Here is a 57,671-nt window from a genome sequence, read left to right as displayed (position 1 = left end):
TCTGCCGATAAAGTTATTCATATTGGTTCACTGTCTAAGGTTTTTGCCCCAAGTTTAAGAGTGGGTTATGTAGTGGCAGATCTAAATATTATCCACGCCATGAAACAGGATATTTTACTCATTGATAAACAGGGCAATGCGATTACCGAACTTGCAATCGCTGAGTTAATGCAGCAAGGTGAAATCAAACGACATACCCGAAAGATGCGGAAGATTTATCAAAGTCGTCGAGATTTTGCAGTCATGACCTTTCAACAGATTTTTAAGGATAAAGTTGAAATTACTACACCTGCGGGTGGAATGGCATTATGGGTAAAATTTAAGCTGTCTTATCGCTTGGAGTTTGCAGAAATTCTTAAACAGCTACATATTGACTCTGAATATGAATTTGGTTCAGTATTTCAAGATATATCAAATTATTTCCATATCCGCTTTGGTTTTGCTGCTTTGAGTGAAGAAGAAATAACCCACATTGTTCAGATGTTGTATCAGGCTCTTTTGGAGAGATAGGCGATAGTTTTTGTGCATAAAGACTATCGGTATGTACTTGATGATAAATTGACCTTGAAAAATTAAATATGATGCTTATATAAAACTTTCACTGTGACATATTCGTGCGATCAAGAATATACCATTTAACATAGAATGCAGTTGTACCACTTCAGAATGACCTAATATTCAGATAATTCAAATGTATGGATAGACAATTATTTAAAAGACCTTTTACTATAGATGAAGGAATAACTTTCACATGTCCTACATGTGGAAATTTTAGTTTACAGCTTGATAAAAGTAAGTTTCATACTTCTGATTCTTCTTCATCACGAAAAATGATGAAAGAAGAGAGTTATTGGGAAGAAGAGTGGATATCTTCTATATATACAGCAATTTTTGTTTGCCAAAACTCAAATTGTGAGGAGCATGTAGTAAGCTCTGGTACTGGCTTTGTTAGCCAAGAACCAGTTTTTACCCAAGATGATCGTTATACATATACTACGACAGAATATGTATGTTTTTATAATCCTAAATTCTTTCAACCAACGTTACACTTTTTCAAAATTCCAGATAATTGCCCAGAAGAAATCAGAAATCCATTGCTTGAAGCTTTTTCTATAACTCTACTTTCTCCTAGTTCGGCAGCTAATAAAGTTCGTGTATCCATAGAAAACTTACTTACTAAATTTAGTATTCCTAAGACCACTACTAATAAGCATAAAAAGAGAGTTCGCTTAAATTTAGATACAAGAATTGAAAAAGCAAAAACAAAAAATACGGTTTTAGGTCAACTTGAAGATATTCTTTATGCTATTAAATGGTTAGGAAATGCAGGAAGCCATAGTTCTGCTGAAATTACTCTAGATGATGTATTTGATGCTTATGAATTAATGCAACATATTTTGATTGAGTTATATCAACCTAAGAATGAGTTAGGCAAATTAGCCAAAGCTATTAGGAAAAGAAAAGGTCCTATCAAAAAATAGTTCAAAGAAAGAGTCCACCTTATCTAAAAGTGGACTTCATTTCCTCATTCCAAAGGCATACGATATTCAATGATCCCTGGCTTTTCAGCAACCCAGTTATAGAGTTTCTGAGCGGTATGATTGGTTTCTTGAGTATGCCAATATAAACGGTTACATTGTTGAGCAATTGCCTGTTTTTGTACATATTCAATCAGGCGTTTACCAATATGCTGCCCACGAGTTTCAGGCGACACATATAAATCTTCAAGATAGCAATAGTTTGTTTCTGCCCAAGTTGAGCGGTGAATCACATAATGCACAAAGCCTAAAACTTTATCACCCTGTTTGGCAACAGCACAGTATACAGGCTCAGCTTTGTCAAAGAAGCGTTGCCACGTGGTTTCAGTCACCTTAGTGGGTAAACAGACCTTATAAAAATCCTGATAGGCTAACCAGTAAGGTATCCATTGCTGATAATCCTGTTGCTGTACAGGAATCACCTGAACTTCTTGGCTTTGCATGACCACTCCCATGATTTTGTGGGTTAAAAAATAGATGAGCAAAGCATAATATTGATATGGTACTGTTTTAAGATACAGTTTTAATATTTTTTATAGTACCAGTTGTGAAACTTTCTGAATCTCAACTAAGTCATAACAATATTTTAATGTGTATCAGTAGAATTGGTATCAAGTTCATGAATCTGCTGAATAATAGAGACCAGCTTTTTACCTAAAACCGTCAATGTATATTCTGTACGTGGTGGAATTTCAGCAAAACTATGCTTTTCTAGTAAACCATACACTGTGAGTTTACGCAGACGCTCTGATAACACTTTGGCAGAGATACCATCAATATGTCTTTCCAGCATACCAGGGCGATTGATGCCAGCTTCAATTGCAAGCAATACCGATACAGACCATTTGCAACCAATGACATCTTCTAGTTTCTGATAGTTTTTGCTCATTTTTTATCCTGTAAAATCACTAAATTACACCAAAAAGTACCTACCAGACGGATTTGTGCCTGCTTGTATGTTTATTGATCCTGACATTACCATTAAATTGTTGGCAGTAGCTAACAGACTATCTTAATGGATTATTGAGGTGCTGTAATGAGTGGTAAAGCTATTTTCTATCATGCAGGCTGTCCAGTCTGTGTATCAGCAGAGCACGGTATTGCGAATGCTCTTGACCGTTCACGTTATGATGTAGAGATCGTCCATCTTGGTGAAGACAAATCCCGTATTACCCAAGCTGAAGCAATAGGGGTGAAATCTGTACCTGCATTAGTATTAGACGATACGGTGTTCCATATCAATTTTGGTGCGGACATTGCTGATTTAAAATAAGATCTATATGAATAATTCAACCTCCATAGGGAGGTTAAATTATTCATATTCAGGGATAACCTGAAAATTTCTGTATTTTTTTATTCATGACCTCTTGAATAAAGATAATGACGACAGTCAGTAGAATAAATATAACTGCTAACCACATTACCCCGATCGCCAGTTTCTTATCCAGTAAAAAACCAAAAATAAGCGGACCAATTACACCACCCAGATTAAATCCTGTTGAAACAATACCAAAGGTACGCCCTTCTGCTCCGACAGGGGATGCTTTGCGTACTAACATATCTCGGGATGGGGCAATGACGCCCATTAAAAATCCAGCACAGGCAAATGAAGCCACCAATGCTAAGGCAGACATAGGTATACAAATAATTATGATAAGTACTAAGGCAGCACTACCAAACGCTGTCGCAGCAAAAGCTGAATGATGCTGAACTTTATCTGCAATAATTCCACCTGCCAGTACGCCAAATGCACCTGAAAACATAAATGCAGTTAAAGCATAATTCGCTGTGTTGAGGTCGATATGTAGTCCATCGATTAGTGAACTGACAGAAAACTTTTCAATCGCTCCTGTACTTAAGCTGAGCAAGGTAAAAAACAGGGTCAGAATGGCAATAGTTGAAAAATGGATCGCATGAGGGCGAACTTCCGCATGGAAATGTTGTTGTTTTTTATCATGTTGACGAGGCTGAATATGAATCTGTGAGAGATTCAACAACAGTAATAGACCAACAAAGCTGATGACTGCTGCCAAAGCGAATGCCCAATTTATGCCAAAGGTCATGCCTATACCAATCATCATCAATGGCGTAATTGCAGCACCAAAGAAACCTGAAAAAGTATGAATGGAAAAAGCCCGACCCATCTGTTTTGTAAGAATGCCTGTAGAAAGTAAAGCATAGTTTGCAGGGTGATATACACCATTTGCCACACCTGCCAATGCCATTGCAACGATAAGTGAAATATAGGATGTGCTGATAAAAACTAAAGTGAAGCTGACTGTACCCAATAATAGGGCATAAATCAGCATCTTTCTTGCCCCAAGACGGTCTACTAAAAAGCCAAATGGAGCTTGTACCAGCAGAGAAACCACATTAAACACACCAATTGCAATGCCCAGTTCCATAAAGGAAACATGGATAGCTTTTGGTAAAATGGGTAATAAAGCAGGTAAAGTCATAATATGAATATGACTAATGGCATGAACAATAGAGATGTAAGTTAAGAGAACTTTAGCACTTCTTTCCAATGGATTGCCTCAAGATGATTAAATTACAAAAAGGGTATGCGTGATACCCTGACTATCAATGGCTGACTCATGAACTGAACTTAAATTTACCATTCAGTACAAGATAAGAAATTAATCCTAGAACTAATCCCCAGAATGCCCCACCAATTCCAAATAAGCTAATATTGGCAGCAGTGGCAACAAAGGTAATTAAAGCGGCTTCACGGCTATCAACGTCACTCATGGCATTGGCAAGGCTTCCTGCAATCGTGCCTAACAAAGCCCAGCCAGTGTGCTAATAAATGCGGTTGGAAATGCTGCAAATACTGCGGCCAATGTCACGCCAAAAATCCCGACCAAAATATAAAATATCCCTGCTGCAATTCCTGCGACCCAGCGTTTTGATGGGTCTTCATGTGATTCTTTACCTGTACAGATTGCTGCGGTAATGGCAGCCAGATTAAACGCATGTGAACCAAAAAATGCCATGACAAATGAACCTAAACCAGTCACCGCCAGAATCGGTTTGGCACTGGTTTTAAAACCATCATTTTTAAGCACGAATAAACCTGGCATATATTGCCCTGTTAAGGTAATCAGGAATAAAGGCAAGGCAATACTGAGTATCGAATTAATCGAAAACTCAGGGGCAGTAAAAATTGGTGATGCCAATTTTAGCTCAAATCCAGCAAAGTCAATTCGTGATTGCAACATCAGGAAAATAAAACCAAAAACTAAAACGCTGACAATCGCATAGCGTGCTGAAAAACGCTTGGTGATGAGGTAAACAAAAAATAATGAAATCGCCAGAAATGGGTCAATGGTCATATTGGTAAAGGCAGCAATCCCAAACTGTAATAAAATTCCTGCCAATAAACCAGAGGCAATGCCAATCGGAATCAGGCGAATCAATTTTTCAAAATAGCCTGTAATTCCTAAAATGACAAAGGCTAAGGCAGAAAGTAGATATGCCCCAATCGCTTCGGCATAGGGTACAGTTACAAGAGCAGTAATCAGAAAAGCTGCCGCAGGGGTAGACCATGCCGTAATAATCGGTTCTCGTGTATACCAGCTTAATAATATACCTGTTATACCGACACCAATCGAAATCGACCATACCCACGAAGCAGTAAGCTCAGGGCTAAGTCCTGCCATCTGTGCAGCCTGAAAGATTAAAATAAATGTACCGCCATAATTGACAATGACTGAGATTAAACCTGCCATAATTGGGGGCAGCAAATCATTGGAATGACGCTGAAAAGATGAGTATTGACCAGACATAACCCAACCCCTAAAAATTTTAAAAATTAAGTAGCAGAGTGTATTTTTAATTATGGTATTGTCATAAGATACAGTTTGGATATTTTTTAAAGTACCAGTTTAACCATGGCAACATCACCATCTGCTTATTTTCCACACTTAATTTTGCCCAAAGGGCAACAAATTAAAGACGGTTTATATTGTATTTTGCGTGATGCAATTTTAGAGGGGCGCCTATCTGCGGGTACAAAATTGCCTTCAAGCCGTGCTTTGGCAGAAATGATGTCGATTTCCCGTAACTCAGTCTTGGCAGCATTGGAACGTTTGCTTGATGAGGGTTATTTAGTCACCAAGCCCAGTTCTGGTACTTATGTTGCCGATATTATACCTGACCAACTGATTCAAATTCAAAACGATAGACAACAAGCTGTATATCAGTCCACGCAAACGCTCAATATTAATCCTCATATAGCCAATTTATTACCTCATTGGCATAAGCAGAGTTTTTCTAACCAAGAAAAGAAAATGTTTCATATTGGTGTGGGCTGTATGGACTTATTCCCCCATCAACTTTGGGGAAAATTATTAGGGCGAGCATGGCGACAGTCCTATTATCAACTTGGACAATTCCATGATCCACGAGGATATTTGCCATTGCGTCAGGCAATTTGCCAATACGTCCAATCAACACGAGGATTAAACTGTAACGAAGAACAAATTTTGATTGTGAATGGTACACAGCAAGCAATTCATCTGGCAGCTTATGCCTTATTACAGCCACACGACCAAGTATGCTTAGATGAACCAGGTTATGATTCGGCTCTTCATATATTTCGTAGCTTTGGCGTGACTGTACAGCCGATTGAAAGTGATAATGAGGGCATGAAAGTCCCAGAGATTATTCAGCACCATGCAGCCAGTAAATTAGTTTACACAGCCCCTTCGCATCAGTTTCCACTTGGCGGCACATTAAGCCTTGCCCGACGTTTTGCCTTACTGGATTGGGCGGCTCAACAGCAAAAATGGATTTTTGAAGATGACTATAACAGCGAGTTTCGTTATGGCACGCACCCTATTCAGGCATTGCAGGGTTTAGACCAACAGCAACGGGTAATTTATGCAGGCACATTTTCCAAAATGATGTTTCCTGAATTTCGACTTGGATTTATGGTCGTTCCAGAAGCCTTAATTGATACATTCAGTTTGGCAAAATATTATACTGATACTCGTAGTTCTTATCTGGAACAAGTAGCACTAACCGAATTTATAAAAGATGGTCATTATGCTCGGCATGTGCGTAAAATCCGTAAAGCATGTTATGAACGGCAGCAGACTTTAATTGCAGCGATTCAACATCATCTCTCGGATGTATTGGATGTACAATCTACCGATTCAGGGATTCATTTGGTGTGTTGGCTAAAAGCAAATTGGACAGAGCAGGATTTTATAGCCCAATGTATACAAGTAGGTTTATCGGTACAACCATTATCCCGATATTGTCAGACTTCATCCCAAAAAGCAGCCGTACTGTTTGGTTATGCGGCACATACACCTGATGAAATTAAAGAGCATATAGAGAAACTGGCAAGGCAAGTTCAAAAAGAGAAAATTTAAGGAATGAGAAAGTTTAAAAAAGCATTGGCTTCGTAGGTAAGTCGTTCCTCACTTAGACCCGATAATCTTAATACACGCCATCGATGGTTATTTTGATGCTCAAGCGTCATTTTAATCAGTGTTCTACTGATACGACGGATCTGATAGAAACTTATGCTTTCACTATATTTTCTTAGAAATAGCTGTGTTAATGGTAATAGAGAAAGGTTTTTTTCAATAGTTGAGCTATGCAAGGTTTGTTTCATCCACCATTTTGCTGAACGTCTAGGACTATCTAAATCCCAAAGTAAATCATTGTTAAGTTTAATCAACTGTTTTACGAAACCTAGATCACGGCTATGCCAATCCACTTTAGTACCTTGAGGAATATGTTTCTGGTGAACCCCCCGATTGGTATCTAATAACCAATTCTTGTCATTACGGTATAACCAAGCATATAAAGCAGCATTTAAACGTCGGGCAGGCTTTACGCCATTTTGTCTGATCAAGTTCAGCCAATTTTCTCTGTTTTTTATGGTGAGATCAGTAGTATGGTTGTTATGAGCATCTATATGATTATTTTGATTTATTTTACGGAAAGAGCGGACTTGTTGGAGAATTTCAGCAAAAGACCATTCTCTATTGATTAAAGCCTCAATCGTAAGGATATGCTCCAGATAACTAAAGCTTTTTCGATGTTTTCTGAAAATGTTGCGTAACCAAGATGTTTCGGAAGTTAAATCGGCTAAACAATACTGCTCTAAAAATTTCTTTGACCAATGTGCTGTCATCTTTTCCCAAATAGATTCATGAAGAACCTGCCGTTGTCCTCGAATACAATCATTCTGCCGAGCCAATTCATAATAAAACATGGTCCATTGTTCATAACTGGGTGAATCAGAGGGAGGCAAAGTCAATAACTCTAACAATTTGGACGTAATAAAAATGTGATCAGAATTGGCAATGGTTTGTTCTGTTTTAGGACATGATTGATGAGACGGAACCAAAAAATCATGCCGATGTAATGATCTTAAATCCATTTCTGAGTCAATGAGTTGACCATGTTGGAGACAGCAAGCTCCCTGTATTTGCCATAAGCGAAACCAATAATATTCACCATATTCCTCTAATTGTTCTGCTAAACATTGTGGGCAATAACGTAATTTATGAATAGGTGGGATACGTGAGGCATTAATGCCTAATGCGAGATGAATCGAACCTTGAGAAATATCAGCCATCCACTTTAAGCATTGTTGTCGTCTTTTTTCGGGAACAAAAGGCGCATAAATTGGGAACAGCGAATGTTGATAGGCGATCTCCTCAACGGTAAATTGATGGTTGGGAAATTGGTAAATAATAGCGTTTAGGTGACAAGGCAAATCTACAGTTGCAATCACCTTACGGTTTTCAAAGACTTCATCCAGTAATTGTTTGGGACTTTCCAAAGCCAAACGAGTCCCTGCCCGAGCCACAGTACTGTAAATCAGCTCGTGTTCATAAGGCATAGGAAAGTTTAGCATGGCTAACTGACCTGTTTGATCCAGTGATCAAGATCAAAAACTACATTGGTTTGAGCTTTTAAATGTTCATAAAAGCTATGTTCACTTTCTTTTTGTGAGAATTGAAAACGTAAGTCTGCTGTATCTAAGGTTTGCCATTGATCAGGTTTGGTACTTTTACCTTGTGATAATTTTGGTTTTGATGACGATGAGTTGGAGTCTTGCGGAACATCCTGATTTAACCAACGCATAATAATAGGGAGTAGTTCAGTTAATTTTCGATCTGGATGTTCTTTAAATGCTCTTTTCACAAGGGGAATTAAAAGCTGGGAATCATAACCAAGCTCAAGCAATAGATTATGCAAGCGTATAGATTCAGCATGACCCCGATATTCTGCCAGTTGGTCATTTTGATCTAGACTACTTTCTTCAATTCGAGAGATCAGTTTTAATAATTGTCGATCTACTTCAGGTGTAATCAAGTCGGAATATTCTGCAATTCGTCTTGCATCACCAGAGCGTAAGACATCTATAATTTTATGAATCGGTTTAAAATCTTCCTGAAATGTGGTTTTAAGCAGTTTAACCGTAATACGTTCCAAACCTGATTCAATCGCTCGTATCTGTGCCAGAACGAACAGTTTGACCACAATGTCCAGAATACCCTGACTAAGATCAAACCAGCATTGGCGTAATTCTTCAGATAATACAGGGTCCGATTTTCTCAACCATTGATACTTCCAGAGTGAGTCAGTAAATGTCATCCATTCGGATTTTCTGACTTTTCCATCTGGTGTGGTGATTGCAGGCTCATTTTTCATCGGTTCCCAATGAATTGACCCCAAACCTACCGCTCTACGTGATGAACGGAGATCCCGCTCAAAGATTTGAATTGCTTTAGGTGTCCCGACCATGACGATGGGGAGACTATAAATATTGACTAATGTGACAAAGAAATTGAGCATCTCATCCGAATTTTTGGATCGATTTGCTAATAAGTGTTGAATTTCATCAATGACTAATAAGCCAATGGCATGAAGATGGGCAATATGCCCCATAAGCTGTAACAGCTTTTGTTCATTATGGCGTTTTTGCGTATATTGTTTTTCGTAAGTTGTTCCCAATGCACGATCTACGGCACTAAAGAAATTTAAATATAACGACTTAAGTGAACCATTATAAGGACAGTCGATTTTTAAATAGACAAGTTGGGTAAAGTTATGCTCAGGGTGGTAAATCTTTTGTTTGTAATTTCTTAAAATTCGGTTCAGTGTGGTGGTTTTCCCGCTGCCAGAAAAACCAATAAAGGTAAGGCTCTGTGCTGTAGAACGTACATCATTAGAGGGTGTTGGTTCAAAATTGTTGGATAAAGCGATTTGATGACTACGGTTTAGAATTCGATTAAAGTCGCCAGTCACAATATTCCTCCCTACATAGCCTTTCCTCAGCATGATGGAGATTTTCTGCTCTAATTCTAAGTGCCTGCGGATAGGATGAAAAAAGTTATTAAATAGCTGTGAAATAATATGGGCACGAGTATTATTCGGTAACTGCCGATCAGATTGTTTAAATTCGATTGAACCTTTGATCGCTTGAATCGTGTCCTGTGCCTCAAAAATGGGTGGCAACGCCTCGATAAAAGGATTTCCCTGATAATCCGAAACTGGGCTAGGCGTATATACTGCATAATCATTTTGATTTGTCATAAACATATCCTAGAGTAGAGCTGGATGTATTAATCATCATCAGAGTGATCAATATCTTCCAGCAAGTCCTGATAAATACCAAAAGTAAGTTGGTAATCCTCATCATGTTCCAGCTTCTGTTTGGACTTAGGCATCTGAATAATGTTATTTGTTGATTCAGATATAGTTTCAGTTGGTTGTTCAGGAAGTGGATTTTTCAGATGATCTGCTTTCCTCGCCAAACGTTCATAATTCTTTTCTCGTTGACGGTTTCCCCTAATGCCTGTAACACGTTGTTTTTTGCTTGATGTTGTCTTTGGCTTTTGAGCATTTGCTTGAGCAATAATAGATTCTATATGCTCTTCAAGAGCAGCTTTAGATTTATTGGTTTCCAGTTCTTGAATTGCTTGGGTTTGCTTCTGTTCCTGTTGAACCTGCCAAACCTCCCAGAAACTACAACCCGTAAATTCTCTTGATCTTGGTGCAAGTACAGCTTCCCAATAGTGTAGGCTATCTTCCTGATAAAAAACATAAATTATCTCAGCATTACTGGGATCATAAGCGACTTGTAAAGTATCTGGTCTTGAGATTGATTTTTTACGGTGCATCCAGCCTTGTTGATGAATTTCCGCACAATAATAGAATACGCCAAAAACTTTGAGCCCAAGATCAGATAAGGTTGTTTTGGTTTTAGGAAGCAGTGCAACACGTAATGCCTTTTCGGAAACCTGTTTTAATCTGCCCACTCGGTGTTGTATACCCCAGTTCCAGAGATGAATTGGGACTAAAGGTAAATCCGTTGGCATATCAATATCACGATCATACTTTTTTAATTGGTGGGTCAGGTTGTAAGTGAGGATTGAACCAATAATAATCTGCTTAAAATCATGAATTGTTAACGTAGCATCTAGGCGATAGTCCGAACCACCTCGTTTTTTTTCTTTAAAGGGCTGTACCACACCTGAAGCAAAAGGCTTAAATGTTGCCTGAGCAGTTCTGAAATAGCGCTCTACAATAGGCTTTAAATCCCCACGATATGGCGCAGTATTTTCAATCCGAATTGAAAAACTATGTTCTAGTGCCTCAATCTGATGACCTAATAATTCTCCACGATCTGCTAAAATAGCATCAGGTAATCCAATACAAGGCCACTCATCAATGGTAATTTCATAACCATACTGTCTGCATAACTCAACTTTATCGGTCATGGCAACTTGTAGAGCCTGCATTGCGGTTACATATGAAGCATTCTCAAAACCAATATAAAAACCGACTACCATTCTGCTAAATACATCAGCGATGAAGTAAATCGTTGGTCTTCCCACAATACAGGCACGATCAGAATCTGAAACAAGATAAATATCGGCAATCGTTGCATCAATCTCATAACGTGATCCTGGCCCTAAGACTTGGGTATTCACCGTCGAGTGAAGTGCCCGAATATCCTTGTTATAGAGAATTGGATTACTACGGGCAGTAAGCTGGGCAACTTTAGGAAATTCACGTTCATAAAAATGTTTAAACTGCCATATTGATGGAATCTCAGTATCCTGAACATCAGGAAATAATGAATGATACATTGTATAGAACTTACGATAGGCATAACCTAAAGAATGTTTATTCTTGGTTAACATATATTTATTGATATTAATTCTAAATAATCGCTCAATATTTACATCAATAAGTGCCCCTGTACCTGGCATAGATTTTCTGGGTCGTCCCAGCTTTTTATCTTTGGCAATTCGTTTACTACCTTTGGCACCAGAATTTTGATAACTTGGAATAAGAGCATTAGGTATTTGACCTCGTTGCCAATACCTGCGGGCAAGCCTGTAAATCGTCTGGTGAGTAGATTTCTGCTGCTCCAATATACGTTTAACAAGATCAAAGCGAATAGATGGGTCAAAAAATTGATCATGTGTAATGAGCGGTCTGATTAACGCCATTCCAGCATCACGTTTTTGCTGCTGGATACTACCCTCAACAACTTTTAGCAATGCGATATCTGCAAAGGGGTCTTCAATCAATTCCGCTTCATTTGCTTCTATGGATTGAATTAACTCATTCTTTTCGATCAGAAAGGGGTTAGCACTCTGACTATCAATATCAATCCATACGATGTGATAAAGTGTCATTTTAAGGATACGAAAAGATGTATCGTGCAGCTTATAAACATCATTGATTCGAAACATGGCGAATTTCCTCCCACACTTCAATATCACCTAATGTAATTTCAGATAATTTGAGCTTTTTATAGTCTTTGGTTATATCAAAGATAAAATAACGTTGAGCAAGAAGCTCCCGAATTTCTGATAAAGATGAACCTAGTTCTAAATCATATGCCTGATCTACTTTTTTACTTAATTCGATTAATGTGAGATGAGGATATTGGGTAAATTTCTGGATATATTCATTGAGCTTTTCATAAACAGGGATAGTAGATTCCCTCATAGCAGGATAGAGCCATTTGATATTGTGAAGTACAGTGGCAGGAATATCTTTTTCTGTAAGAATGTACCAAGGTATCTTTGTACTTTCCCAATATCTTCGTTCCAGCTCCAGCTTTTCAATGGTTCTCATATCTTCCAAATCTGCTACGTATTTCGTTTGCAGAACAAAATTGGGTTGTTTGGAATCTTTATGATCTATATAAAAATCCGAACTCATAATTTGTAAGGCATTACGAACTCTAGGGTGAGTAATTTGAGCCTGTTCTGCAATTTGGGTTGTAGTTTGGAGAGGTAAGGGAAACTGTTCTCGAATATCAATAACTGATGGATTCCAGTCTAAAAGTAAAAAGGTTGCAAGTTCTAAATCAGACAATAAATGATGTGTACGTTTGGTTGTATGTCCATATACACGATGTGAGCGACCTTTTGAGCCAAAATCACGCACAGTCACCCAAGGCTTATAGTTCTTTAAGTAGCCCTGACCATGACCTTCTTTAATCCAATTGTCTTGTTGTTTTTCAGTCGCCATAGCAAATCGCCTGCTACTCTCATTAATTTAAGAATAGCAGGCGATTGTTATTTGAGCAATATGAGATGATACTTTATTACCTAAGATGAAACTATATTACTTAGGATGATACTTTATTACTCTCATACATGAAACCTCCTTTTATCTATCTGATTATTCTACAGTTACACTCTTGGCAAGGTTCCGTGGTTGATCGACATCGGTACCACGCAAAACCGCAACATGATAAGACAATAATTGCACAGGAATACTATAAACAATTGGCGCTAACCATTCGCAAACTGCTGGAATATGAACCACATGTTGGCGATCTTTCGCATGCACGCCGCTATGCTGATCTGCAAATACAAACAGTTCACCACCACGTGCTTGAACTTCTTCCATATTTGATTTTAATTTGTCCAACATGTCATCTTGAGGCGCTAAAATGACTACTGGCATTTCGTTATCCACTAACGCCAATGGACCATGCTTTAGCTCACCTGCTGCATAACCTTCAGCATGAATATAAGAAATTTCTTTAAGTTTTAAAGCACCTTCTAATGCGATTGGGAAATGTGTGCCACGACCCAAGAATAGACAGTGGTTTTTCTCAACGAATAGCGTAGATAAGCGTAGAATTTCAGTATCGCATTGTAAGGTATCTAAAATGACTTTAGGGCAATGCCACAATCCACTGATAATCTCGGTTAATTGTGTTTCAGTAATTTGCTGTTTGACTTGACCGATCTTTAGAATTAAAAGCATTAATGCAGCTAACTGCGTGGTAAACGCTTTGGTGGATGCAACCCCGATTTCAGGGCCAGCCAAGGTGAGCAAATGATGATCTGTTTCACGCACCATTGATGAGGTTGCAACGTTACAGATGGTCATCGTGCTAATGCAAATCTCTTGTGCTTTGGCGCGTTTTTGAACTTCGCGCAACGCAGCTAAGGTATCCGCAGTCTCACCTGATTGAGAAATACAGATATATAGTGTATTCGCCACAATCACAGGGTTCCGATAACGGAACTCACTTGCAATCTCGATTTGGCAAGAGACACCGATTAATTGTTCAAACCAATATTTGGCAATCATGCCTGCATGATAACTGGTACCACAAGCAATAATTTGCACTTGCTGGATTTTACTAAAATCCGCATTCGCATGGCTGAGGAAATCTTCGCGTAGCGCATTAGCATTAAGCGCTTGGGAGATGGTTTGCTGAATTGCTTCAGGCTGCTCATAGATTTCCTTAAGCATGAAATGCTTATATTCACCTTTTGAGGCATTACTCACTGTTGCATCTAGTTCCTTCACTGGACGTTCAACATGTTCACCATTGACAAACACTTCAATACTAGTACGAGTTAAGCGTGCAATATCACCTTCTTCTAAATACACAAAGCGGTTGGTGACAGGAAGTAATGCTAATTGATCCGAGCTAATAAAGTTTTCACCAATGCCCACACCAATCACTAGAGGTGAACCTTCACGGACGGTAATTAACTCATCTGGATGTTCAGTATGGATGATACCAAGTGCATAGGCACCTTTTAGCTGTGGAACAACTTGTTGAACTGCCTCAAGTAAGCTATCCGTGTTCTTGAGCGCATCATTGACGAGGTGGGCAACAACTTCAGTATCTGTTTGTGACGTAAATACATAGCCTTGCGCTTGTAATGCATCTTTGAGTTCTTGATAGTTCTCAATAATACCATTGTGAACGACAGCCACATTGCCTGAGATATGAGGATGTGCATTGTCTTCGGTTGGTTTGCCATGTGTTGCCCAACGGGTATGTGCAATCCCGATATTACCAGTCAATTGTTGTTCTGATACGGCTTCATCTAGATTTGCAACTTTACCAACACGACGTTCGCGTAGAATTTTTTGATTATTTAATAAGGCTAGACCAGCGGAATCATAGCCGCGATATTCTAGTCGTTTGAGTCCTTCAATCAGGATATCGGTTACACAACGTTCTGCTACGCCACCAACAATACCACACATATAATTACCCTCTTATTTTTTCAGCTTTTGGGGACGTTGATAATTTGCTTTTTCGAACTGTTTTGATCGTTCGACAGCCAAACTATGCTCAGTCACATTGCGAGTCAACGTCGAGCCCGCACCGGTTGTTGCACCCTGACCAATTTTGATCGGTGCAACCAATGAGTTGTTTGTCCCAATAAAAACATGATCTTCAATAATTGTTCTGTGCTTATTTGCACCGTCATAATTACAAGTAATGGTACCTGCACCGATATTACAATCTGCGCCGATATCTGCATCACCTAAATACGTAAAATGGTTGGCTTTAGAACCCTGACCAATATTCGTGTTTTTGACTTCAACAAAGTTACCAATATGTACGTCATCGGCTAGGTTTGCACCTGGACGTAAGCGAGCAAACGGACCAATCTGAGTGTTCTCACCTACGACTGCATTTTCGAAAATACTATAGGCTTGAATCTTGGTGCCAGCAGCAATACGGGTATTTTTTAAGATACAACCTGCGCCGATCTGTACGTTATCACCCAGTTCACAGTCACCTTCAATGATGACATTGATATCAATTTGCACGTCTTGACCGCACTTGAGACTACCACGTAAATCAAAACGATTCGGGTCAATCAAATGCACGCCCTGTTCCATCAATTCTTTGGCCTGCTGTTGCTGGAATTGACGTTCCAGAGTCGCCAGTTGGAGGCGGTTATTGACACCATCCACCTCAAATGCCAGCTCTGGTTCAACAGAGGCAACTTCCATACCATCCGCAATCGCCATTGCAACAATATCGGTCAGGTAATATTCGCCTTGTGCATTTTCATTCGATAGTTTAGGCAACCACTCATGTAGTTTTGCGTTGCTGACACAATAAATACCAGTATTAAATTCTTTAATTTGGCGTTGTGCCTCGCTGGCATCTTTATGTTCAACAATGGCCTGAATTTTACCGTCTTGACGAACAATGCGACCATAGCCTGTTGCATCTTCTACGGTAAGTGTCACCAAACCAATCCCTGTCTGAGTAGATGCATCTAATAATTTTTGTAGGGTATTTGCATGAATACAAGGTACATCACCCGATAAAATCAGCGAAGTACCGTCTTGTGGTAATACAGGCAGTGTCATTTGAACCGCATGACCAGTACCGAGTTGTTCAGCTTGTTCAACCCAGTCAATGTGTTCTTCAGCAAAACTTTGTTTAACCAGCTCTCCGCCATGCCCATAAATGGTAATAATATTTTGAGCTTTCAGTTTTTTAGCAGTTTGAATCACATGGCCGAGTAAGGGACGACCAGCGAGAGGTTGTAATACTTTTGGTCGTTGTGAACGCATTCGCGTTCCTTTCCCTGCAGCAAGAATAATAACTGTTGTTGACATGCCTAACTCTAGTATCAATTGTTTAAGTTAAAAAATAAAAATGAATGATCCAAATACAAAGTGCTGCCCATAACCCTGCGATAATATCATCGAGCATAATCCCTAAACCACCAGATACTTTCTGATCGGCCCAACTAATTGGAAAGGGTTTCCAGACATCAAAGATACGGAATAATATGAAACCAGTAATGATCCATAACCAGTTCACTTGTTGTAAATAAATTAAAGGCAGCAGAGTAATGGATTGTCCTGCAAATTCATCCCAAACGATTCGACCATCATCGTGAACATGAATCACTTTTGCGGTATGTCCACAAATATAAATACCGACCAATGACATGAGAACAATTGCAATGATGCTGCCCATGAATCCAAGCTGTAGCCAAATTGGAATAAAAAGCAAGGCAAATGCAGAACCAAAAGTCCCTGGTGCTTTGGGTGCTAAACCAGAACCAAAACCGACACCGCAGAAAACGATGAATCGATCAAACCAAGTCATTTGATTAAAGTGAATGGGTGGCTTATGCAAAGTGTTGGTATCCATGAACATGTAATGGGTAAGTTTCACCCATATACTCAAATAACAATCCAGTTTGTTGGGTAATTTCGCCGATTATTGTAAGCGGAACATCTAAAGGTTGTCGCAATAGTTTTTCATAGTTTTGCGGTGATATTGTAAAGCATAGTTCGTAATCATCACCGCCAGCCAGCGCATAATGCCAAGCCTTTTGCGTTTCAAGTGATTTTAGTGATTCATCTATCGGAAGCTGGTCGAGTTGTAATGTGGCACCTTTATTTGATGCTTTTAAAATATGTCCTAGATCTTGGGCGAGACCATCTGAAACATCAATCATACTCGATGCCAAACCCTTCAACTGTTGTCCTAATTCACAACGTGGTGTTGGATAATCCAAACGTTGCTGTAAGGGATGCCCTAAATGCTGTAATCCAAATGCGGCATCTCCAACTTGTCCGCTGACACAAATATAATCACCCACTTGTGCACCAGCCCGTGTAACGGCTTGACCTTGTTCAATCCAACCAAGTGCAGTGACACTCATCGTGAGTTGTGTGCTTTGGGTGGTATCACCACCAATTAAACTGACACCGAACTGATCGCAGCATTCAAATAGTCCGCGACTAAATTCGGCTAACCACTCGTGATCAATCGTTGGTAGGCTCAGTGCCAATAAAATACTGTGTGGCTTTGCACCCATAGCTGCGAGGTCGGATAAATTAACCGCGACACTTTTCCAGCCAATGGCATGGGCAGAAGTATTTAAGGGGAAATGTCGGCCAGCAACTAATGTGTCTGTACAGATCACCAGTTGTTGTGCGGGAGGAGGGGTAACAATGGCTGAGTCATCGCCAATTCCTAAACTCACATCAACGTTTGATGGGCGTTTAAAGTATTGGTCAATAATGGAAAACTCAGCCATAGTACACAAGCCTATTATTTTGCTTGTTGTTTTTCAGCTTCACGAAGCTTTGATGAAAGACGGTCTAATACACCATTGATATATTTATGACTGTCTGCACCACCAAAGTGTTTTGCTAGCTCAATTGCTTCATCAAGTACTACTCGGTACGGAACTTCGAGGTGATCTCTTAATTCATACGCGCCTAGTCGTAACGTTGCAAGTTCTACACCATCCAGTGCAGATAACTCACGGTCAAGTACAGGAACGAGTAACTCATCTAAAGCTTCATGTTGAGCAACCACTTGAGTGAGCAATTCATGGTAATAGTTAAGGTCAACTTTGTGCATGGCATTTTCTACACGGGTACGTGCTTCAATTTCATGAACAGGATTCTGACTCATTTGCCATTCATAAATCCCTTGTACAGCAAAACGACGTGCTTTGCGTTTCGCTGCATAAGCGGCCTGAAGTGTTTGCGACATGCTTTAAATTGCCTTTAATAAGTTAACCATTTCGATTGCAGTCAATGCAGCTTCGCTACCTTTGTTTCCTGCTTTCGTACCAGAACGTTCGATTGCTTGTTCAATGCTGTCGGTTGTTAAGACACCATTGATCACTGGCATTGTGCTTTCAAGTGCAACCACACCTAAACCTTTGGCACATTCGCCTGCAACAAAATCAAAATGTGGTGTGCTACCACGGATCACTGCACCTAATGCAATGATGGCATCAAATTTATTTGATGCGGCTAATTTTTTTGCAACAATAGGCAGTTCCCATGCACCAGGTGCATGAATCACGGTAATTGCATCTTCTGCAACACCATGACGTTTTAAGGTGTCGATCGCACCTTCAAGTAAATGTTCAACCACAAAGCTGTTGAAACGACCCACTAAGATCGCATAACGACCTTCGCTTGCGAGATGTAATAAACCTTCAATTCGGCGAATTGCCATAGCAACCTCGATTATTTTGCTGTGATTTGATCGGCAGTGATATATTCCACTACCTCTAGATTAAATCCTGATAAGGCGTTGAAACGCAGCGGTGAGCTGAGCAGTTTCATTTTTTCCACACCTAGATCGCGTAAAATTTGTGCGCCTACACCAATGGTTTGATATTGCTGCGATAGTGCGGCATTTGATTTCAATGGTTTTGGTTGATTGAGCTGATGAAGTGCATGACCCAAATCTTCCAAATGATCTTGACCAATCCAAACCAACACGCCACGTTCACTTGCGGCAATGGTTTTCATGGCAAGATCAAGATTCCACGCTGCTGAACCATCTGCTTTTTTGAGTTTGAGCAGATCACGGACAGGACTGAAACCATGCACACGAACTGTGGTCACGCCTTCTTTCGGCTCGCCCTTAACCAATGCTAAATGAATATCAGGGTCACCAATTTCGCGATATTTATATAAATCGAAAGTGCCGTATTCTGTCTCAATGGTTTCTTGAGATAAACGTTCTACGGTTTGTTCGTTGGTCATACGATAATGAATAAGATCCGCAATGGTTCCAATCTTTAAACCATGTTTTTCAGCGAAAATTTCCAAATCAGCACGACGTGCCATGGTACCGTCATCATTGATAATTTCACAGATGACAGAGGCTGGTTCTAGACCTGCAAGGCGAGCAAGATCACAGCCTGCTTCGGTATGTCCTGCACGGTGTAATACACCACCTGGTTGTGCCATTAATGGGAAAATATGCCCAGGTTGTACGATATCACTTGGTTTAGCATGTGCTGCAACTGCTGCATGAATGGTATGCGCACGTTCAGCTGCCGAAATACCTGTGCTAATACCCTCGGCTGCTTCAATCGAGAGTGTAAAGTTGGTGGCGTGTTGAGCACCATTTTGATCAACCATCAACGGGAGATTGAGTTGTTTGCAGCGTTCACGACTGAGGGTTAGGCAGACCAAACCACGGGCATGAGTAATCATAAAGTTAATATCTTCAGGACGTACATGCGTAGCAGCGATAACTAAATCACCTTCATTTTCACGATCTTCATCATCCATAAGGATGACCATTTTGCCTGCACGAATATCTGCGACAAGCTCTTCAACACGACTCAGCGGCATTCGCTTTCACCCTTGATGCTGCCTTTTCAGGCACTAGTATTCGATAAATCTGGCATAGTTTAACGCATTTTAAAAAATTTCGCCTGTGCTTCTTGATCAATTCAAAAATGCGATGTGGAAAAGCAAATATTAGCTTGGGCTGGATAGACAGTCATAGGCTTTTGATGATGATTTTTTGATGAATTTGCACAGGAAAAAATAAGGCATTGTCGTAAAACAAAGCCTTATTTTTATTAAAGATTGAGCAATTGGATCAAATATCTTAATCAGCTACAGCACTTGAATCAGGATTCGGTTGCTGCTTTTGCTTTCTTGCCCATCAATATTTCAGTGCGTAGTGTCTGCGCCACGGTTGCACATTCTTCATTCATGCCATTAATCATAAAGGCATGGCGGGTCATGATATTACTTGGGTTTGGCATTGCGACCAGTTCATAATGATTTTGAATGGTTTTGAGTTGTTCATGGTTCAAATGCAAAGCAGCTTCTTTGGCATGAATATGTTGTGTTAAACGTTTTGCAGCTTCAACTGCATCTAATTGCATCGCATCGACGGCACTGGCAACAGCCCCTCGTGTTTGCAGTGCAAAACGTTTGTCTTCTCGATAACGCTTATATAAAACATCTGATAATAATTGGAACACAGCACCGATCATCATCAGACATTCAAGCGCTTCAGGTTGCTCCGAAGTTGTCGATAAGGTTGCACCCTCCGCACTAAACTCTTGTACCACATGGATTTGTGTTGAATCGATCTGATAATGCTTAGTTGAGAGATCAATACTTTTATCGAGAAACAATTGGCATAGTTTAAAATAAGGCACAGAAACAGATTGGTTGACACTATTTAGTAACTGTTTTGGATCATAAAACTGAATGTTTAAAGCCAAGCTATGATCATCCAATTGAGTAGATTCTCTTGGTTTCTTCTCAGCTGGAGTTTTGTTTTGGGTTTTTGCTTGCTGTTGAGCTTGTGCAACCAAAGTGATGGCATTTTGCTTTTCTAAAGCAAGGGCTTGAGTTAAGCGTTGAATCTCATGTTTTAAATGATTTTCTTGATTGATTCGCGTCAAATATTCACTACGGGTTGGACGCGCAATGACTCGATATGGCAGCCAGATGAGGAAGTGAAGGAATAATGAAGCAAAAATGGCTAACCACTGAGTTCGTAAGATTTCACCAATACTTGGCTGAATCAGTGTAATTTCAACAGTTCCAACTTTCTTTTCATTTTGCAGCGCATCACGGACAAACACTTCACCTTGGCGAGTTTTTGCCATACCACTGGTTGCCAGCACTTGTTTATTCGCATCTAAAATTCGAATAGATGCAACACTTGGATTGGTTGCATAGCGATTGGCGACCAATGCCAATGAAACCGTATTGGCTGGTTCTAGTTCAGCAAGACTGTCGGCCACCAGCTGACTGGTCATCAACTGTCCTTGGCTGGCACGATTTTCATTGAGTTGATGTGTCGTTGCAATCACCAATAAAAAGGTATGCAATGCAAAACTTACGATCAGTAGGCTAGCAAATAGCCCTTGGCGAGGCGCATTCAAGTTAAACTTCCAAGGTAAATAGATTTAGGTTCGGTTATGTTATGATTCTTACACACAATAGTTGTCGCTCAAACACGAGTCAATTCATGCGAGAAATCATTCTTATATCCTTTCTAGGACCAGATCAACCGAATCAGTTTACTCGATTAATGCAGGTACTCTCCGTACATTCTTTGCAAATACTCGATGTTGGTCAGGCTGTTATCCATAATCAACTGACCCTTGGGATCGTTGTGGCTTCGGATAATGAGACTGCAACAGCATTGGCAATGAAAGAGATTTTGATTTTAGCACATGATATTGGTCTCACTGTGCGATTTAAACCAATCTCCAACGCAGAATATGATCAATGGGTGAGTGAAGGGGGGCGTACACGCTATATTGTGACTGCGCTTGCGCCAGAGTTGACCGCAGAACACTTGCAAGCTGTTACCCGAATTGTGTCGAGTCAAGGCTTTAATATTGAAACGGTTACACGCTTGTCGGGACGTTTAGGGTTAGATGAAGAAAGCCCATTCCCACGTCGAGCTTGTGTACAATTTGGTCTAAGCGGGCAGATGCTCGATGCACAAGCGATGCGTGCTGCTTGTTTAAGTTTGTCTGGTGAGTTGAATATTGATGTCGCCGTACAAGAAGATAATGCTTACCGTCGTAATCGCCGTTTAGTCTGTTTCGATATGGACTCAACCTTGATTGAACAAGAAGTGATTGATGAGCTTGCATTAGAAGCAGGTGTAGGCGAGCAAGTTGCTGAAATCACAGAGCGTGCGATGCAAGGTGAGCTTGATTTTCAACAAAGTTTCCGTGCACGTGTGGCGTTGCTAAAAGGCCTAGATGCTTCAGTTTTACCGAAAATCGCAGAGCGTTTAACCGTGACAGAAGGCGCTGAACGTTTGATTTCAACGCTAAAAGCACTAGGCTATAAAACGGCTATTTTATCGGGTGGTTTTCAATATTTTGCTGAATATTTGCAAGCCAAACTCGGGATTGATGAAGTACACGCCAATATTCTGGATGTCGAAGATGGTGTGGTGACAGGTGAGGTAAAAGGCGCGATCGTTGATGGTGCGCGTAAAGCTGAATTGTTACGTCAACTGGCAGAAAGAATGGGAATTTCACTTGAGCAAGCAATGGCCGTCGGTGATGGGGCCAATGATTTGCCAATGTTGTCGATTGCTGGATTAGGTGTTGCTTTCCGAGCTAAACCTTTAGTGCGTCAAAATGCCAATCAAGCAATCTCAAGTGTAGGTTTAGATGGTGTACTGTATCTACTAGGTATGCACGATAAAGACTTAAATCGCGCTTAAATCGCGATTCTATGCTTCAACAATGCCGCTTTTTAAAGCGGCATTGTTCATTTTTGATGCGTCATGATTTGGTCATAATTATGTCTAAATGTATAGAAAAACAACGATAAAAAAATTCGAAAAAAAGTTTTTTTGAGCTAAAAAATAGCGATAGTTTTTTGTAATGACACGCCGCAATTGATGCTATATGGAGATTCAGGACTTTTGTAATTTTAAAAAATGTAATGACAAAAGCATATTGCGACAGCTTGTGTCGTAAGGCTAATTTCAAGCTCTTTTTTTCTAAAAAAAACCCTCCATAATGCATAAAGACGCAAATGCAATACGTAGTACTGTTAGAGATTACAGAACAATTATGATGAGGTCTGCGCAAGACACAGACCATCCCTTTAAAGACGGAGGTTCCTATGGAAGCAGCGAATTTCACCATGTGGGTTGGATTTGGCTTAATCGCTGTCGCAGTTATTGCTGTTTTCTTTTCTCCTTATCGTCGTTGGTTAGGTTTTATGTTGGCGGGTATGCTCTGCTGGGGACTGTTAGAAGTCGTACGTTTTGGAGTACAAACGATCTTCGATATATCAGTCGCCTATAGTTATCTGACTGCTTTAAGCCTTGCGATGGTAACGGTTACATTCATTCTTTTACGTGAAGACAAACAAGCACAAAAACAGCTGGCAAATCGTCAATATATTGAACATACACCTGTATACAAGGATGATCAGCAACAATGTTCTAGCCGATAATTTATAATAATTCGAATCGCAACAAAGGCATGCTCAGCATGCCTTTGTTGCATTCTGTGACAAAGCTTTGGCTGTCTGATCTACAATTGTGCTAGGATACGGTTGTCTTAATTTTCATCATAATACTGTAGGCATAAATGTCATGAAGCTTTCTTCTTTACCAGTGGTTAAGTTACCTATCGTTGATGTAAGCACAGATCCGCTTGATTTATTGGTGGCAGGTTTGGCGTTACGTATGAAGCAATTGGCACGTACTAGCCCGAAGTTTATTGAGTTAGTTCATGACCGTGAATTCCGTATTCAAATTGGCACCGATTTAGGCATGGCTCGCCAGATTCTAGTTAATCGTGGCAAGATTGAAACAGTTGCTGGTAGCCCAGAACAAGCTGATTTTATTTTACAGTTTGCATCAAGTGAGCAGGGCGTGAAAACCTTATTAAAAGGTGATCCAACGGCATTTATGACGGGTATGCAAGATGGCAGCATCAAAATGGAAGGTGACTTTAGCCTGTTGGTTTGGTTCAACCAAGCCGCTAAATTGATTCCACCAAAAGTACCAAAACCTGTGAAAGAAAAAATTCGCCAAGCACGTGCATTTATTAAAGAAAAAACGGGTAAATAAACCGATTCGAAAAACTCCCTAAATGAACTGCACTTCGAAAGTTGGACGCTTTTAGTCTAATTTGAAGGGTGCAGCTTATAAAAGGGAGTTTTTTATTGCGTTATTTTATTCGATTTCAAGCTGAAAGGTCACAGGGCCATCATTAACTAAGTGCACTTTCATATCTGCGGCAAAAATACCCGTTTGTACATTTTGAAATTGTTGTTGAGTATACTCAACCAATTGTTCATACAGCGCTTTTGCGTCATTAGGGGGCATTGCAGGACCAAAGTCTGGTCGTAAACCTTTTTGCGTTTGGGCCATTAAGGTAAACTGGGAAACCAATAAAATTCCACCATTGGCTTGGCTCACATTCCAGCCCATTTTGCCTTGCTCATCATCAAAAACTCGATATTTTAAAATTTTATCTATCAGTTTTTGACCTTTTTCTAAGTTATCTTCTTTGCCTAAACCTAAGAAAACCAATAATCCTTTTTCAATTTCACCAGTTGTTTGACCGTCAACCACAACTTTGGCTTCGAGAACTCGCTGAATTAGTGCACGCATAAATAAATTTGAATGATGAATGAAAGAGAAGCGCTAAGTTTAACAGAGACATGGGTTAAAATTGAGCCGTGCAGCAAAAGTCTACTATTCAATAAGAAGCATTTAGTTGTATAACAAAACATATCTTATAAAAATTGGTTAAAACCATCATCTATGTCTGCCATTGTTCGATCATTACTGGATACCGACTTATATAAATTCACTATGTTACAAGTGGTATTACATCAGTTTCCGCAAACGCATAGTGTTTATTTATTCCGTTGTCGAAATTTAGACGACACCCTTTATCCTTTATCGGAGATCTTGCCTGAGTTAAATCATCAGCTTGATCTATTATGTGACTTAAAGTTTAAAGAAGATGAACTGCAATACTTACGTTCATTGCGTTTTATCAAAAGCGATTTTGTCGATTATTTAGAATTATTCCAACTCAAGCGTCGTTTTATCAAAGCCAGTATTGATGAGGCAGGGCGGTTAGATATTCGTATCGAGGGGCCGATGGTACAGGCGATGATGTTTGAGATCTTCGTCTTGGCCATCGTGAATGAGTTGTACTTCAGCCGTATCCGTACGGATGCTGTGTTGGAGGAGGGTGAACGTCGACTCCAGCAGAAACTGGTTCAACTACAACAATATGCCCAAGAGCAACAAGATAATGAACCACCGTTTTTGGTTTCAGACTTTGGTACACGTCGCCGTTATAGTTTTGATTGGCAAAAACATGTGGTACAGGCTTTTCATACAGCTGCGCCGAAAGTATTTCGTGGTACCAGTAATGTATTGCTTGCCAAAGAATTAGGGATTAGCCCAATTGGGACGATGGCACACGAGTTTTTACAGGCTTTTCAGGCACTTGATGTGCGATTGAGGAATTTTCAGAAAGCCGCCTTAGAAGCATGGGTACAAGAATACCGAGGTGATTTAGGGATTGCTTTGACTGATGTGGTCGGTATGGATGCATTCTTACGCGATTTTGACCTGTATTTTGCCAAATTATTCGATGGTTTACGGCATGATAGTGGTGATCCTTACGAATGGGGCGATAAAGCCTATGCGCATTACCGTAAGTTGAAAATCGATAGTAAAACCAAAATGTTGACCTTTAGTGATGGGTTGAATTTAGAGAAAGCTTGGGCATTACATCAATATTTTAAAGATCGCTTTCAGGTGAGTTTTGGGATCGGAACTAATCTGACCAATGATATGGGACAGACACCGCTGAATATTGTGTTGAAGTTGGTCGAGTGCAATCGTCAATCTGTCGCAAAGATTTCGGATAGTTCTGGTAAAACCATGACTGATAATGAAACATTTTTGGCGTATTTGCGTCAGGTGTTTGAGATTGAGGAAAATGAAAGCTAGTCTTTAAGCTAACTGATTTAGAGAGTAGTGATCACGGTATCTTACAGAGCATTATTGAAATATCTGGATAAACCTTCGGTTCGACCTACTTTTCTTTCGGGAAAAGTAGGCAAAACCATTGTCATCCACAAAACCTGTTCATTTCCTTCTACTATTTTATCTTTCGCAGAAACAATATCTTGTAAATATTGCGCAGGTTGTGGATGACGTTTGCGAGTATCCTATTACATGCGATAGGTCATATTAAATTTGACGCGTTTTATGGACATTCATTTATCTGTATATCTCCTTTTCTGCTAAATGAATGCAAAAAATCGAGCAAAGATAAAAAGTGAGCTATGCTAAAATCAAACATGATGTGATGACACAAGCGCATAACAATGACTGATATTGATTTTAAACTCGGTTTACTGATTGAGCCTGAACAGCTTGTTCCTTATTTAGGGCATGAGCTAATTCGTGTTGTTGATCTAAGCCGTGCCTCGGTTTATGAACAATTACATATTCCGCATGCCATTCATTTGCAACCTAAATATTTAGTTGCTCAAAATGAGCAGGCCAATGGGGTGTTGCCAGATAATGACGGTTTAAGCGCTTTAATTGAAAAGCTAAATATTTCTCCTCAGCATCATGTCGTGGTTTATGATGATGAAGGCGGTGCTTGGGCTGGGCGTTTAATCTGGAATTTACATTGCCTTGGTTTTACGCGAACCAGTCTGATCAATGGTGGCATTCATGCTTGGTTAGGCGCTGGACTTCCAACAAGTGCTGAAGTTGAGCGTTTTAGCCCTGTTCAGGAATTAGTGCAAGTTGACTTGAACGCAGTACAGCAGTACAGAGTTGAATATCAAGAGTTATTGGCGCAAGTCGAACAAGGTGATATTCAACTATGGGATTGTCGTAGTAATGAGGAATATACAGGGTTACGGTTAGCTGCGCGACGCGGCGGTCACATCCCAAATGCACTGCATTTTGAGTGGAGTACTGCCCTTAATCGTGAAAATCATCTAAAATTACACCCGCTTGAACGCACTCAACAACGTTTAGAGCAACTCGGCTTTAATTTACAACAACCTGTAGTGGTGTATTGTCAGTCACATCACCGTTCTGGTTTGGCATATATTTTAGCAAGATTGCTTGATTGGCAAGTGAGAGCCTACGATGGTGCGTGGAGTGAATGGGGCAATCGCCTCGATAGTCCTATTACTACAGGGGAGTCACCATCTTGAGTTTCGCAGCAGATTTAAAAAAACAACTTTTTATCAAAGCACAAAATTTAGTACCGCAACATCAACTTAGCCGTGTGGTTGGCAAGGTTGCCGCAAGTGAAAATGTTTTGGTGAAAACTGCTGTTATTCAGGCATTTAAAGCAAAATATGGCATTGATATGAGCATTGCCGAGCAAACCAATCCAAATCAATATAAATCATTTAATGAGTTTTTCACACGTGCTTTGAAACAAGGTGTACGTGGTGTAGATGAGCGTGCCGATAGTATTGTTTGTCCTGCGGATGGTGCGATTTCACAGCTCGGTAAGATTGAAGCGGGTGATATTTTCCAAGCGAAGGGTCAAAGCTTTTCTGTTGAGAAATTGATTGGCGACCCACAGCTAGCAAAACCATTTGTGGATGGGCAGTTTGCAACTGTTTATTTGTCACCTAAAGATTATCATCGTGTGCATATGCCATTGGCAGGTACATTGACCGAAACTTTATATATTCCGGGTGAGTTGTTCTCAGTCAACCAAACCACGGCTGAAAATGTTCCGGGTTTATTTGCGCGTAATGAGCGTATGGTGTGTTTGTTTGACACTGAGCTTGGTCGTATGGCAGTGGTGTTGGTTGGTGCAATGATTGTTGCAGGGATTGAAACAGTTGCCACAGGTAAGGTAAAACCGACGGGTCGTGTTGAATTGCAACATCATCAAATGCAGTTGGATAAAGGTGCTGAGTTAGGTCGTTTCTATCTAGGCTCAACTGCTGTGGTTTTATTTGAAAAAGATAAAATGGTTTGGGAAGAGCAGTTTAAAGCCAATTCGACCGTGGTGATGGGTGAGCGTTTAGGTCATTCGGTTTAATTTAGCAGTAATTTTTAAAAAGCCCCGAAATAGGGGCTTTTTGTTTTACGTATTTCGGGTAAGCTGTTTTATGTTAATTTTAGAAGAATTAAATAAGTATTAAAGCTCCTATTCATTTCGCTAGTCTTCATTAACATCGCAACTACTAAGTAATGTATTCAATACAAATGCTTCATTAGCTACGCCATCTAGCCCCTCATACTCAAAGTTGTAAAGACCTTTAACTAGAACAGTTAATTTATTTTGCCTGCTTAGAAAAAAACTCAGACCTATTACATCTACAGGATGATGAACCCCACCTAAATATATAGAACCCGTTAAATCACCTTGATTAAAACTCAAAGACTTATTAACCAAATCGCAAAGTTTTGTTGATGGTAAGTCAATATCATCTAAACGAATTATTGGACTTACGATCTCATCTTTGTAGATAAATGACTCCATAAAAATATGGATAGATATTTCAGAATCTGTAGAACTAAAAATAATTGCATGTTTGGCAATTAAATCTTTTATGTTAAATATATTCATATAATTGATATCAATAAAATATTGATTCTATATCAGAATCTAGGATTAAAAAAATATATGAGCTAATGTCAGAGAGTTAATTATTTAACATTGTATAAGGCATATTATGTTAATTTTATGAAAACTTAAAGAGTCTTTAGATCATGATAGTCCATATTATAAGAGAAGCTTGTTGTTCCCAAGATGACCAATTAGGTCCTTTGGAGATACAATTAGAATGTTATGAAAATTCAACATTAGAACAAGTAATAAATGAAATCTGCAGAGTAAAATTCCTTCAATATAGTTCATCACATAACCATATGATAGGCAGAATAGACGATCAAAAAATAGTTGAAATATTGCTACTTAAAGAAGAAATAATTTTTCATATTTATAAAGATAGTTTAGTTAGGAACTTAATAACTGAAAGTGGATTACGTTTTTCTTTTATAAATAATATTTTTGAAACTAAAGATAAAACAATGACTGAAAATAGATCTGATCAACATCTAGTAAAAAGAAGTTTTTTTAAAAAACTTCTTTTTTGGAAATAAGTTTAATTTTTACTTATCTAATATAATCGGCGTTGTGTGTGGAAAATACAATTTAGTTAATAAAAAATCAAATTCTTATGTTTTTATAAAGCATCAAGAGTAATTAGAAAGAACAATATGAGACAAGATATTTTTCGTTAGCAATCTTGTTTTGTTTCTTGAGTATTATTCTTGTAAGCCATTTCCTACACCAATTCCAGTCAATGACCTATATTCAGCCCCAATCGAATCACCTAATATGAACTCATCAGGAACAGGAGGTTCCAAAACACAAAACAAAAATAATAAGTTTGAGCATCAGGACGTGAGGTACGACAGGAGTTATACCTAAAGTGCGAAATACGAAAAAGCCCGACAGGATGTCGGGCTTTTTTCATGCTTATTTAGCGATTATAAAGGAACAATGTTCACAGCATTTGGGCCTTTTTGACCTTGAGCAACGCTGAATGAAACTTGTTGACCTTCATATAAGGTTTTAAAACCAGAATTTGCGATTTCGCTGAAGTGAGCAAACACATCAGGACCTGATTGTTGTTGAATGAAACCAAAACCTTTAGTTTCGTTAAACCACTTTACTGTACCAGTAACTGTATTAGACATAATATATCCTACTAAATTTTAATAATTTTCAGCCGCTTAATGAGGCTATGTATAACTTTGAAAAAGGATAAAGAATTGAGCTTAAGATCTAAAAAAACGAAGGATTATGACTAAAACTGCGATACTTAAAGAAGATTTACTAAACTATACTTTTTCTAGTTAACTTAAGTATACATGGAATTGAATAATATTCAAGTTTTTTATATGTAATATTTATTTTTCTTATATTTTGCAATATTCATGATCAAGTTCTGTGTAAGTTTTTATGTGAATTTAGCTGATCTAATAATTATTTTCCGCCGTGAACAATGTACGCTTTTTCTTACAGTGATTAGGGACAATATCCCATATTCAGACTGCTTTAAATTGCCTAATATGAACTCATCAGGAACAGGAAGTTCCAAAACATAAAACAAAAATAATAAGTTTGAGCATCAGGACGTGAGGTACGACAGGAGTTGCACCTAGAAACGAAATACGAAAAAAGCCCGACAGGATGTCGGGCTTTTTTTATGCCTATTCAAAAATTTCTTTACTCCAAAGCTCGATCAGCAGTTGAATGGTTTTACTCAAGGGTTTATAGCTGGCCCAAATGGCATGGATGGGCATATCCAGTCCATTGGTGGTGTCACTAAACTCTAAACGCACTAAACTGTGCTTGGTAAAATGCTCCGACACGACTGAAAGCGGAAAATTTCCCCAACCCATCCCTTGTTCTACCATATGAATTGCCATTGATAGATTATCAGTGTACCAATACGAATCAGAAACCAAAATACGAGGATCGGGTAGAGGATAATTTTTACTAGCGACAATAATTTGTCTAAACTCAGACAACATGGTGAGTTCATTTTTATGTTGTGCCTTGAGTTGTTGTGCTTGCTCAGGGGAAATGGCAGCGACAAACTGTTCAACACCTAATAGTCGAAAACGTTGATTGATATCGATATTTGATGAGCTATAAGCAATATATAAATCAATTTCATTGTTCTGTAGGCGTGCTTTTAATTCTTGCTGTGGTGCGCAAACTATTTCAATATTTAAAAGAGGATAGTGCTGAATTAATTGTTCAATGCCCTTTAAGATGATTTTTTGATTGATATCGGCTGCTACACCAATACAGATACGAGTTTCTAATCCAGTTGAAAGTTCAGAGAGATGCATTTCGAGCTGGCGTAGCTTCGTCACAATCAATCTTGCGTGGGGTTCAATTGAAAGTGCAATTTCCGTTGGTGCTAAATGATTTTTACTGCGTTCAAATAATTTTAAATTCAATTCAGCTTCTAAATTGGCAATCGCCATGCTCACTGCGGAAGGAACCCGATTTAAGGCGCGGGCAGCTGCAGAGAAACTTCCACGATCAATGATTTCTAGAATCAATTCAAGCTGCTCACTACTCAGTTTCATTGCAATTTCCTTTTCAGTAAATCTGATAACGATTGACTTTTTTTATCAGATCTAGAGCGTAAAATCTAGCGATTGTTGATTTTAAGGTGTGATCATGCAAGGAACGAAACGAAGAGTAACTTATGTTTTTTTCTATGAAGTATTTAGCTTTTTGATCTGTGCCATGATTTTGGCAGTGCTTTCTGGTACAAGTATGAGTCATACAGGACCATTATCGGTGCTAATCGCAGTTATTGCGGTGACCGTAAATTTTTTCTACAACTATGTTTTTGAAATGTGGGAAAAACGACAAATTTCTAAAACGCGTACTGTGAAAAGAAGGATCGTACATGCAATTGGGTTTCAAATTGTTTTGGTAACGATCTTGATTCCATTGATTGCGTGGTGGATGCAGATCAGTTTACTCAAAGCATTCTTATTGGATTTTAGTTTGATGATCCTCATCCCATGTTATACCTTTGTGTATAACTATTTCTTTGATCATATTTTTGGCTTACCGAGCCATTTACTTGAAGCAAAACAGTTGAATGCAACAGTAAATAATTAATTCAATCTAAAAAACAAAACAGCCGATCTGTCTAGATCGGCTGTCTGTAGTTATTCAACTGCCCATTTATCCAATATAGAGACGTTCTTTTGGAAAAACGGCTGTAAAAGTTGAGCCTTCATTTTCTTTGGAGCTAATTTCGAGATGTGCACCGTGTTGCATCAATACGTGTTTCACAATTGCAAGGCCTAAACCCGTTCCACCTGTTTGACGGCTACGCGCACTATCCACCCGATAAAATCGTTCAGTTAAACGAGGTAAATGTTTGGGATTTATTCCAATACCATTGTCTTGAACGGTAAAATAGGCTTGATCGCCATCCTCATGCCATCCAATGGTAATAATGCCACCTTTGGGCGTGTATTTAATCGCATTGGTAATGAGATTGCTGAAAGCACTGGCAATTTCCATGTCTGAGCCGATCAGATCACAGTGACTATCAATATCTAAGTTGAGTGTGTGACCATAATCAAGATTGTAGGCACGAGCATCATCAAATAATTGATTCATCAAATTTGCCATCTCAATAATCTGATTTTTTGCAACTTTTTTATTATTTTCGAGATTGGACAAGAGCAGTAAGTCATTAACCAATGCATTCATACGTTTGGTTTGTGACTGCATTTGTGTAAAAGCACGTTTCCAGCGAGGGGTGATATCGTCCTGATCAGTAAAGGTTTCGATATAGCCACTGAGTACGGTCAGCGGGGTACGTAACTCATGTGAAATATTATCAACAAAGTCCTTACGCATTTGTTCAAGATTATGCATGCGGGTGATGTCATGTGCGACCAAAAGACGGCTTTCCCCCCCAAAGCGGGTAATTTTGACTTGCACATAACGCTCTTCATCCATTTGTGCTTGTAGACGGATGCCATCGGGTGCTTGATCACTATGGTTAAAATATTCAATAAAATTGGGTTGGCGCAAGATCGACAGCAAGTTACGCCCGCGATCCATTGGATTGATACCCAATAATTTTTCTGCGGCTGGATTCCACCATTCGAGCTGATGTTGGTCATCAATCAAGACAACGGCTTCTGCCAACGCCACCAATGATGATTGTGCACGGTCAATCAAACCTACCATTTCGGCTTGTACAATACGTTCTTGGCGTTGAGCGCGATAAACGTTGAACAATAATGCACCCCAAATCCCATTCAGATTCGGTGGCATATCGTAAGGACGATTAGAGATCCATTCATTGACGAGATAAAGTGAGCGAAGCTGTAGGATGAAAAACACCACAAAAGCGACGAAAATACAGCTCCAAAAGTATCCAACTCCAAATCCGATTAAGCTCGCAATCAATAAGAAAAACAATAATAGTCTTAAATCTTGTTTTGCAAACGTCCATAAGCTGCTGTATTGAAAACGTTGATGTTCGCGCGCCAGCTCAGGGACGGGATATGGTTCATACATAAAGGGTTTTAACCTGCTGCCAAATCAGCTCGTGTAGAGAAACGATAACCTGTGCCACGTACCGTTTGAACAAAGCGATCAACACCAAAAGGTTCTAACACTTTACGTAAACGACGAATATGCACATCAATGGTACGGTCTTCAATATACACATTTCCACCCCATACTTGGTCAAGTAATTGGGCACGTGTATAAGCACGTTCTGGATGTGTCATAAAGAAGGCCAGTAAACGATATTCAGTTGGACCCATATCGAGAATACTCTCACCAAAGCTCACACGCTGACTCACTGGGTCTAGCATTAAGCCATTGGCATCAATCACTTTTTCACCGCTCAGTGCATTGGCACGACGCAATACCGCTTTGATACGAGAAACCAGTTCGCGGGTCGAAAAAGGTTTGGTCATGTAGTCGTCGGCACCTGCATCCAGACCTTGAACCTTATGATCTTCTTCACCACGAGCTGTGAGCATGATCACAGGGATCTCTGCCAAGTTTTCATCTCGTTTCAAGCGACGGCACAAATCTACACCACTTACACCACCTGGCAGCATCCAATCCAGCAAGATAAGAGCAGGACGCTGATCAACGATAATCTGATGCGCTTGCTTAGCATCCTCAGCTTGTAAACATTGGAAGCCAGCCATATCCAAAGAGGTATGGATCATTTCGCGGATCGGTAGCTCATCATCGACAATTAAAATATAGTCATCTTTCACAGCGCAATACCCTCAAAATCTGTAACGGTTAACCGTTTTGTTGTTATGACAGGCTTATTACAAAGATTAATTATGACAATATCATTGCAAAAGGGTAAATAAAGTCGAATTTAGCAATAAATTGTGACAATTGTGGGGCAGAGGAGTGACTAATTGATGACAGTTTGCTTGAAATTAAAACAAATAAATTCATCTGTTTAACAGCGCTGTCTTGTAGCAGTTACATTTGTCACAAAACTGTAAAACGATTTTAATTTTTTTGTGTCGTGTTTTCAATAAATGATAAAAACACCGCACAACAGGCATTTAGGACGTCTTCCAATGGCTGTTTAAAGCCTTCTGATACCCAACGGATAATAATATGAGTGACATAGCCATTTAAACCTGTCGCCATCAGAGATACCTCCTCGGTGGTTTGCGGCACATTGGGCATCGTGATCATCACAAAGCCTTGAATAATCCGATCAAATTGCGTCAGCGTTTCTTGGATTGTCGCTTGATTGTGTAGGTCTTGGACGAGCATCGCATCGATGTAAATAATTCGTGCCATGCGTGGATCATCTTTAATGGTATTCAGTAGCGCAGATAACCCTGCTGTGACCATATTTTTCGGTTCAGGCGCAGCCATCAGTACAGCTTGGGTCAAACAGCTTTGCATTTTACTGATCATGCGTAAAAAAACAGTTTGGAAAAGTTCTTCACTCTTTTTAAATGACTCATAAAAATAGCGTTCAGTGAGTTTTGCTTCGTTACAAACATCTTTGACGGTCACAGAGAAAAATCCTTGTGTCCCATACATCGCAATACCTGCTTCGATCAGTTTTTCCCGACGAGCTTCTTTGCGTTCAGTTAAAGACAGACCTTTAAATTGACGCTCTTTGGTTTCGTTCGTTTTTTTCTTTGTCTTGGTTTGCTTCTCAGTTGTCATCGAAAAACCGTTCCCTAAAAAAGTCTATATATCGTATGTCTAGCAGCGCTTAGATTGCAAACTGTTTAAAAATAATATGTCTTGTTTCTGTCGCTTTAGCCAATAACACGATGTATGACTCAAATGCCAACAGACCTTAGAACGAGCATTTATGACAAGCATTATGTTTGTTCTTGCCATTTGTCTTAAAAGCATAGTGTACTATATTGACAACATGTATTGTCAAAATTATATTGGTTACAAGTTAAACGGCACATGATCTGAGCGAATATGTGCATATCATTCGCAATACAAAGGATAGGCAATGAAAAACTTTAAAAATAAAGTCGCAGCGATCACAGGTGCTGGCTCTGGGATTGGACAACAACTGGCACTTTTGTTGGCTCAACAAGGCTGCCATTTGTCATTGAGTGATATCAATGACAAAGGTTTGGCACAGACTGTTGAGCTGGTTAAACAACATCCAGTTACTGTCACTACCAAAGTTCTTGATGTTTCTAACCGTGATGCGGTGAAACAATGGGCACAAGATACCGTACAAGATCATGGCTCAGTGAATATGATCTTCAACAATGCGGGTGTTGCATTAGGCTCAACAGTAGAAGGTGCAAGCTACGAAGATCTAGAATGGATCGTTGGAATTAACTTTTGGGGCGTGGTTTACGGTACTAAAGAATTCCTACCATTTATTAAACAAACTAAAGATGGCCATATCATCAACATCTCTAGTATTTTTGGCTTAACCTCACAACCGACACAGTCTGCATATAATGCGACTAAATTTGCGGTGCGTGGTTTTACTGAATCGCTTCGCCAAGAGTTAGATATTGAGAAAAGTGGCGTAAGCTCACTTTGTGTACATCCGGGTGGTATCCGTACCAATATTGCAAAAGCTGCAAAAATGAATGACAGCTTAAAGAGCTTAGGGATGGATCCAAATAAATCGATTAAGCAGTTTGATAAGTTCTTGCGTACGCCACCTGAAGAGGCGGCTCGTCAAATCCTTCAAGCCGTATTGAAAGATAAACGCCGTTTATTAATTGGAACAGATGCTCGTATCGTCGATTCATTCCAGCGTTTATTCCCAACAGGCTATCAACGTATTGCGGCTTTTGCCACCAAAATGCTGTAATCGCTACGTTACTTCAAGAAAGCCATTCTAAATCGAATGGCTTTTTTTTAAATCAAAACTTTGATTTTCCCTTTCTTCCAAACGAACTGATAATACGTGGCTTGGAATACACATAGGCAGACAAAAGCCAGAGCATAGGCCATCCAAATTCCGGTCAGTCCCCATAGTGTGGTAAACCAATAAGCACAAGGGATCTCGATCAGAAGGATGGTGAAGATATTAATCAACATCGGTACAGTAACCGTTCCGCTAGCACGCATAATCGAAGCAAAAATCGCACTTGCACCAAAAAACAGCAATGACCATAACACGATAAATAATAGCTGCTGCCCCAAAACGACCACTTCAGGATCGGTAATAAACAGTGCCATTAAATATTTGGAAAATAGATAGCCTAAAGCAATTAAGCTACCTGTAAACAGGAAGTTCATGCTTAATGCAGTACGAGTAACGCGACTGAGTAGCTCTGCTTTTCCTGCACCGATGGCTTGTGCTGCAAAAATAGAAGCAGCAATGGAGATGGAAAGTGCTGGAAATTGGATATAATTCAGAACTTGGTTGACTGCACCATAGGCTGCGGTCGCATTTGCACCATAACGGTTGACCAAGCCAATAATCACCAAACCAGCCAATGAAGTGGTGACCATTTGAATCCCTGTAGGAATACCTAATTTTAGGATGAGTTTGCTTAACTCTGCATCATGACGTAGATGTTGTAAAAGTTGACGGTCGATTTTGAGTGGATGTTTTTTGTAATTCAGATAAAAGCCCAAAAAAACCAGCACTGCCAAATAACCGATAATACTGGCGATTGCGGGCGCAACAATACCAAGCGCAGGGAAGCCGAAATAACCTTTTAGCAGTATGGGGGTGACGGCTAAACCAATCAAACTGGTTAAACCCAATGCAATCAGTGGCGTTACGCTATCACCAACACCGCGTAAGATCGAGGTATAAATAATATACACAAAAAGCAATGGACTACCTGCCATCATCCATTGCACATAAGGCAATGACAGATGCATCACAGTAGGATCAGTACCTAGCAGGATTAAAATATGTTCGGCAAAGAATAACCCGAGGACGGCAATAATACTGCCCCCAATTAAGGTCATAAACAGGGTAGAGCCAATAACGCTACGCACTTTTTCTAGGTTCTGTGCGCCCCATGCTTGTCCAATTAAAACGGTTGTTCCCGCAGAGAGTCCAATAATAAAAGCAAGCAAAAAGAACAAGACCGGAAAATATACCGAGACAGCAGCAACAGCATCTACCCCCATCATTTGACCTACAAAGATGGTATTAATCGTTCCCGACAAATTTTGTAAAATATTGGTTGCAATCAGTGGGACGAGAAAAACAAAAAAGGTTTTCCATAGATTGGGTTGCATCACCAAAGGCTGGTGTGGTGTCATTCAAATTCCTTGATACTTCGTCCCGAAAATGGATCTGCTATGTTTTCAACATAGCATAAGCTAGCATCAAGTTATGAGGATTCAGTTGATTTTTTGTTGATTAACACTGCATTAGGATGTCACCTGCTCGTTGAAGTGTTGCATCTGTTTTGGCAAAACAAAAACGAATCAGCCTCAGTGATTCAGGGGCTTGTTGATAAAATACGGAAATAGGGATAGCTACAATTTTATGTTGTTCTGCCAAGAACTGACACATGGCCACATCGTCTAAATCTGGACGGATGGCAGAGTAGTCCAAACTTTGGAAATAGGTGCCTGGTGAGGGAATAAAATTAAAACGAGAATTTTGAATCTGTTGATTAAATAAATCACGCTTGGTCTGATAAAAATCAGGCAGTGTTTGGATATGCTCAGGATGGTGTTGCATATAATTGGCGAGTGCGATTTGACAAGGCGTGGTACCACAGAAATTGGCAAATTGGTAAATCTGCCTGAACGACTGCATTAACTGTGGTGTGGCTACACAATAACCAGTTTTCCAGCCCGTAACATGAAAGCTTTTGCCAAATGATCCGATGACAAAACTACGTTCGCGTAATTCTGGAAAGTGCAGTGCGCTGTAATGTTTTTGTCCATCAAAAACGAGATGTTCATAAACCTCATCGGAAAGCACCACAATATTTTTATCTTGAATCAGTTCAATCAATTGCAGCCAGTCTTGTTCTGACCAAATTGCACCTGTTGGATTATGTGGTGTGTTGACAATGATCATACGGGTTTTGGTATTGATGCTGTCTTTGACCTTTTGCCAATTCACTTGAAAGCTGGGTGCATCTAAATGGATATGAACAGATTTTCCGCCTGCAAGCTGTACCGCAGGTGCATAACTGTCATAGCTTGGATCAAAAATGATCACCTCATCATCGGCATGAATACAGGCTTGGATCGCACAGAAAATCGCAATGGTTGCACCCGGAGTAATCGTGATTTCAGTGATAGGATCTAGTTGCAATTGATCACGTAGTAAAAATTGCTGTGCCATTTGCTCACGTAAAGCCAATACACCATCTCCAGCAGGATATTGATTGTATCCATCGAGGGTGGCTTGACTGAGTGCTTCAAGTAGCGCCTGCGGAGCAGGAAAATCAGGAAATCCTTGTGATAGGTTCAATGCATTGAGCCTATGAGCGAGCTCAGTCATCACGCTAAAAATGGTTACGCCTTGACGAGGAAGTTTTGACTGAAGCTGCAACATTGTTTTTAACCTAATTTACGTTTTATTTTGATGTGATTGTATCGAGATAAACGGTCATTTTCCAAATGGTCGATGCCAAAGGAAAAAGTTGCGCCTTTCACTTACTATCTTAAAAAATGTGTCTTATATCAATAGAAAGATAGAAAATGTGCCTGAATAAAAACAATAGTGACGGAATTGGTCTTTTTTTATTTAAATTTGTCAAATAAATTGTTATTTTTCAATAATATATGGTGTTTTAATTTTGATCTTTAAGCGATATAATTTATAGCGAGTGATTAAAATAAATACGAATTATTGTGAAATAGGACATTCAGAGATGGACAATTTCGATCTAAAAATACGCTACCCACATCATATCGATTTAAAAGATGTCGATCAGTTCGAAGCATTGAATACGATAGGCGTATTAACTCGCTTTGATAGAATGGCTTGGAAACAACTCTTAAGTCGTTGGTTACAGTTAGATGGAGCAAGTCCGACTTTTACGATAACAGATGGAAATACGGAACATACGATTGAAATTATCTTGAATACTTATTCTTCGTCTCAAGAGCTGAGCTTTATCGTAAAAACGGACATTGCAGTAGTGGTACCCAAAAAACAAGTTTTTGGATTGATTACCTTTCAAGCCAAAGAAAGAATTCATTTTAATCAAATTTCATTGGCACAAGTGAAAACGTACCTGACCGCATTTTTGAAGCAAGATACCGATACTTTGGTACGATACTATCAACAAAGTAAACAATTGGCTTGTTGATCTATTTCACCATGAACGGTTTACAAGAGTTAGCCCTAATCACATGCGCGTTAGGGCCGAATACGGCAAAAATGAGATATCTTGCGATATGCCTGTCCTTTACAGAACATTTTCAACAACAGCACGTATGATCCCTAAGATCAAACCGATAAACGTACCAACAATCACACCATTCACACGAATCATGTGTAAATCACCGCCAACTTCACTCTCGATTTTGGCAATCATTTCTCGTGAATCCCACTCATGGATTCGTTCACTGATATAACGAATAATTTTATCGCTGTATTGTTCACTAAAATTGGTCGCTAAACCCACCATTTTAGTATTGAGGACTTGGCGAACCTTATCATTTTGGATCAAGCTCACCCCAAGTTGCTGGATTGCAGCTTGTAAATTGGTGGCAATGCCGGAATCTTCCTGCATCAAATCCGTCTTGATTGCATCACATAAGATTGCGATTGCACCTGTAATAAAATTCAAAACCTGTGGGCTGTCGAGTAATGCATCTTTGCCATTGTTTAAACGTTGGCTGGCTTCACTGTCATTGTCTGCAAGTTCCAACATCAGTTTATGGGTTACAGCTTCAATATCCTGTCGCCACGGATGGTCTGGGTTGGCAAGCATGGATTCAACTCGTTCAATCAGTGAGTCAATGGTACGTTGTTGTACGTCGATACCAATCCAACTTGCACCTTTTGCTAATTTCCACACCCCTAGCTCTTTAAATAATGTCCGTGATAATTCGCGTGCTTCTTCGGGATGAGAAACCATCCATTCGTGAGCAACATCCAATCCACGCTGTAATACATCTTGATGGAAATCATTATCTAAAACGGCACGTAGCATCTCACTGGCTAGGGTATTGATTTTGGTACTGCGAACCCATTGCACACTGTTATTTTGGACAAAATTTGCAATTTGATCTTGACTGACAAACTCAAAAATTTTCGGCACCGTTTGCTGAATGATCTGCACCACTTGCCCGTTATTTTTAGGATTGGCAAGCCATTCACCCACTGCCAGACTGATATCGGTGTTTTGTAGGCTGCGCTGTACAATCACAGGAGAGAGGAAGTTCTCTTGCACAAAACGTCCCATCGATTCAGCAATACGTGCCTTATTACGTGGAATAATCTCGGTATGGTCACGTAACAATTTCGGTAGGGGCATTTTTCCAAATGGGTTGCGGAATAATACCGTGACGGCATACCAGTCTGCTAATCCTCCGACCACACCCGCTTCAGCACCTAACATGAAGATATGGATGAGCCATTTATATTCAGGTAGAAAGTGCGCCACAATCATGAGAGCAACCCATGCCGAGACAGCAATAATCAAGGCGATGGTGGCAAAGTTTTTACTTCTTTGCAGACTTGGGACGTGGATTTCTTCGGCTGAATTCATTGAGTCATCCTATTCATTCATTTTTTGTTTTGAGGTGAGGCAGGTGGCTGCAACACTTCTCCTGTTGGACTCAATCCGTATTTTTGACCTAAGGATTGTAGAATTAATTGCGCATCAAAGGCATCCGGCGATTGCTGTTGAGTCTTGAAGCATTCGATAGTATACGACACTTGGATTGGATCAAGATTGACCACTTGTGGCATATCATAGAATGGATCCGGCCAAAACGCAGGGTGGCGACGATAATAACCATACGGATAATAAGGTCGACTTGGATAAATCACCGCTTGGCGTTGCTCTTTAATACGTGCATTACTCGGATCATCAACGACAGTGAAAAATCTGAAACCATTTTTTACCGTGGTCTGAGCTGCTTTTAATAAAGTGATTTCTTCCGCTGTACCATAACTCAGATTATTTCCTGCTTGGAAGCTGATACGAAAGCTTTTGTTATTTAATGGATAAGCGGTAAATTGACCGAGTTGATCAAACGTCTTGGGTTGTTTAGGAACAGTTGCACATCCTGCAAAGGTCAGTGCGATGAGTACAGGCGTACACATTAATAACGATTTCATTTGTTATTCCTCTCTGGAAGATCGGATCAAAAGTGGCTATCCGGTTGAGTTAGAAATTCAAGTTCTTCTGCTGTTGAAACTCGACCAAGTGCCGCATTACGATGTGGATAGCGTCCAAAACGATCAATGATCACTTTATGCTTTTCTTCGAAGCTTAAATTGATGGGATTGCCTAAACGTTGAAATAACGCTAGGGCATAATCGTGAATCATTTTGGACTCACTATGCATAAACGGCATGTATAAAAACGAGCGTTGTTCGGGGCTCAGTTCAGTGTCGAGTTGCAAACTAATTGCCTCTTGTGCCAACATCAGTGCCATGCTGTCGTAAGCAAAAGCTTGGGCTTGATCTCGATATAAGTTGCGAGAAAATTGATCTAAAATAATAATTTCGGCCAAGCGTCCTTCAGCAGTTTGACGCCAAGACCAAAGTTCTGCTTGTGCAGCTTGATGATGGATTGATTGAAAAAGCTCACGAATTTTGGCATCAAAGGCATCACTTTTAGCAAACCAAAGTGGTTGATGATCGGGAGCAAACCAAAAATTTAGAATGTCTTGTGCTTGCATAAGAAGTTATCCATCAGCAGAATTATTTTTTAATAAAATCACAATTTCGGCATGTCTTAAATAACAAGTTTGTGATAAAAATTGCCAAATTAAATCAGCTGACTAGATGGCAATAGTCGTTATAATTGACAAAAGCAAGCCACTACTCAGTGTTTGGCCAGTGAATCAATGAGCATATATATTATGAATCAACCCAGCGCACTTTCTTCCTCTGTGATACCAACTTGGGTAGATGCTTCGCAATTGGCAGGTATGTTACGTGGTATCGAGCGTGAAAGTTTGCGTATGCAAAGCAATGGATTTTTATCACAAAAAAACCATCCGATTGCTTTAGGCTCAGCACTGACACATCCGCACATCACGACAGATTATTCTGAAGCATTAATGGAGTTTATCACGACACCGCATAGTACGATTGCGGCTGCGTTAGATGAGTTGCGTGATATTCATCATGTGGTGCATCAGCATTTGCAAGACGGGGAAAAGTTATGGCCGCTTTCCATGCCGTGTATGTTGGATGATCATGAAGAAAATATTAGATTGGCGCAGTATGGTACATCCAATATTGGTCGTTTTAAAACTTTATATCGTCATGGTTTAGGTGTGCGTTATGGTCGCCGTATGCAGACTATTTCAGGTGTACATTATAACTTGTCATTTCCCGATCAACTGTTTGAAGACCTACAACAGCATGAAACCAATGCTGAATTAAAGCAGCTCAGTTTGCAGGATTATCGTAGCCATCGTTATTTTGGTTTGATTCGTAACTTTATTCGACTGACGCCTTTAGTGATGTATTTATTGGGTGCTAGTCCATCCGTATGTCGTTGTTTTTTGACTGGTCGTGAGCATCATTTACAAGCATTGATCAAAGGGACATTGTATTTGCCAGAAGCAACGGCCTTACGTATGGGACGCCTAGGGTATCAGAATTCAGCCCAAAAGCAGCTTGGTATTCACTATAACGATTTGCATGATTACTTAGAGGGTTTACAAAAAGCCGTGCACACACCTTATCCTCAATTTACAGCCCTAGGCTTAGATGATGAGCAAGGTGAGCCGATTCAAATCAATGATCATGTTCTACAAATTGAAAATGAATACTATAGTTTGATTCGCCCAAAACAAGTACCAGAACAAGGTGAGACACCTTCCCAAGCGTTAAAAAATCGTGGTGTGGGTTATGTAGAGTTACGTGCAGTGGACGTCAATCCTTATCGTGCGATTGGTATTGATGAGACTGCAGCTGGATTTTTGGAAAGTTTAGCTTTGTATTGTTTGTTGAATGACAGCCCTGAATTGTGGGCAGATGAACAAGATCAGATAGATCTAAATCAAACCGAAATTGTCAATCGAGGGCGTGCGGCAGACGCCAAAATTAAAGATGGACCGATTGAGGTACCTTTCCAAGATTGGGCACAACGTCATCTTGGTCAGATTCAAGCCTGCGCGATTTTATTGGATCAAATGGACCGCACTTCACTATACCAAGATGCTGTACAGGTGATGCAACACCGCTTATATCAGGTTGAAAATACGCTTTCGGAGCAGGTAATCAATGATACCTTGCAACATGGAGGGACATGGAACTTTGGTAGTATCATGGCTCAACAGCATGTACAGGATTATGAGCAGCACCAAATCAGTTTAGAAAGAAAACAATATTTCGAACATTTGGCACAAACTTCGTTGCAAAAACAGTCTCAACTCGAACAAGATAATCACATGAGTTTTGCAGAATATCTTGCACAATACCGCTAGGGTCTGTCGATATTTTATCGTAAGGGTGATCACTCTTATTACGACAGAGGACATTTTTTAGAGGATTTTCCATGCGCTGGAATTACCGTTTAGTCAGTGCTGTATTGGTACTGACGAGCATTATTGGGCTCGCATTTGCATTATATTTAGAACATGTGCAAGGTCTTGAACCTTGTCCTTTATGTATTTTCCAGCGAATTGGTTTAATTGGCATGGGTTTAATTGCATTAGTTGCATTTATTCACAACCCAATTTCAAACTTTTTTAAGCGCTTTTATGCCTTGTTGGCAACTTTAGCGATTGGATGGTCGGCTGGCGTTGCCGCACGGCATGTATGGTTACAACATTTACCACCAGATCAAGTACCGAGCTGTGGACCAGGCTTAGACTATTTGGTTGATGTTTTGCCGATGAAAGCAGTTTTGCAGCAAGTGCTGTCTGGCTCAGGAGAGTGTGCCATGATTGATTGGAGTTTTCTGGGACAATCACTACCTGTTTGGTCTTTGATCTATTTCAGCCTGATCCTTGTGATTTGTTTATGGCAACTCTTTAGAAAATATCCTGCTTAATTGGTAAAAAAGCCAACATGATGTTGGCTTTTTTATTGGATAAAATTTGGAGCACTGTTTAGGTTTCAACAATTCCTTCCAGATCTTCAAAGCTATGATTATTTGGAATATTAATGAGATGGGTTTGAACACCTGCTTCAACCTTATCACTCACATCTGGATATAACCAACGGGTAATTTGCTCCGCGACACTGGAGTGGTATTGAATCTCAAAATGGTTCAAACCATAGAAAACCGCTTTATGTGTATCAGGAAGTTTAAGTTGGAAGCGAGGATTTGGGTGTTCACCTAAAGCACTTTTAACACTCACCAAATAGTCACCAATTACGGTGAGTGCTTTGGTTCTAAGCTTTTCGAACTCGAGTGTACCGGCGATGAGGAAGGTGTTGATATGTGATGGTAATGGTGCTGGCTTACGATTGTCATCTTCAAAACCAATCCGTGCATCATTATGTTCCCAGTCATCATCACGTACGCTACCGTGACGTAAATCTAAAATCCCATTACTGCGAATATTGACCAATTGACCGATAAGGCTAATAAATGGAAATGCGCCGAGTTTATCTTGCAGAATGAAACCAAAACGTTCAAGTACTGCACCATGATGCGGTGAGCCAATACAGACCAAATTTTCAACCATGTGAACCCATTGGCATAGGTTCTGCTTACCATAGAACAGAGCACTACGAGAGACTAATCCTCCCATACTATGCCCAATCAAATCGATACTGGTGATGCGTGGATTACGTTGAACTAGATCTTCTAGCACATTGGCAAAGCTACGACCATTGGCTGAAATACGACGCCCTGTATTATAGTTGAGATACAGCATGGTGTTGTTATCACGTTGCGCAAGCAAGCGTTCACCGATGCCACCATAGCGATGATTTGACCAAGTTAAATGGTTCATACAAAGACCATGTGTCAAAATGACTACACGACCTGTGAGTTCACCTTGTTGCAATGAACCATAATGATCATACAGCACCATAGGGAGTGCCATCGGGTTATGCTGTTTTAAGAAAAAATCACCAAAGATTCCATTGAGTGCGCCGACTACAAAGTGTAAAGAAGGACTCAACGGCTTGTCATGCAGTACTGGAAATTTTGCAATGACTCTGCGCAAGTTTGGTGCAAGGAAGTTAATGCCGTATTTTTGAATCGCGACATAGGAGAATTGGTAAAATCTCTGTAATTGTGGGTGCTTTTGTAATTTTTTGGCCTTTTGTGCACTCAAACCAAGCGTTGTCCGTAACACTTCAGTTTGTACCAATTGCACTAATTCGTGCACCCCACTTAAGCTAGTGCTTACGAGTTGTGCCAAACCTTCCAAAACATCCGCCTGACTGGGAGGGGTACTGTCCCATTTACAGTAGGTTTCATGTAGAGGTGTTAAACTTGGCATATTGATTTCCTCATCCTTGATATATACCGAAGGTTTGAAGTTATTGACCTAACATTGTTTAGATAAACTACAACAAACGCATGCATCTTTTCTTGTTTCAACAGTATTTTTTTTAGAATACTGATGAACGGTGCAGAGTATCGTTTTTTGTGTCTGACAATCTCGGGCTTATCAGTAAATTATATTGTTATTTGTTTATCAATTGTGATTAATAATGTGATCCATTTTGCTTTAAGTCAAGCAAATGACGCTGTAGGTGCGTATGCAAATTATTTATTTACATGGTTTTAGAAGTAGCCCAAGGTCAATAAAAGGGCAACAGTTGTATCAATATTGTGCACATTACGATCACATTCACGTGCATTTGCCTGATTTAAATCACCCACCACAACAGGTTTTGAAGCATCTTTCGGTATTGGTGGAAAGTTTACCACTCGATCAAGTGGTATTGGTGGGGAGCAGTTTAGGGGGATTCTATGCGACCTATCTTGTCGCAAAATATGCATGTCCTGCTGTTTTGATCAATCCTGCTATGCGACCATGGCAGTTGTTTCAAGATTTATTCGGAATTGAACAGATTCCACTCAAAGTGACCGACGCATGGACACTTGATGTCGATCAATTGCAGCAATTACAATCGATTGCTGAGACCAGCTTAGCGCATGTTGATAAAATTCTGGTGCTATTGCAACAAGGTGATGAAGTCTTGGATTATCGTCAAGCACAAGGCTATTATAGTGCAGCGCATCCATCATCATTGATTTTAACCGACGCTAATGGTAATCATGCAATGGATGATTTTGAAGAAAAATTACCTCTAGTACTCGAATTTTTATCGGCAGCCCTGCAAAAAGGAAATCAGACCAAGTGACACAATACACGGCACAATCTCTTGAAGTTCTTTCTGGTTTAGATCCTGTTCGTCGTCGTCCCGGAATGTACACCGACACCTCACGTCCAAACCACTTGGCACAAGAGGTAATTGACAACGCCGTCGATGAGGCGCTTGCAGGTCATGCCAATCAAGTGACGGTCACGATTTATGAAGATGGTTCATTATCTGTAGAAGACAATGGTCGAGGAATGCCAGTTGATATTCACCCAGAATATGGACAAAGTGGTATCGAAATTATTCTGACCAAGCTCCATGCAGGCGGCAAGTTCACTACAGATAACTATCAGTTCTCAGGTGGTTTGCATGGCGTTGGTATCTCTGTGGTCAATGCTTTATCTACACGGGTTGAAGTCGCTGTACAACGCCATGGTAACTTGTATCAGATGGCCTTTGAGCAAGGTGAGCCTGTTGCGCCATTATCTGTTTTAGAAGGCAAAGTGGCGAAACGTGCGACGGGGACAACGGTACGTTTTTGGCCAGAAGCGAAATATTTTGATAGTCCTAAGTTCGCATTAAAAGCGCTTAAACATAATTTAAAAGCCAAAGCGGTGTTAGCAGCAGGCTTAAAAATTATTTATGACGATAAAATCAATAATGAAAAGATTGAATGGCAGTTTGAAAATGGTCTAGTCGACTATTTGATGGATGAACTTGAAGATCGTGAAATTTTGCCAGCCCCAGCTTTTGTGAGTAGTGGACAAGCGGAACGTGCTGCTTGTGAGTTTGCAATTTGCTGGAATGTTGAGGGTGGTGAACAGATTCAGGAAAGTTATGTCAACTTGATTCCAACTGCACAAGGCGGCACCCACGTTAATGGCTTACGATCTGGTGTGACAGAAGCGTTGCGCGAGTTTTGTGAATTACGTAATTTATTGCCGCGCAATATGAAGCTATCTGCGGAAGATGTGTGGGATGGGGTAAATTTCATCCTGTCTTTGAAATTCCAAGAGCCTCAATTCTCAGGGCAGACCAAAGAACGCCTATCCAGTCGTGAAGCTTCGAATATTGTGCTCAATATTGCCAAAGATGCATTTGCATTATGGTTAAACCAACATGCCGAGATCGCGACTCAATTAGCTGAAATGGCAATCGCCAAAGCGGGTCGTCGTTTAAAAGCAGCTAAGAAAGTTGAACGTAAAAAGATTGTAGCTGGTCCAGCATTACCTGGAAAATTAGCAGACTGTGTGGGTTTAACCCGTGAAGATAGTGAACTCTTTATCGTCGAAGGAGATTCTGCTGGTGGTAGTGCTAAACAAGCACGAGATAAGAATTTCCAAGCGATTATGCCGATCCGTGGCAAAATCTTAAATACTTGGGAAGTATCTTCGGATGAGGTATTAGCATCTCAGGAAGTACATGACATTGCGATTGCGATCGGGGTTGATCCTGGCAGTGATGATCTATCAGAACTACGCTATGGAAAAATTTGTATCCTTGCTGATGCGGATTCGGATGGACTGCACATTGCAACATTATTGTGCGCTTTGTTTGTGAAGCATTTCCCGACATTGGTAGAAGAAGGCCACTTATATGTTGCTATGCCGCCGTTATATCGAATTGATATCGGAAAAGATGTGCACTATGCATTGGACGATGATGAGTTAGAAGCGATTCTAAAAAATATTAAAGGCAACAAGAACCCACAAATCACGCGATTCAAAGGTTTGGGTGAGATGAACGCCAGCCAACTACGTGAAACCACCATGGATCCGAATACACGCCGTTTGGTGCAGTTGGACTTGGATGATGCGCATTTAACCGCTGGTTTGCTGGATAAGTTACTCGCGAAAAAACGAGCGGCTGATCGTAAACACTGGTTAGAGCAGAAAGGTAATTTGGCGGATATTGCGGTTTAGATGATGGGCTAAGCTCAACGGAAAAAGCCAAGCAGATGCTTGGCTTTTTTATGAAGATCAAAAATGCATCATTTTAGTTCACTGCGTATTTTTTGTATGCAATGTTGTATACAAGATTGGATTTTTGTAGAACAATTCTTATAAAAACATATATAAAACAATATATTAAACTATTGGCATGAAAATTGAATAACTCCATTCAGTCAAAATCACAAGATCAAACTGTGGAGAACAAAGATGCAAAATAAAATGATGTCAATGTCTGTACTGATGGCTGCCATGATGGGGGTGGGGCTTGTGGGGTGTTCAAAGCCAGCCGAGAAAACAGAACAGAGCACAACCGAAGCAAAAGCTGCACCAGCAAGCGGTGAAACCATTAAGGTCGGAATTTTACATTCACTTTCAGGAACGATGGCGATTTCTGAGACCTCACTGAAAGACACAGCCTTGATGACCATTAATGAGATCAATGCCAACGGTGGGGTTTTAGGAAAAAAATTAGAGCCTGTGGTGGTCGATCCTGCATCAGACTGGCCGTTATTTGCTGAGCGTGCACGTCAGCTGATTACTCAAGATAAAGTTGCCGTGATTTTCGGGAGTTGGACATCAGTATCGCGTAAATCAGTTCTCCCTGTCGTTGAAGAATTAAATGGTTTAATGTTCTACCCAGTGCAGTATGAAGGTCAGGAACAATCTAAAAATATTTTCTATACTGGTGCAGCGCCAAACCAGCAAGCGATTCCTGCGGTTGAATATTTAATGAGTGATGAAGGGGGCAAGGCTGAACGTTTTGTCTTACTTGGAACAGACTATGTTTACCCACGGACCACCAATAAAATTTTACGTGCTTTCTTGAAGTCTAAAGGCATTGCCGATGCGGACATTATGGAAGAGTACACCCCATTTGGTCATAGTAATTATCAGACTATCGTTGCCAATATTAAAAAGTTTTCTGCAGGTAAAAAAACCGCAGTGATTTCGACCATCAATGGCGATTCAAACGTCCCATTTTATCGTGAACTGGGTAACCAAGGGATTAAAGCCGCTGATATCCCTGTCATGGCATTTTCGGTGGGTGAAGAAGAGTTACGTGGTATTGATACCAAACCATTGGTGGGGCATTTGGCAGCATGGAATTATTTCATGTCAGTCAAAAATCCAAAAAATACTGAGTTTGTTAATAAATTTAAGCAATTTGCTGTGGAATACAAACTTCCAAATGCCGATAAAGTTGTGACTAACGATCCGATGGAAGCAACCTATGTTGGGATCAATATGTGGAAGCAAGCAGTTGAAAAAGCGGGGACTACAGATGTCGATAAAGTCCGTGAAGCAATGGCAGGACAGACTTTCGCAGCGCCGTCAGGTTATACCTTAAAAATGGATGAAAGCAACCATCATTTACACAAACCTGTGATGATCGGACAAATTCGTGCAGATGGGCAATTTGACGTGGTTTATAAAACACCAGAAACCATCAAGGCAGAGCCTTGGAGTCCTTATATCCCAAAATAAGCTTGTTCTAAAACCTGCTATTTCGATGGCAGGTTTCTTCATTTTCTTTTTCGGTTCTTCGTAAAATCTACGATCCATAAGGGCGAGTCGTATGGCAAAACACTATGTTTTAGCATTGCTCTGCGTGATGACACATTTTTTTTGTAGTCTTGCATGGGCAGAGCAAGATCCTTTAGCAACCACTCCTTCAATTGAGACGACTGTTGCAGCTCAAGATGCGATTCAAACCTTCGTTAAAGCTGATTTTGCAACACGTCGTGCCATGCTGAATCAGTGGCCAGCCAGTATTGAACAGCTAGACCAGCTTGTTGCGTATATTGACCAAAATGAGTTGTATACCGATCGTGCGGGACAGACTTACATTTTACAAAATGATGAGGTCTTACTCAGTTATCCTGCCAAACAGGTATTGGAAGATTGGCCCGCCGATTTATCTCAAGTTACTTTGGTGAATACCTTACGCAAAGCGCTTAATTTCGGACAAGCCAAAGCGAAACTCAATTCAGAAGATGCATCACAGCGTTTGGCAGCCGTTGATATTTTGGAAAATAACTTGGCTGAAATCGATGTCGCAATGGTCAAGCAACTCTATCTCAACGAGAGCAACAACAAAGTCAAAGCACGTTTAGCACAACTTAAAGCACGTTTAGAGTTTAAAGATGCGGATGTATTTGGAAAAATTGCGGCGGTCAATGTTCTCGCTGAATCGAATCGTCCTGATGTATTGGCAATGATTGAGCAAACCTTAGAGCAGCCGATTGCCAACCAAGAATTACAAACGGCTTTGTTGGATGCCAAGAGTAAAATTAAAACTAGAATACAAGCCAGTGAATGGTCTGGACATGTGTTTTCAGGTTTAAGCACAGCCAGTATTTTATTGCTTGCAGCACTTGGTCTCGCTATTACCTATGGGTTGCTGGGTGTGATTAATATGGCACATGGCGAATTGATCATGATTGGTGCATATACCACTTACGTTGTACAAAGCTTTTTCAAAACCCATTTTGTTGGTTTAGTCGATTGGTATTTACTGGCTGCGATTCCTGCTGCATTCCTTGTGAGTGCGCTGATCGGCATGCTGATTGAACGTACGGTGATCCGCCCTTTATATGGTCGTCAGCTTGAGACTTTATTGGCGACCTTTGGTGTCAGTCTGATTTTGATGCAATTGGTACGTATGGTTTTTGGTGCACAAAATGTCGAAGTTTCGAATGTGTCATGGCTCAGTGGCGGTATTGCGCTTACACCGAGTTTAATGTTGCCTTATAACCGTATTGCAATTATTGCATTCACCATTGCAGTTTTACTGTTGTTGGTGTTCTTACTCAATAAAACCCGTTTCGGATTATTCGTTCGTGCCGTCACACAAAACCGTCAGATGGCGCGTGCAGTAGGGATTCGTTCAGCGCGTATCGATATGATGGCATTTGGCTTAGGTTCAGGCTTAGCTGGCTTGGCGGGTTGCGCATTGGCACAAGTGGGAAATGTGGGACCTGATCTTGGACAGAACTATATTATCGATGCTTTCCTCGTGGTCGTCGTCGGTGGTGTGGGGCAAGTGTGGGGCGCAGTTTTGGCAGCACTTGGTTTAGGGATCAGTGGCACGGTGTTGGAAATCGGCATGGGTGCTGTATTGGCAAAAATTATTCTACTGGTACTTGTGATTTTGTTTATCCAAAAACGTCCACAAGGTTTGTTTGCCATCAAAGGCCGTTTTGTGGAGTAAGCCAATGAAAATGACAACAATGTTTTCAGATCAGCCATACAGTGCGGTTGCAATCGGTCTGTGTTTCGGGGTGTTGCTACTTTTACCATGGCTGCACCTGCTTCCTCCGGATTCAGCATTTTACTTATCCGCGTATTGGGTCACCTTGATTGGCAAAATTATGTGCCTTGCTTTAGTGGCATTGGCATTGGATTTGGTGTGGGGCTATGCTGGTATTTTGAGTTTAGGGCATGGTTTGTACTTCGCACTGGGTGGTTATGCTTTTGGCATGTATCTGATGCGCCAATCCGCAGGCGATGGCTTACCCGATTTTATGCGGTTTCTCAGTTGGACTGAATTGCCGTGGTATTGGACAGGAACAGAACATATTCTCTGGGCAATAGCACTGGTGATTTTAGTCCCTGGCATTGTGGCCTTTATTTTTGGTTTCTTTGCATTTCGCTCGAAAATCAAAGGGGTGTATTTCTCGATTATCACGCAGGCAATGGTGTTTGCCGCAGCACTCTTGTTCTTCCGTAACGAAACAGGCTTTGGCGGAAACAATGGTTTCACAGGTTTTAAAACCTTATTGGGTTTTGATATTACCTCTGCACCGATGCGTGCCACCTTATGTTTTGTAACTGCTTTGGTATTGATGCTGTGCTTTATTGGATTACGTCAATTGATGAACCGTCCTTATGGTCGTGTACTTGGTGCAATCCGTGACAGTGAAAACCGTTTGCAATATTTAGGTTATCGTACGCTGTGGTACAAACTATCAGCATGGGTGCTTTCGGCTGTGATCGCAGGGATTGCAGGTGCGCTCTATGTACCGCAAGTTGGCATCATCAATCCGAGTGAAATGAATCCTGTCAACTCGATCGAAATGGCCGTGTGGGTTGCTGCGGGTGGGCGTGGTACCTTGATTGGCCCAATTTTAGGTGCAGGTCTGATCAATGCTGCTAAAACCTATTTCACGGTAGCTGCACCTGAAGCATGGCTGCTGATCTTGGGCGCATTATTTATTGTGGTGACTTTATTCCTTCCTAAAGGTGTCATTGGTTTGTTTGACCGCTTTAAAAAGGAGCGTAATTAAATGAGTGATTTACACAACAACTCAGCTCAACATGGTGGTCAACTGGGTGAGGGTTACGGACGCGCCAAAACACAAGGTGCAGACTTTAGTCATGGTATTGCCTTATATCTGGAAAAAGTCAGTGTTTGGTTTGATTCATTTCGTGCTCTAAATGATTTATCGCTGTATATCGCAGAGGGTGAGTTGCGTTGCATTATCGGGCCAAATGGTGCAGGTAAAACCACGTTGATGGATGTGATTACAGGCAAAACCCGTCCAACCACAGGCACAGCATTTTTCGGGCAAAACTATGATCTTGCCAAAATGAGCACCGAGCAAATTGCTGAAGTGGGCATTGGACGGAAATTTCAAAAACCCACTGTGTTTGAAAATTTCACCGTGATGGAAAACTTATTGCTGGCTGCGCCACGAGATAAGCGAGTGAAAAAAAGCTTGTTTAGCCGACTTGATCCAGAAGCGCAGTTGGCACTAGATGAAAGTTTGGAGCAAATTCGTTTAAAGGAATTTGTACAAAAGCCTGCAGGGTTATTGTCTCATGGTCAGAAGCAATGGTTAGAAATCGGTATGTTATTGATGCAGCGACCAAAACTGATTTTATTGGATGAACCTGTGGCGGGGATGACGGATGCAGAAACTGAACGAACAGCCGAACTATGTTTAGAACTTAAAAAGAATCACACCTTAGTTGTGGTTGAACATGATATGAGCTTTATTGACACCATCAGTGAGAAAGTTACGGTCTTAGCGCAAGGTGCAATCTTAGCAGAGGGCACATTGGCAGAGGTACAAGCCAATGAAGATGTGATTGAAAAGTATTTAGGACGCTAGGAGGACTGCCATGTTAGAAGTGAAACAAATTAACCAGTTTTATGGTGGCAGTCATATTCTGCGTGATGTGTCTTTATCTGCGCCTGTAGGAGAATGCAGTGTGGTTCTTGGGCGTAATGGCGTGGGTAAAACCACGTTATTAAAGTGTTTAATGGGGATTCTGCCGATTAAATCGGGACAAATTCTGTTAGATGGAAAAGATATTGCCAAGATGTCGCCTGAGCAACGAGTACGTGCGGGCTTGGCCTATGTGCCACAAGGGCGAGATATTTTTTCGACTTTGACGGTCGAGGAGAATATTTTAATTGGAATGGCGAAATTTTCGGGTGCCAAGACCCGTAAAGTGCCGAGTCATCTTTATGAAATTTTTCCTGTGTTGGATGAAATGAAACACCGCCGTGGTGGAGACCTATCTGGTGGTCAGCAGCAACAGCTTGCGATTGCTCGAGCATTGGCCTCAGAACCACGCGTATTGATTTTGGATGAGCCGACGGAAGGGATTCAGCCGTCGATTATTAAAGATATTGGTCGAGTGATTCGTAAATTGGCAGATCAAGGGGAGATGGCAATTGTGTTGGTTGAGCAGTTCTATGATTTCGCTGAAGAACTTGCTGATAATTATACCGTCATGGCACGTGGCCAGGTGATTGCGCAAGGACAAGGTACGGATATGCCTGAAAAGGGGATTCGGGAGTTGGTTGCGATTTAATATTCTTCAATTAAGGATTCTTTATCTGTTTTTTTAAGTCTCTACCTTGGTGATATATCTTACTTTTGAAAGATCAAAAGTAACAAAAATCTTTTGTTCGACTGACGGTACATCCTGAGCAATTCCAAAGCATGGCTTTGGAAGCAGCGCAAGGCAGTCGAACATGGCGACATCCATGTCGCCTGTCACGATAGTGAATGTTGGGTAAATACAATTTAGAAAACTAAATGGTTGGTACTAGATTTATTTGCGTTCAACCTTATAGAACGTCCCACCTGCATAAACATTGTGTCCAAAGCCACAGGTTGAAGCACCATTATTTTGCTTCACCTCGATCTTGGGTCCATGCTGTGGGTCATTCAAAAATTGCAGTTTGATTTGACAGTCTTCGTAACGATAATTGGCCTGTTTTGCAGTAATTGGCATCGTGGTTTCAAATGAACCTAGGTTTGGACCATAAATAAGTCCACGCAGTCCAAAATAGTAACCTTCAAAATCAATAAGATATCGATTTTGTTGTTTTTTAACCGTAATGTAATCCCATTGCCCAAAACCATTGGCGCGGACATAGTCTCCTTGTAGATCAGTCGATAATTGGGGTTTGGGTAATTGTTTTAAGTTGTATTGACTGGTTTTAGAATCTTTATCTCGTAAAAACCAGACTCTTGCCCATTGCGGTTTACCCAATTTGGCATAACTGAGTCCCACATTATTATTGGCGATTTCAACATCTCGGTCAGTAATCTTGATCCCACTTTCTTCTGCATTCAGTTGGCAGAAGTGTGCCCATGCGGCTTGATTCTCAAATTGCTTTGCTGCCTTAACGTATTGTTTTTGGTCATAGAACTTCTTTCCTGCCTGCGCATAATTTTTGACTTTGGCACAGCCTTGTTGTAATTCTTGTTGATAAGATGATTCGGCAAAACTTGTGGTAACTGCAAATGCGCTACTTATCGCAATATATAGTGATATTTTTCTCATCTTATTTATCTTTATAGACTCGGATAATTGTCATTCTAACCAGCCAAATCACAGGACAGCAGTGCTGTATTGTTAAATTTTTATGGCGTATTTAATTGTAGTTGCATCAGGACTAAATCACGCCATTGTCCAAATTTTTGTCCGATCTGAGGCATATAGCCAGTTTGAATGAATCCAAGTTGCTCGTGGAGCACGATTGAACCCCGATTTTCACTATCTATGGCAGCCACCATCATATGCATATGCTGTTGAGTCGCAAGATGAATCAGTTGTTGCATCAAGGCTCTACCAAGCCCTTGGCGTGCATAACTTGGGTCAATAAACACTGAATGTTCAACGCTATGCCGATAACCACTAATCGAGCGAAATGCTGAATAATAGGCATATCCTGCGATACGATCTAGTTGTTGATCCTCAACTACAATCATCGGAAATTGCTGCTGTTGTAAATCTTGGAAGCGTTGCTGATAGTCTGTCAGGGAAACGGCTTGATCATTCCAGTTGGCCGTGCCCGTGAGGATCTCATGATTATAGATAGCTAAAATCTGCTCAAGGTCATGAATTGTTGCCAAGCGAATCTTGTAATACTTATTGAATATGTGAGGCATAAATTGAGTAGAAATAGGCATAGGTTATAGGTTGAATTAGGTGGAAGATGAATTCGAATCAGTGAATTGATTTTATTTCACATTGTGTTACTGCCGCATAGATTATGATGAGGCGGATTGTTTGTGTATAGGGAATCTCTTACTTTTGAAAGATCAAAAGTAACAAAAATCTTCTGTTGAGTTGACGGTACATCCTGATACCGCAACTCAACAAGGCGACATCCATGTCGCCTGTCACGGTAGTAAATGACATCTTAAATTTAAATAAAAAGATTTGATTATTTTATTCTACATATCAAAAAAAACAGCAAGACTGAGCTTGCTGTTTTTAACGATTTGAACAATTTAGAAATGATATTTGATCAAAGCGCTAACGTTGTTTTCGTCGCTGCCTTTGATACCAAATTTATTGTTCCACACTGAATGCTCGACACCTAAATATAAGCGTGTTTCAGGCGAAATGTGTTTACCCACATTCCACTTGTACTGTGTAGTCCAGTTGAGTTCACTGGCGTGATCTTTTTCAGCCGTTGACCAGTCAAGGAAGCCATCGACTAAGAACTCTTCAGTTGAGAGTTTAAATGGCAATGCATAGACAAAAGTAAGCTGGTAGTCATCAGCTGTTTTCTCATTGTTAGCACGGTAGAAATTGATATTTGCATATTGGAAATATGGAAGATCAAGATCAAAGCCTACGCCATATAAGAAGTTATCAAAACTAGAGAAATCATCATTGTTGCTTTCCCATGTTGTTGAAATCAATACGTCTTTGACTGGACCGAAAGCTAATTTTTGACCAGAAATTTCACCTAGACTAAAACGCGGTGAAAGCTCGAAATAAGTGCTTTTATGGTCGTCACTCCCACGCATACGATCCATGAAGAAAAATACATCGGCATATTTTACTTTTGCTGCGTATTCAACCGTTAAAGTTGTTTGCTTTTCATCAACAACTTCATAGTTTTCGCCGTATAAACCAGTGAGGCTAAAATCTTGCCAGATCGGTTTTGCTTGAGTAAAAGCTGCTGTAGATACCAATAAACATGTTGCCGCAAGTTGTTTCAATTGCATTTAAAAAATCCCCCCTGAAAGGCGTGTAAAGCATACAAGGAATCAAGCAAAAATAAAGCCAAATTTGACCAAATGCTCAAAAGAATTGTAGTGCTGAAAATCAAAGGGAGTTGCATGTCATTTAACTATTTTTTGCTCAAGTTTTAATAAAAATGTCAAAAATCAGCTTGCATATTTTTCATTATGGACGGATATTGGAATCATAGAAGATCTTCTTTCATACTGAAAAGCAACACATGTAAAGCAAGGAGACGACAAGCATTTACATAAACAAAATATACAACTGCGTTGAATGAATGCATGCTCAAAAGCGTGCTCAATAAGATAATTTTGTAGAACCGTCTCACAGAAAAGAGAGGAAGATATTTATGAATATTGAAATCCGTACAGATAAAAACATTCAAGGTAGTGAACGTTTAATCAGTTATGTTCGTGAAGAGCTGACACAAGAATTCCAACGTTATAGCGAGCGTATTACACACTTTTCGGTTCATATTAGTGATGAAAATGGGGACAAAACGGGCGAACATGACAAACGTTGTATGATCGAAGCCCGTCCAGCAGGAATGAAGCCTGTTGCAGTAACACACAAAGCTGCAAATATTGATCATTCTATTCATGGTGCGATTGATAAATTAAAACGTAGTCTGGAACATCTCTATGAGAAAAAAGATCATCATCGAGGTGGTTTACCTGAATTTGTTGACGTAGATGAT

Annotated in this window: 55 protein-coding genes and 1 pseudogene (2 of these 56 cut by a window edge); 24 read left to right on the top strand and 32 right to left on the bottom strand. The window is 40.2% G+C overall.

Going from position 1 to position 57,671, the window contains the following annotated elements; genetic code table 11:
- Both pdxR (F927_RS16365) and F927_RS16360 read left to right on the top strand, forming a co-directional pair.
- Positions 1-510: the 3' end of a MocR-like pyridoxine biosynthesis transcription factor PdxR gene (gene pdxR, locus F927_RS16365; protein ID WP_005087314.1), read on the top strand. Its footprint begins 930 nt before the window's first position; 510 of the gene's 1,440 nt are visible here — the last part of the coding sequence; its start codon lies beyond the left edge, outside the window; it ends in the stop codon at positions 508-510.
- 185 nt (positions 511-695) lie between these two features.
- Entirely contained in the window at positions 696-1,481 is a 786-nt protein-coding gene (locus tag F927_RS16360) for a DUF4145 domain-containing protein (protein WP_005087312.1), read from the top strand.
- 44 nt (positions 1,482-1,525) lie between these two features.
- On the opposite strand, the gene F927_RS16355 is transcribed toward F927_RS16360, so the two are convergent.
- The gene (locus F927_RS16355) at positions 1,526-1,981 is read right to left on the bottom strand and encodes a GNAT family N-acetyltransferase (protein WP_005087311.1); all 456 of its coding nucleotides are present in this window, start codon (positions 1,979-1,981) and stop codon (positions 1,526-1,528) included.
- A gap of 143 nt (positions 1,982-2,124) precedes the next feature.
- The gene (locus F927_RS16350) at positions 2,125-2,427 is read right to left on the bottom strand and encodes a winged helix-turn-helix transcriptional regulator (RefSeq protein WP_005087308.1); all 303 of its coding nucleotides are present in this window, start codon (positions 2,425-2,427) and stop codon (positions 2,125-2,127) included.
- 147 nt (positions 2,428-2,574) lie between these two features.
- Here F927_RS16350 and F927_RS16345 point away from each other — a divergent pair, with 147 nt between their 5' ends.
- A complete protein-coding gene (locus tag F927_RS16345; RefSeq protein WP_005087304.1) occupies positions 2,575-2,811 on the top strand; it encodes a thioredoxin family protein in 237 nt (78 codons plus the stop codon).
- 49 nt (positions 2,812-2,860) lie between these two features.
- Here F927_RS16345 and F927_RS16340 read toward each other — a convergent pair whose 3' ends face one another.
- Positions 2,861-4,066 (bottom strand): MFS transporter, encoded by a 1,206-nt coding sequence (locus F927_RS16340; RefSeq protein WP_005087300.1) that lies wholly within the window; start codon positions 4,064-4,066, stop codon positions 2,861-2,863.
- Between the two features lie 67 nt (positions 4,067-4,133).
- A pseudogene (locus F927_RS16335) lies at positions 4,134-5,326 on the bottom strand (benzoate/H(+) symporter BenE family transporter).
- Positions 5,327-5,431: 105 nt separating this feature from the next.
- Here F927_RS16335 and pdxR (F927_RS16330) point away from each other — a divergent pair.
- Positions 5,432-6,919: a MocR-like pyridoxine biosynthesis transcription factor PdxR gene (gene pdxR / locus F927_RS16330; RefSeq protein WP_005087294.1), complete on the top strand. Its 1,488-nt coding sequence runs from the start codon at positions 5,432-5,434 to the stop codon at positions 6,917-6,919.
- On the opposite strand, the gene F927_RS16325 is transcribed toward pdxR (F927_RS16330), so the two are convergent.
- The 12 genes from F927_RS16325 to F927_RS16270 form a co-directional block, all read right to left on the bottom strand.
- Positions 6,916-8,418, bottom strand: coding sequence for a TnsD family Tn7-like transposition protein (locus tag F927_RS16325; protein WP_005087291.1), 1,503 nt, complete (start codon positions 8,416-8,418; stop codon positions 6,916-6,918). The genes pdxR (F927_RS16330) and F927_RS16325 overlap by 4 nt on opposite strands.
- Before the next feature lie 2 nt (positions 8,419-8,420).
- Positions 8,421-10,103 carry an AAA family ATPase gene (locus tag F927_RS16320; RefSeq protein ID WP_005087289.1) on the bottom strand — a complete coding sequence of 561 codons (1,683 nt, stop codon included), beginning with the start codon at positions 10,101-10,103 and terminating at the stop codon, positions 8,421-8,423.
- Positions 10,104-10,132: 29 nt separating this feature from the next.
- Positions 10,133-12,274 carry a Mu transposase C-terminal domain-containing protein gene (locus tag F927_RS16315; RefSeq protein WP_005087287.1) on the bottom strand — a complete coding sequence of 714 codons (2,142 nt, stop codon included), beginning with the start codon at positions 12,272-12,274 and terminating at the stop codon, positions 10,133-10,135.
- Positions 12,258-13,061, bottom strand: a complete 804-nt coding sequence (locus F927_RS16310; RefSeq protein WP_005087286.1) for a heteromeric transposase endonuclease subunit TnsA — start codon at positions 13,059-13,061, stop codon at positions 12,258-12,260. Before F927_RS16310 ends, F927_RS16315 begins: the two co-directional genes overlap by 17 nt.
- Positions 13,062-13,214: 153 nt before the next feature.
- Positions 13,215-15,053 (bottom strand): glutamine--fructose-6-phosphate transaminase (isomerizing), encoded by a 1,839-nt coding sequence (glmS, locus tag F927_RS16305; protein WP_005087284.1) that lies wholly within the window; start codon positions 15,051-15,053, stop codon positions 13,215-13,217.
- 12 nt (positions 15,054-15,065) lie between these two features.
- Positions 15,066-16,430: a bifunctional UDP-N-acetylglucosamine diphosphorylase/glucosamine-1-phosphate N-acetyltransferase GlmU gene (glmU, locus tag F927_RS16300; protein WP_005087282.1), complete on the bottom strand. Its 1,365-nt coding sequence runs from the start codon at positions 16,428-16,430 to the stop codon at positions 15,066-15,068.
- A 22-nt stretch (positions 16,431-16,452) separates the two neighbouring features.
- The gene (locus F927_RS16295) at positions 16,453-16,974 is read right to left on the bottom strand and encodes a phosphatidylglycerophosphatase A family protein (RefSeq protein WP_005087280.1); all 522 of its coding nucleotides are present in this window, start codon (positions 16,972-16,974) and stop codon (positions 16,453-16,455) included.
- Positions 16,952-17,869, bottom strand: coding sequence for a thiamine-phosphate kinase (gene thiL / locus F927_RS16290; protein ID WP_005087278.1), 918 nt, complete (start codon positions 17,867-17,869; stop codon positions 16,952-16,954). Before thiL ends, F927_RS16295 begins: the two co-directional genes overlap by 23 nt.
- A 14-nt stretch (positions 17,870-17,883) precedes the next feature.
- Entirely contained in the window at positions 17,884-18,333 is a 450-nt protein-coding gene (nusB, locus tag F927_RS16285) for a transcription antitermination factor NusB (protein WP_004637207.1), read from the bottom strand.
- Positions 18,334-18,336: 3 nt separating this feature from the next.
- Positions 18,337-18,807 carry a 6,7-dimethyl-8-ribityllumazine synthase gene (gene ribH, locus F927_RS16280; RefSeq protein ID WP_004637206.1) on the bottom strand — a complete coding sequence of 157 codons (471 nt, stop codon included), beginning with the start codon at positions 18,805-18,807 and terminating at the stop codon, positions 18,337-18,339.
- An 11-nt stretch (positions 18,808-18,818) separates the two neighbouring features.
- Positions 18,819-19,940, bottom strand: a complete 1,122-nt coding sequence (gene ribBA, locus F927_RS16275) for a bifunctional 3,4-dihydroxy-2-butanone-4-phosphate synthase/GTP cyclohydrolase II (protein ID WP_004637205.1) — start codon at positions 19,938-19,940, stop codon at positions 18,819-18,821.
- 284 nt (positions 19,941-20,224) lie between these two features.
- Positions 20,225-21,499 carry a hypothetical protein gene (locus F927_RS16270; protein WP_005087276.1) on the bottom strand — a complete coding sequence of 425 codons (1,275 nt, stop codon included), beginning with the start codon at positions 21,497-21,499 and terminating at the stop codon, positions 20,225-20,227.
- Positions 21,500-21,585: 86 nt separating this feature from the next.
- On the opposite strand from F927_RS16270, the gene serB reads away from it, so the two are divergent.
- From serB to F927_RS16255, 3 genes are all read left to right on the top strand, one after another.
- Positions 21,586-22,806 (top strand): phosphoserine phosphatase SerB, encoded by a 1,221-nt coding sequence (gene serB / locus F927_RS16265; protein WP_005087273.1) that lies wholly within the window; start codon positions 21,586-21,588, stop codon positions 22,804-22,806.
- A 407-nt stretch (positions 22,807-23,213) separates the two neighbouring features.
- On the top strand, positions 23,214-23,549 hold the full coding sequence (gene aciT / locus F927_RS16260; protein WP_004637201.1) for a ciprofloxacin tolerance protein AciT: 336 nt from the start codon (positions 23,214-23,216) through the stop codon (positions 23,547-23,549).
- Between the two features lie 142 nt (positions 23,550-23,691).
- Positions 23,692-24,171 carry a hypothetical protein gene (locus F927_RS16255; protein WP_004637199.1) on the top strand — a complete coding sequence of 160 codons (480 nt, stop codon included), beginning with the start codon at positions 23,692-23,694 and terminating at the stop codon, positions 24,169-24,171.
- Positions 24,172-24,276: 105 nt separating this feature from the next.
- Here F927_RS16255 and dtd read toward each other — a convergent pair whose 3' ends face one another.
- On the bottom strand, positions 24,277-24,717 hold the full coding sequence (gene dtd, locus F927_RS16250) for a D-aminoacyl-tRNA deacylase (RefSeq protein WP_005087271.1): 441 nt from the start codon (positions 24,715-24,717) through the stop codon (positions 24,277-24,279).
- 153 nt (positions 24,718-24,870) lie between these two features.
- Here dtd and pncB point away from each other — a divergent pair, with 153 nt between their 5' ends.
- From pncB to asd, 3 genes are all read left to right on the top strand, one after another.
- A complete protein-coding gene (gene pncB / locus F927_RS16245; protein WP_005087268.1) occupies positions 24,871-26,079 on the top strand; it encodes a nicotinate phosphoribosyltransferase in 1,209 nt (402 codons plus the stop codon).
- Positions 26,080-26,459: 380 nt separating this feature from the next.
- Positions 26,460-27,308 carry a sulfurtransferase gene (locus F927_RS16240; RefSeq protein WP_005087267.1) on the top strand — a complete coding sequence of 283 codons (849 nt, stop codon included), beginning with the start codon at positions 26,460-26,462 and terminating at the stop codon, positions 27,306-27,308.
- Positions 27,305-28,156, top strand: a complete 852-nt coding sequence (asd, locus tag F927_RS16235) for an archaetidylserine decarboxylase (protein ID WP_005087265.1) — start codon at positions 27,305-27,307, stop codon at positions 28,154-28,156. Before F927_RS16240 ends, asd begins: the two co-directional genes overlap by 4 nt.
- 120 nt (positions 28,157-28,276) lie before the next feature.
- Here the strand turns inward: asd and F927_RS16230 are convergent, their stop codons facing one another.
- Positions 28,277-28,687, bottom strand: coding sequence for a hypothetical protein (locus F927_RS16230; RefSeq protein ID WP_005087262.1), 411 nt, complete (start codon positions 28,685-28,687; stop codon positions 28,277-28,279).
- Between the two features lie 143 nt (positions 28,688-28,830).
- On the opposite strand from F927_RS16230, the gene F927_RS16225 reads away from it, so the two are divergent.
- A complete protein-coding gene (locus F927_RS16225) occupies positions 28,831-29,223 on the top strand; it encodes a hypothetical protein (protein WP_005087259.1) in 393 nt (130 codons plus the stop codon).
- Between the two features lie 390 nt (positions 29,224-29,613).
- Here the strand turns inward: F927_RS16225 and F927_RS16220 are convergent, their stop codons facing one another.
- Together F927_RS16220 and F927_RS16215 are read right to left on the bottom strand one after the other, a co-directional pair.
- Positions 29,614-29,823: a cold-shock protein gene (locus F927_RS16220; RefSeq protein ID WP_004641656.1), complete on the bottom strand. Its 210-nt coding sequence runs from the start codon at positions 29,821-29,823 to the stop codon at positions 29,614-29,616.
- 516 nt (positions 29,824-30,339) lie between these two features.
- Positions 30,340-31,230 carry a LysR family transcriptional regulator gene (locus tag F927_RS16215; protein WP_004641653.1) on the bottom strand — a complete coding sequence of 297 codons (891 nt, stop codon included), beginning with the start codon at positions 31,228-31,230 and terminating at the stop codon, positions 30,340-30,342.
- Between the two features lie 94 nt (positions 31,231-31,324).
- Between F927_RS16215 and F927_RS16210 the strand changes: the two genes are divergently transcribed.
- Entirely contained in the window at positions 31,325-31,777 is a 453-nt protein-coding gene (locus F927_RS16210; RefSeq protein ID WP_004641652.1) for a PACE efflux transporter, read from the top strand.
- A gap of 66 nt (positions 31,778-31,843) precedes the next feature.
- On the opposite strand, the gene phoR is transcribed toward F927_RS16210, so the two are convergent.
- The 3 genes from phoR to F927_RS16195 all read right to left on the bottom strand — a co-directional run bounded on the left by phoR (position 31,844) and on the right by F927_RS16195 (position 34,846).
- Positions 31,844-33,199, bottom strand: a complete 1,356-nt coding sequence (gene phoR, locus F927_RS16205) for a phosphate regulon sensor histidine kinase PhoR (RefSeq protein ID WP_004641648.1) — start codon at positions 33,197-33,199, stop codon at positions 31,844-31,846.
- A gap of 8 nt (positions 33,200-33,207) precedes the next feature.
- A complete protein-coding gene (gene phoB / locus F927_RS16200) occupies positions 33,208-33,918 on the bottom strand; it encodes a phosphate regulon transcriptional regulator PhoB (protein WP_004641646.1) in 711 nt (236 codons plus the stop codon).
- A 250-nt stretch (positions 33,919-34,168) separates the two neighbouring features.
- The gene (locus F927_RS16195) at positions 34,169-34,846 is read right to left on the bottom strand and encodes a TetR/AcrR family transcriptional regulator (RefSeq protein WP_004641643.1); all 678 of its coding nucleotides are present in this window, start codon (positions 34,844-34,846) and stop codon (positions 34,169-34,171) included.
- Between the two features lie 304 nt (positions 34,847-35,150).
- Here F927_RS16195 and F927_RS16190 point away from each other — a divergent pair, with 304 nt between their 5' ends.
- Positions 35,151-35,978, top strand: a complete 828-nt coding sequence (locus F927_RS16190; protein ID WP_005087255.1) for an SDR family NAD(P)-dependent oxidoreductase — start codon at positions 35,151-35,153, stop codon at positions 35,976-35,978.
- 47 nt (positions 35,979-36,025) lie between these two features.
- Here F927_RS16190 and F927_RS16185 read toward each other — a convergent pair whose 3' ends face one another.
- Positions 36,026-37,393, bottom strand: a complete 1,368-nt coding sequence (locus F927_RS16185; protein ID WP_005087253.1) for an MATE family efflux transporter — start codon at positions 37,391-37,393, stop codon at positions 36,026-36,028.
- A gap of 100 nt (positions 37,394-37,493) precedes the next feature.
- Positions 37,494-38,648 (bottom strand): methionine aminotransferase, encoded by a 1,155-nt coding sequence (locus tag F927_RS16180; protein WP_005087251.1) that lies wholly within the window; start codon positions 38,646-38,648, stop codon positions 37,494-37,496.
- 319 nt (positions 38,649-38,967) lie between these two features.
- On the opposite strand from F927_RS16180, the gene F927_RS16175 reads away from it, so the two are divergent.
- Positions 38,968-39,408, top strand: coding sequence for a hypothetical protein (locus F927_RS16175; RefSeq protein ID WP_004641634.1), 441 nt, complete (start codon positions 38,968-38,970; stop codon positions 39,406-39,408).
- Between the two features lie 99 nt (positions 39,409-39,507).
- Here the strand turns inward: F927_RS16175 and F927_RS16170 are convergent, their stop codons facing one another.
- From F927_RS16170 to F927_RS16160, 3 genes are read right to left on the bottom strand one after another with little or no spacing between them, the layout of a single operon-like run.
- Positions 39,508-40,815, bottom strand: a complete 1,308-nt coding sequence (locus F927_RS16170) for a DUF445 domain-containing protein (protein WP_004641633.1) — start codon at positions 40,813-40,815, stop codon at positions 39,508-39,510.
- A gap of 17 nt (positions 40,816-40,832) precedes the next feature.
- Positions 40,833-41,390: a CC0125/CC1285 family lipoprotein gene (locus F927_RS16165; RefSeq protein ID WP_004641631.1), complete on the bottom strand. Its 558-nt coding sequence runs from the start codon at positions 41,388-41,390 to the stop codon at positions 40,833-40,835.
- A gap of 26 nt (positions 41,391-41,416) precedes the next feature.
- Positions 41,417-41,956: a DUF924 family protein gene (locus tag F927_RS16160; protein WP_005087249.1), complete on the bottom strand. Its 540-nt coding sequence runs from the start codon at positions 41,954-41,956 to the stop codon at positions 41,417-41,419.
- Between the two features lie 183 nt (positions 41,957-42,139).
- Here F927_RS16160 and gshA point away from each other — a divergent pair, with 183 nt between their 5' ends.
- Together gshA and F927_RS16150 are read left to right on the top strand one after the other, a co-directional pair.
- On the top strand, positions 42,140-43,717 hold the full coding sequence (gene gshA / locus F927_RS16155) for a glutamate--cysteine ligase (RefSeq protein WP_005087247.1): 1,578 nt from the start codon (positions 42,140-42,142) through the stop codon (positions 43,715-43,717).
- Positions 43,718-43,788: 71 nt separating this feature from the next.
- A complete protein-coding gene (locus tag F927_RS16150; RefSeq protein ID WP_004641623.1) occupies positions 43,789-44,286 on the top strand; it encodes a disulfide bond formation protein B in 498 nt (165 codons plus the stop codon).
- 58 nt (positions 44,287-44,344) lie between these two features.
- On the opposite strand, the gene F927_RS16145 is transcribed toward F927_RS16150, so the two are convergent.
- Complete coding sequence (locus F927_RS16145; RefSeq protein WP_005087244.1) at positions 44,345-45,691, bottom strand: PGAP1-like alpha/beta domain-containing protein; 1,347 nt, start codon at positions 45,689-45,691, stop codon at positions 44,345-44,347.
- 262 nt (positions 45,692-45,953) lie between these two features.
- Here F927_RS16145 and F927_RS16140 point away from each other — a divergent pair, with 262 nt between their 5' ends.
- The 7 genes from F927_RS16140 (at position 45,954) to urtE (ending at position 54,295) form a co-directional block, all read left to right on the top strand.
- The gene (locus tag F927_RS16140) at positions 45,954-46,562 is read left to right on the top strand and encodes a YqiA/YcfP family alpha/beta fold hydrolase (RefSeq protein ID WP_005087240.1); all 609 of its coding nucleotides are present in this window, start codon (positions 45,954-45,956) and stop codon (positions 46,560-46,562) included.
- A complete protein-coding gene (gene parE, locus F927_RS16135) occupies positions 46,559-48,442 on the top strand; it encodes a DNA topoisomerase IV subunit B (RefSeq protein ID WP_005087238.1) in 1,884 nt (627 codons plus the stop codon). The genes F927_RS16140 and parE overlap by 4 nt, the downstream gene beginning before the upstream one ends.
- 237 nt (positions 48,443-48,679) lie before the next feature.
- A complete protein-coding gene (urtA, locus tag F927_RS16130; protein WP_005087235.1) occupies positions 48,680-49,957 on the top strand; it encodes an urea ABC transporter substrate-binding protein in 1,278 nt (425 codons plus the stop codon).
- 91 nt (positions 49,958-50,048) lie between these two features.
- Positions 50,049-51,683 (top strand): urea ABC transporter permease subunit UrtB, encoded by a 1,635-nt coding sequence (gene urtB, locus F927_RS16125; RefSeq protein ID WP_005087233.1) that lies wholly within the window; start codon positions 50,049-50,051, stop codon positions 51,681-51,683.
- Positions 51,684-51,687: 4 nt separating this feature from the next.
- On the top strand, positions 51,688-52,758 hold the full coding sequence (urtC, locus tag F927_RS16120) for an urea ABC transporter permease subunit UrtC (protein WP_005087231.1): 1,071 nt from the start codon (positions 51,688-51,690) through the stop codon (positions 52,756-52,758).
- Entirely contained in the window at positions 52,759-53,586 is an 828-nt protein-coding gene (gene urtD, locus F927_RS16115; protein ID WP_004641608.1) for an urea ABC transporter ATP-binding protein UrtD, read from the top strand.
- A 10-nt stretch (positions 53,587-53,596) separates the two neighbouring features.
- Positions 53,597-54,295: an urea ABC transporter ATP-binding subunit UrtE gene (gene urtE / locus F927_RS16110; RefSeq protein WP_004641606.1), complete on the top strand. Its 699-nt coding sequence runs from the start codon at positions 53,597-53,599 to the stop codon at positions 54,293-54,295.
- A gap of 243 nt (positions 54,296-54,538) precedes the next feature.
- On the opposite strand, the gene F927_RS16105 is transcribed toward urtE, so the two are convergent.
- From F927_RS16105 to F927_RS16095, 3 genes are all read right to left on the bottom strand, one after another.
- Positions 54,539-55,276, bottom strand: coding sequence for a hypothetical protein (locus F927_RS16105; protein WP_005087230.1), 738 nt, complete (start codon positions 55,274-55,276; stop codon positions 54,539-54,541).
- An 80-nt stretch (positions 55,277-55,356) separates the two neighbouring features.
- Complete coding sequence (locus F927_RS16100; RefSeq protein ID WP_005087228.1) at positions 55,357-55,905, bottom strand: GNAT family N-acetyltransferase; 549 nt, start codon at positions 55,903-55,905, stop codon at positions 55,357-55,359.
- Positions 55,906-56,229: 324 nt separating this feature from the next.
- Positions 56,230-56,955: an outer membrane protein OmpK gene (locus F927_RS16095; protein ID WP_005087226.1), complete on the bottom strand. Its 726-nt coding sequence runs from the start codon at positions 56,953-56,955 to the stop codon at positions 56,230-56,232.
- A 368-nt stretch (positions 56,956-57,323) separates the two neighbouring features.
- Here F927_RS16095 and F927_RS16090 point away from each other — a divergent pair, with 368 nt between their 5' ends.
- Positions 57,324-57,671, top strand: the 5' portion of a protein-coding gene (locus tag F927_RS16090; protein ID WP_004641598.1) for an HPF/RaiA family ribosome-associated protein. Its footprint extends 12 nt past the window's final position; 348 of the gene's 360 nt are visible here — the first part of the coding sequence; it begins with the start codon at positions 57,324-57,326; the stop codon falls past the right edge of the window.

Source organism: Acinetobacter haemolyticus CIP 64.3 = MTCC 9819 (assembly GCF_000369065.1).
Lineage (GTDB): Bacteria > Pseudomonadota > Gammaproteobacteria > Pseudomonadales > Moraxellaceae > Acinetobacter > Acinetobacter haemolyticus.
This window is presented reverse-complemented; position numbering and strand designations above follow the sequence as displayed.

Coding starts and splice junctions, on each gene's coding strand:
- serB (WP_005087273.1), top strand. CDS start 21,586: ATGCGAGAAATCATTCTTATATCCTTTCTAGGACCAGATCAACCGAAT.
- F927_RS16315 (WP_005087287.1), bottom strand. CDS start 12,274: ATGTTTCGAATCAATGATGTTTATAAGCTGCACGATACATCTTTTCGT.
- pdxR (WP_005087294.1), top strand. CDS start 5,432: ATGGCAACATCACCATCTGCTTATTTTCCACACTTAATTTTGCCCAAA.
- F927_RS16225 (WP_005087259.1), top strand. CDS start 28,831: ATGATAGTCCATATTATAAGAGAAGCTTGTTGTTCCCAAGATGACCAA.
- F927_RS16180 (WP_005087251.1), bottom strand. CDS start 38,648: ATGTTGCAGCTTCAGTCAAAACTTCCTCGTCAAGGCGTAACCATTTTT.
- F927_RS16210 (WP_004641652.1), top strand. CDS start 31,325: ATGCAAGGAACGAAACGAAGAGTAACTTATGTTTTTTTCTATGAAGTA.
- F927_RS16185 (WP_005087253.1), bottom strand. CDS start 37,393: ATGACACCACACCAGCCTTTGGTGATGCAACCCAATCTATGGAAAACC.
- F927_RS16355 (WP_005087311.1), bottom strand. CDS start 1,981: ATGCAAAGCCAAGAAGTTCAGGTGATTCCTGTACAGCAACAGGATTAT.
- urtE (WP_004641606.1), top strand. CDS start 53,597: ATGTTAGAAGTGAAACAAATTAACCAGTTTTATGGTGGCAGTCATATT.
- F927_RS16345 (WP_005087304.1), top strand. CDS start 2,575: ATGAGTGGTAAAGCTATTTTCTATCATGCAGGCTGTCCAGTCTGTGTA.
- dtd (WP_005087271.1), bottom strand. CDS start 24,717: ATGCGTGCACTAATTCAGCGAGTTCTCGAAGCCAAAGTTGTGGTTGAC.
- F927_RS16150 (WP_004641623.1), top strand. CDS start 43,789: ATGCGCTGGAATTACCGTTTAGTCAGTGCTGTATTGGTACTGACGAGC.
- nusB (WP_004637207.1), bottom strand. CDS start 18,333: ATGTCGCAAACACTTCAGGCCGCTTATGCAGCGAAACGCAAAGCACGT.
- F927_RS16295 (WP_005087280.1), bottom strand. CDS start 16,974: ATGGATACCAACACTTTGCATAAGCCACCCATTCACTTTAATCAAATG.
- F927_RS16310 (WP_005087286.1), bottom strand. CDS start 13,061: ATGGCGACTGAAAAACAACAAGACAATTGGATTAAAGAAGGTCATGGT.
- urtC (WP_005087231.1), top strand. CDS start 51,688: ATGAAAATGACAACAATGTTTTCAGATCAGCCATACAGTGCGGTTGCA.
- F927_RS16195 (WP_004641643.1), bottom strand. CDS start 34,846: ATGACAACTGAGAAGCAAACCAAGACAAAGAAAAAAACGAACGAAACC.
- glmU (WP_005087282.1), bottom strand. CDS start 16,430: ATGTCAACAACAGTTATTATTCTTGCTGCAGGGAAAGGAACGCGAATG.
- F927_RS16320 (WP_005087289.1), bottom strand. CDS start 10,103: ATGACAAATCAAAATGATTATGCAGTATATACGCCTAGCCCAGTTTCG.
- F927_RS16190 (WP_005087255.1), top strand. CDS start 35,151: ATGAAAAACTTTAAAAATAAAGTCGCAGCGATCACAGGTGCTGGCTCT.
- F927_RS16170 (WP_004641633.1), bottom strand. CDS start 40,815: ATGAATTCAGCCGAAGAAATCCACGTCCCAAGTCTGCAAAGAAGTAAA.
- F927_RS16220 (WP_004641656.1), bottom strand. CDS start 29,823: ATGTCTAATACAGTTACTGGTACAGTAAAGTGGTTTAACGAAACTAAA.
- F927_RS16105 (WP_005087230.1), bottom strand. CDS start 55,276: ATGAGAAAAATATCACTATATATTGCGATAAGTAGCGCATTTGCAGTT.
- F927_RS16230 (WP_005087262.1), bottom strand. CDS start 28,687: ATGAATATATTTAACATAAAAGATTTAATTGCCAAACATGCAATTATT.
- F927_RS16145 (WP_005087244.1), bottom strand. CDS start 45,691: ATGCCAAGTTTAACACCTCTACATGAAACCTACTGTAAATGGGACAGT.
- F927_RS16100 (WP_005087228.1), bottom strand. CDS start 55,905: ATGCCTATTTCTACTCAATTTATGCCTCACATATTCAATAAGTATTAC.
- F927_RS16095 (WP_005087226.1), bottom strand. CDS start 56,955: ATGCAATTGAAACAACTTGCGGCAACATGTTTATTGGTATCTACAGCA.
- aciT (WP_004637201.1), top strand. CDS start 23,214: ATGGAAGCAGCGAATTTCACCATGTGGGTTGGATTTGGCTTAATCGCT.
- F927_RS16215 (WP_004641653.1), bottom strand. CDS start 31,230: ATGAAACTGAGTAGTGAGCAGCTTGAATTGATTCTAGAAATCATTGAT.
- F927_RS16325 (WP_005087291.1), bottom strand. CDS start 8,418: ATGCTAAACTTTCCTATGCCTTATGAACACGAGCTGATTTACAGTACT.
- urtD (WP_004641608.1), top strand. CDS start 52,759: ATGAGTGATTTACACAACAACTCAGCTCAACATGGTGGTCAACTGGGT.
- F927_RS16175 (WP_004641634.1), top strand. CDS start 38,968: ATGGACAATTTCGATCTAAAAATACGCTACCCACATCATATCGATTTA.
- pncB (WP_005087268.1), top strand. CDS start 24,871: ATGTCTGCCATTGTTCGATCATTACTGGATACCGACTTATATAAATTC.
- ribH (WP_004637206.1), bottom strand. CDS start 18,807: ATGGCAATTCGCCGAATTGAAGGTTTATTACATCTCGCAAGCGAAGGT.
- F927_RS16240 (WP_005087267.1), top strand. CDS start 26,460: ATGACTGATATTGATTTTAAACTCGGTTTACTGATTGAGCCTGAACAG.
- urtB (WP_005087233.1), top strand. CDS start 50,049: ATGGCAAAACACTATGTTTTAGCATTGCTCTGCGTGATGACACATTTT.
- urtA (WP_005087235.1), top strand. CDS start 48,680: ATGCAAAATAAAATGATGTCAATGTCTGTACTGATGGCTGCCATGATG.
- F927_RS16360 (WP_005087312.1), top strand. CDS start 696: ATGGATAGACAATTATTTAAAAGACCTTTTACTATAGATGAAGGAATA.
- F927_RS16165 (WP_004641631.1), bottom strand. CDS start 41,390: ATGAAATCGTTATTAATGTGTACGCCTGTACTCATCGCACTGACCTTT.
- F927_RS16255 (WP_004637199.1), top strand. CDS start 23,692: ATGAAGCTTTCTTCTTTACCAGTGGTTAAGTTACCTATCGTTGATGTA.
- phoR (WP_004641648.1), bottom strand. CDS start 33,199: ATGTATGAACCATATCCCGTCCCTGAGCTGGCGCGCGAACATCAACGT.
- ribBA (WP_004637205.1), bottom strand. CDS start 19,940: ATGCCGCTGAGTCGTGTTGAAGAGCTTGTCGCAGATATTCGTGCAGGC.
- glmS (WP_005087284.1), bottom strand. CDS start 15,053: ATGTGTGGTATTGTTGGTGGCGTAGCAGAACGTTGTGTAACCGATATC.
- F927_RS16350 (WP_005087308.1), bottom strand. CDS start 2,427: ATGAGCAAAAACTATCAGAAACTAGAAGATGTCATTGGTTGCAAATGG.
- thiL (WP_005087278.1), bottom strand. CDS start 17,869: ATGGCTGAGTTTTCCATTATTGACCAATACTTTAAACGCCCATCAAAC.
- gshA (WP_005087247.1), top strand. CDS start 42,140: ATGAATCAACCCAGCGCACTTTCTTCCTCTGTGATACCAACTTGGGTA.
- F927_RS16140 (WP_005087240.1), top strand. CDS start 45,954: ATGCAAATTATTTATTTACATGGTTTTAGAAGTAGCCCAAGGTCAATA.
- F927_RS16160 (WP_005087249.1), bottom strand. CDS start 41,956: ATGCAAGCACAAGACATTCTAAATTTTTGGTTTGCTCCCGATCATCAA.